Raw genomic sequence first — 57671 nt, 5'->3', positions numbered from 1 at the left:
ATACTATTTAGTAAGAAAAAAACGATTGATATTAAAGAAACTTTCATAGCAAAAATGTTTTTAATTGATTAGATGAAGGTGGTTAATATGAAAGATACATATATCATAATAAGCAGAATGGTTAAACTAGCAGTTTCACTAAATAAAAAACATTTATTTGCTCTTCTTGTTATCAATATATTAAAACTTTACTTTCCTATAGCAATAATGTTAAATACGCAATTTATTGTCAATAATATTCAAAAAGGCACTCCATTCTTTTCAAATGCTTTTATAGGGTCCATCATCCTATTTTCATTGTTAAATATTTTTCTAGAGCTATTCAATAATTTAAATGGATATATTTCATCCAGATACTCGGATATTTTAAATTTTAAATTTTCTAAATTACAATTGGAAAAAATAAATAGACAACCTTTAGAAAGTTTTGAAGATCCTAAATTTTATGATTTAATTCAAAGAGCTGAACAAGCAGCGGGTATCTATCCATTTCAAATAATAATGACCTTTGCGAATATTTTTTCAATGTTATTAGCATCAATAAGTTATATCTTAATACTAGCGGCTTGGAAGTGGTGGACGATAATTTTAATATTTGTTTTCCCTCTTATCAGTAGTATTAAGACAATTAGGTTAAGTAAAGATGAATATCAAACAATGTATAATCGAACAAATTATGAAAGAAAAAGTTGGTATTATGCTAATCTTTTGAACAAAGACGAATATGTAAAAGAAACTAGATTATTTGCTTTGGAATCAAAATTTTTGAATAAATTTATTAAACTTAGAGAGATCTTTATTGAAGAAAATAAGAAAATGTATAGAAGACGAAATATATTCACATTCTTGATTTCTTTTGTGTCAATTTTGACGACGACTATTATCCTCTGTAATTTATTCTATGAAGCCTCTATTGGGAAACTTTTAATAGGTTCACTAATGACATATATTAATTCAATTTCTTCTTTAAAGACGAATTTTTCAAATATTATTAATAGTATTTTTGCAATCCATCAGCAATCTTTGTATGCGAAAAACATTTTAGATTTATTTGACTATGATGATAACTTAGCGATGGAAATAGAAACAAATAAAGACAAAATAAAGGTTAATCAAGTGGAGAGTATACAGATAAAAAATTTGAGCTTTCAGTATAATCGAAATACTGTTTACGCTTTAAAAAATATATATATTGACTTTAGAAAAGGTGAGAAATATGTAATCGTAGGGAAAAATGGCTCTGGGAAAAGCACATTAGTAAAAATTATACTAGGTTTTTATCATAACTATGAAGGAGAAATACTAATAAATAGCATTCCTCTAACTAAAATAGATTTGACTAGCTACAGAAACTGTATATCAGCAGTTTTTCAAGATTATGCTAAATATCAATTTACTGTAGAAGATTCCATATCTATTTCAGATAAGAATGACAAAAATGATTTGAAAATTTTAGAAGTAGCTAAACATGCTGGAGCATATTCATTTATTACTAGATTACCCAAAGAATTTAAACAACAATTAGGTAGTTGGTTTCAAGATGGCGTTCAACTTTCGGGTGGAGAATGGCAAAAATTATGTATTGCAAGGGCTTTTTATAAAGAGGATAGTTCGATTGTTGCATTAGACGAGCCTAGCAGTGCGTTAGATCCCATCTCGGAAGAAAAAATTTTTGAAAGCTATAATTTATTATCCAAGGAAAAAATAGGTATTTTTGTGACACATAGACTTAAAAATATTGAATTTGATGGAACCATTATTGTTCTCGATAATGGTGAAATAATTGAAAAGGGAACTCAAAAAGAATTGTTAAATAGGAAAGGTTTATTTTATAGATTATCAAATGCTAAGAAAAAATTCTAAATTAGGAGTGAGATAAATGCATTATGAAGTTCAAGATATGTTTATATATCGCAAAGCAGTGTTACCATTTGGTACAATACAAATTTTGTATCAAAATTTATCAAGTACAGAGTTTATTAATTATGTTAAATCTAATTATTATGATATTTTATATTCATTATCACCTAAATTAGCAAAATTTTTAGATAATAAAGATATGGACAAAGAGAAAGTAGCTATGACACTATATAAATATATATCTAGATGTTTTTCTCGTACTACACCCTATGCTTTGGCAGCGTCCGTTGGTATTGGGGAATTTAGTGGAGAAAATAATTTTTATGTGGATGATAATTCAGATGAAGTACGGATAGATGTTGACGGAGAATGGATTTTTTTGTTCAGTAAAATACTGGAAAAAGATTTATTTTTTGATTTGTATGTTAAGAAAAATAATACATTAATAAGCTTAAAGAAAAATATAATTAATACATGGGTCACTATTGAAAATACAAAAAACTTAAATAAAAATAATTTAATCTTGGATAAGACAAAGGCCTTATCTATTGTATTAAGTATGACTAAAGAATGGGTGAATGTATCAGAATTAATAGAAAAATTAATTGTGGAATATCCAAATGTAGAAGAAGTAGTTTTTCAAAATTTCTTAATGGAGTTGATAGAATCTGAAATTATTATATCAGACATTAGATGTGAACTTTTGAAGCCATGTATTTTGAATAATATCACTAAAGTTATAGAAAAATATTCTGGCAATTTAAAATTAGAATTCATAGGAAAAATTGCTATCGAGATTAGAAATTTAGAAAAAAGTAAAGAAGTAAAATTTGTTGAAAAGATAGAAGAAATTACTAGCCAAATGTCAGCTATATGCAAAAGTGAAAAATATTTGAATATAATAAGTAAATCCAGTGCTTCAATTAATATTGACAAAAATGTGAAAAAGGATATTAAAGATTTTGCTAGATTATTAACGAAAGTCACTGAACAAATATCTAAGCCCTTGAGCAGCTATAAAAATATTTTTTTAGAAAAATATGGTTGTAACATTGGAGTACCCATATTTGAAGCTCTTTATGATGAGGAAAAGCTACGTGACAAAGATGAAATTATCATACGTGATAATGATGTTTACAGGAGATTGCTAAGGAAAATAGCTCGAACAAGCATTGAAGCAAGTATAGATATTGCATTCTTAGATAATAAGTATGACTATCAGCCTCATCGTATACACAAGGGATTTGAAATAAGTTTATACCCGATAAAAAAGGAAATGGAAATGGAATACATTATATCACCTTTAGTAGGGAGCGATGGGATCTCAAAAATTTTTGGAAGATTTGATTCATTATTTGAAGAGACAATAAGTAAGAATTCAAAAACAATAATTGATAATAATAATTTTGAGACAATTGATTTAAAGTTTTTTCCAAAGGAAAAAACTTTATTGAATGTTATGAATACCCCAAATTTATCAAAGAAAACACTTTACTATGGAGCTTCGGATTCAGAAAATACAGATAAAGTAGATTTAAATGATATATATATTTACTTAGATGAAAGTAGCATATTTCATTTTGTAAATTCGAAAACTTATAAAGAAGTAATATTTAATGTAAATAGTATGATAAACATGAATTTTGCTCCACAAATATTAAAAAATATCATGACAATTACTAGTAAAAATGAAGTACAAATATTTGATCTATTTCATATTTTGAATTGCATTTGTATGGATATAGGTTTTTTGCCAGAAATAAGGTATAAGCAATTTATTGTTTCGACTAGAAAATTATATATTCATAAGGATTTGGAAATGGAACACATTATAAACAATTATAGTGAATGTAAAAAATATTTGAAAGAAATCATTGATTCTAGCTTCAATAGTAGTAAATGTTTTCTTGAAAATGGAGATAATAGAATTATTATTGATACAACTAATGATTTGGGTATGAAAATTTTATATAAAGAATTCAAAAATAATAATTTTATTCTTATCTCTGAAGTTCCATTTGATGAAGGAGATTTGATGATAAATGATGGAACTAATAGATATGTTGGGGAGTTTGTATTTCAACTTATTGATTATAAATATTGGGAAAAAGGTTCAAATTTGAAAGATTATATTTTACAAGATAAATTTTGCATCGAATCTAATAAATTTGTTCCTTATAAGAAGTATGTTTACTATAAAATATATTGTAGAAGTAGCAATCATGAATTGATTTTGAAAAATAATATTACAAATTGGATGAATGAGTTAGAAAGAAATAATTTGATTACAGGATATTTTTTTATAAGGTATAAAGATGATCAGGATCATTTAAGAGTTAGATTGATTTTGCGTGAGGATAGGGATATTAATGATCTTGTGGATGTTAACAGTTCATATACAAATGATTTATTATGCGAAAATATTATTTCAGACATACAAATAAGTACTTATGAAAGAGAAATATATAGATATGGAAGTCCTCAAATTTTAGATAAACTAGAAAAATTATTTTGTTTTGAGTCTGAGACTTTATGTTCTTGCATATATTTTCTTTCTAAACATGAAAAGAATAGCTTGTATTACTATATTGTAAATTATTATTTATACCTTTCCGGTTTACATAATAGGAGGCAAGTACAAATTTTAGAAAATTATAAACTTAAGAAAGTTTTTAGAAAAGAGTTTAATGATTTTCAGAACGAACTTCTGGATTTTCCAAAAAAGGATAATTTGCTGTTAAATAAATTGATAAGTACTTTTGAGAAAAATGATAAGGAAATTTCTGCAATACTAAAATACATTGAAAATAGTGAAAGTAGTATTGATGAAAAAAATAGTATTTTTTTATCTATATTTCATATGTTGCATAACCGATTAATAGGTATTGATAGAGAAAACGAAGAAAAAATTATGTCATTTGTTTCTAGAGCTATAAGAATTAATTATGAAAAGACAAAATAATGGGGGGATATATGTGAAAAAAACAGCTTTATTTTTTGGAGGGTGTTTTCTTAGTCATATAATGCCTTTAAAAAGTATCATAAAAACTTTAAAGAGTGAAGGATATTCCGTAATAGTACTGAATAGTGCAAGCCAAAAAGATATAATAGAATCATTTGGAGCAAACTTTAAGGAATATCCTTGCGATATTGATCAAATTAAGTATCGCGAAATTGAAACTAAGTACTTAAACCAATTAAAAGAAGCTCAGCATGATGGAGACGTACATTTATATTATGAGTTAATAACAAAAATAGGAGCAATTAGAATAAATAATTTTGATAAGAATATATTAAACAAGCTATCTGAAATTGCAGAAGCAGTTCAACCATCTATAATATTTTCAGATTCAATAAATTTATACGGAAAATATATTTCTGAGAAATTGAATATTGAATGCATAGGTTATATTACTAACAATATGTATAATACAAAATTCTTAACAACAAGAAATGGTTTTTTATGGAAAGTTTTTTCTAGAAGCTGGGGGATATCACACTTGTATAGTGATAGTTTTTTTGCGAATTATTGGAGTTATTTAGTTAATACATATAAGAATGTTGCTAACGAAAATAATATACCTTATATTCGACCTATGAAACATTTTGAACCAACAGGCAAGAAAAAAATTGTTTTTTCTAGTAAATATATTCAACCCAAAAGAGCTCTTGAAGAAAAAAAGAATTATTTTTTTATCCCTAATATTCATCAAGAAAAAGAAGATAGTATTGATGTAATAAATGATGGGTTAGCAACATTTTTAAATACAAAAAGGAAGGTTGTTTACATTGCACATGGATCATACTTAGATATTAATTTAGATAATTATATTCCATTGATAAAGTTATTGATTAATAATGATATAAAAATAGTAGTATCGACTGGCAAGTATAATGAACACTTTTTAAATCAGATGTCAGCAATTTCTTCGTCAAATAAAATGGTTTTTTGTGATGATTTTATTGATCAGAATTTTGTTTTAGGAAAAGCCGATTTATTTATAACACATGGAGGGATGAATAGTATTATGGAAGCAATTGGTAAGGAGGTGCCGATGCTACTTAATCCAGTTACTCCAGAACAACGTATTAATTCTTTAATAATAAATAATAAAAAGATTGGAATAACAAATTATAAAAGAACCAAATTCAAAACTACGGGAGAAGCAATTTTTGAATTATTAAATAACTCCATTTATAAAGAAAATCTCCACAAATTGAATATAAAAATAAATGAAGAATCAAAGAGCAGCAATTCGAAAAAGTTAATGGAATTTATAGAGAGTGGTGATTAAAATGTTTAAGATCTTTTCCTATTGTGGAAGCGCTCAAAACGTATCAATAACAAATAATATAGCTAAAGAATTTTTATTTCGACTTACCAATGAAATGATTGTAGAATATTCAATAAGACATTATAAATGCAATGAAATTCATATAAGCTTAGTAGATAGTTTGAATCAGTTTTTAATACCTGAAAAAGCGATGGATACTGATGATGACATGTTCATGCTTGCTCAACATATGCTTGAATCAAAATTAGTACTCTTTTCAACGCCAGTATATTTTAAAAATGTGAGTGCAGGCATGAAAATATTATTGGACAGGATCATTGGGTGGACGCATTCTTTTGAGTTAGTTGGAAAATATGGAGTTTGCATAGTTTGTGGTAGTCAAAATGGTTCTGAAGAAACAATGAAATACATGGAGGATTTCATGCTTAGATTAGGGTTAGGTACTATTCAATTTATTGAATACAATGCTAATAAGGATACTGAAGAAACATTGAATCAAAAAATAAATATTTCTGTACAATCAATTATTAAACGTGTAAACAATCTCTTGCCTCCACAACCAACACTTAAGCAAATAGAAATTTATAAGGACTATCAAACTTTATTTCAAACTAAAGGTATTAATGAAGTAGAATATAAGATATGGCAAAAAAAGGCCAAAATCTATAAAAATCTTTCTCTGGAAGAAATAATGAACAAAGAGTTTTAATTAATATTGACAGCGCTTTCTTTTTGGTTTAATCTTAAAGAAAGAAGTAAACTGGAATATATTGCATGAATTAAAGGCTTGCTAATTATAATAGTGAAAGGATGATCAAATTGGAAGAATTAAAAGATTTTGATTTAAATATCACTCAAGAACAAAATGTCAGTGCAACAAATATAGAACCAAGATCAACAAGTGTAGTAAGTACAGTTATCTGGTCTATAATTGGAATAAGTAATGCTACTACTCAGTTTGGTGGAGATCCTACCTGGACAGAAAATAGTAAATGTCGATAAAACAATAAATAATAAATTATTCCAGTTACTTTTTAGGAACTTTAAAACCGTTTCAATTAACTTTTTTATAGTTAATTGAAACGGTTTTAAAGTGTAAAATACGATCATTCACTCTTATTGAAATGTTCGTATAATGATTTATCAGAAATTAATAATTCGACTATATTGTTATCATCGATTACATTAATGCCGTGTCTTTTTAAAAATGTTACAAACTGAGGCAAAAATTTTTTTACTGAAGAGTCAAAATTAAGATTATAAATTTTATCTTTGCTACAGATTTGTAAATAAAACATATCAAAACTAAAATCAAAAGGCGAGAACCTTTGCTTAGTTTTGTAAACAATTTTTGCTGAAATAATATCTGAATACTCAATTTTTATAGTAGTTCGATTGTTGCTTAATAATTGTATAAGTTTAGGGAAATCCTTTTTTGAAAAATTTTTGATACGTATACCATCATTTTCTATTATCCAGTAATCATTAAAAGTTGTTGGAAATACGACAAGTATTCCGATAATAAAAATAAGTAAAAACAACCAAAATGGTTGATAACCGAAGCCTGTGAATAGAAGGCTAATAAATAGCCACACAACTAAAAACAAAAATCCTTTTTTTAGATTGTATTTACTCCCAACGAGGTAAGGCTTTTTGAAAAAAGGGCTACCTTGTACTAGCTCGTCTAATGAAATTCCATATAAATCTGAAAGAGCTAACAAATTATCAATAGATGGAACAGATGATCCATTTTCCCATTTGGAAACAGCTTGTGTAGAAATAAATAGTTTCTGTGCAATCTTTTCTTGGGTAAAACCATTCCTATTTCTTAAAGTTTTTAAAATATCTTGTAGTAGCATTTTAGATCCCTTCCTTTCTTTTTTCACTATCAGAGTACTATTTCTATCTATTTTAATCAATCAACTACTGGTTGATAAAGCAAAAATAAGAATATTGGGATCTTTTTTAGTAAATATTTGAGTATTTAAGATGCTAAATATCACTTTAGAAACAATCAGCATAGAAATTATAAGAGAGATACATCCAATGCTAAATCACTCATAATGTTAGGTTTAGTCTATCCTTTCCCCTATGCCCCACAATTTTTTGACCCAGATTTATATTTGGCGATTTTCTAGATTGATCCAGAAAATGACCCAGATTGAATTGACATTTCTTCAATTTCGTTGATACAGAAGAAGCTGTTAATAGTGATAGTAAGCTCTAATCATAAATAATGAAACTTAAATATATCAACAATTCTGCTGACCAAACAAAAGACGCTTTGAACAAATAAGAATTTGTTATCCCGCTCAAATGAGTGGGATTTTTTTTATCCGTCAAATCTAAATTATTTAAAGTATTGTGAGCGTGAGACAAAAGTAAATGACACTTTTGCTTCACGCTCTAAGTACGAATAAACGGTAGTCCAAAGTCAGGTTCTTCGGCAATTTCATAAAATTAGATCAATATAAAAAGCATATCGCTCGTTTTTGCTCCAATTGCTCGAACCTAAACAACTTTTGGCTCAACCGCTTTTTTTATTTACATATTTTCTAAGCTAATTTGTTGCTAATTGTTAGTCTGCCCTTTACTCTGTAAATATATTATCTAAATGGGATAATTCTTATTAAAAAAACAGTTTAATTATAAAAAAAAAGTGTAAAATGATGAATTGTTGAAGATAATTTCTCTAAGGAGGCATATAATATGCGTAGAAAAAAGAAAGCAGCAATCTTAATAGTTTTTGCTTTACTGCTCAACATATTAACTTCTGGAAGCACGGCCATTGCTGAAGATTATGTACCTAAAGATCCTGGTAGTATATACAATGATCTAACAGGAAATTATGGTTTATTGGGGATTGCCGGTCAATTCCATGTTTTTGCCAAAAATAAAACAACGGTAAATGCTCATACAGATGGAAATATTGCCACGCACGAACTGGATGCCAATGATAATTTTGGAACCAATCTTCACGAAGGCTACTTAAATGAAGAAATTAATTATATTCAAGTGACAGATTCGTTTATTAACTCATCAGGAGTTCCTACTGGTGAAACGCGGATTAATAAATTTGTAGTCGGGGCTAATGTAGCTGTTTCTGAAGAAGACGGTCATCCGACCGTTAATGGTTCACGATTGGATCATTTAACCTTTGATGATTTTTACCAAGATAAGCCAGGAAACACCTATATTAATTTTGATGAAGAATTTGCTAAGCTGAATACTGCGGCGGATACATTAACGAATTTAACACCAGTTAAAACTTTCACTTCAGCAGATTTCCCGGATATGAATAATCGAACGATTGATCTGACTGGTGCTTCCGATACAGGTTTTGTTTTGGTAAATATTGATGCAGCTGTTTTATCTCTGAACACGCCATTAAATATTATTAATCCGAATGACCAAGTAGTGGTTTTTAATGTTGTAAACGGCGGTACGGATTTTACTGTTCAGTCACCGATTAAATATAATGATCGGACCAATCATGAAACAGAAGATTTTTCAGATGCCAATATATCTTGGAACTTTGGGAATGCCATGACCAATTTAACGATTAACGCTCCGTTTCAAGGAACTATTTTAGCACCGAATGCTACGATTGACGTAAGACAAAGTCAGGATGGTACGATTATCGGAACGAATGTGATTTTAGATGCAGCAACCAATCGCTGGGATCCAAATGAAATTTTCCCGACTCCTAATGTGGAAACTTTAACTATTTCAGGAGAAAAAATCTGGAAAGACGACAATAATCTTGCAGGAGAACGACCTGATTCAATCACAGTTGAGCTATTGCAGAATGGAACTATTTATCAAACTCAGGTCGTCACTCCAGATGAAAATAACAGCTGGTTATATACTTTTAATGATCTGCCTAAATACGATGCTACAGGTAGTGAATATAGCTATGCGATTGCTGAAGAAACCGTTCCAGCGGATTATACCGTAGAGGTGGACGGCTACAATTTGATAAATACGTATAACGGAAGTGATGAATCCTCCAGCTCGACGGATACGACAGACACAACCGATACGTCAAGTACAACGGACACAACAAGTACAACGGATTCTACAGATAGCACGGACACAACAAGTACAACGAATTCTACAGATACCACAGATACAACAAGTACGACGGATTCTACAGATACCACAGATACAACAAGTACAACGGATTCTACAGATACCACGGACACAACAAGTACGACGGACTCTACAGATAGCACGGATACAACAAGTACGACGGACTCTACGGATACCACAGGCTCATCAAGTACTACCAGAGCCACAGATACCACAGGGACAACAAGTACCACGGAAACTACAGATGCCTCTACATCAGATCCAACTGAACCCACAAGTTCAACCGGCGAAGCAGTAATTTCTGGTAAAGGAGATTCCTATGATTCAGGACAACAGAATCAGTCAACAAGCTCTGAAGCTGATCAAAAAGAAGGGGAAAGTACGTCTGAGCAATATTTACTTAATACCGGCAGTACCTCAAGTAAATGGTTAGTTGCCACAGGACTAGTCCTAATTGCAGGGGTTATCACTATCATTATCTGGAGACGTAAACAAGCCTAATCGCTTACGCTTTATGCAATAACAAACCAACAGCAGCCCTAGATGTCCAAATAAGGCTACTGTTGGTTTTTATTTAAATAACAGATAGTTCTTTTGTTTAACGGATAAAATGAAAACAAGAGAAATTTAAAGCTTATCTTGACAAACCAAATTTTGGATGATAGTCTAAGTGTGTCGAAAGAAAATTTAGTAGGGTTCGTGACAGGTAAAGCTGGCAATGCCTAAAGAAAGTGTATTTTTTAATACGCTCTCTTTAGGCATTTTTTATTTGGACTTTGCGAAGGAGGAGTAGGTGTACAATGAATAATCGCGAGTTAGCGAAAATGATCCTTAAAGAAGTGGGAGGAGAAAATAACATTTCTAGTTTCACAAATTGTGTAACTAGATTACGCTTTCAGTTGAAGGATGAAAAAAAAGTAAACCAAGCAGAATTAGATCAACTGGATGGAGTTTTAGGGACGCAGTTTCAAGGCGGACAATTTCAAGTTATTCTCGGCGGAAAAGTAGTTAACGTTGCCAACGAGTTAACCGAAATGACGAACGTGACAAGTGAAGGTGAGCAACCAGAAGAAAAATCGCACGGCTTCGTTACAAATCTTTTGAATACGCTGTCGTCTATTTTAACGCCGGCTTTGCCACCGGTAATTGCTGGCGGGATTCTTAAAGGCTTTATTTTTATGTTTACTAATTTTGGCTGGGCGAACGGCACAAGTGATACGATCATCTTTCTAAATGGTTTATCCGATGCGATGTTTTATTTCTTCCCATTTTTATTAGCGGTTAGTTCAGCGAAAAAATTTAAAACGAATGAATATTTAGCACTGACATTAGCGGGCTTAATGATGTATCCGTTTGCGATTAGCGAAGGACAGCAATTTATGAAATTGTTTGGTGTACTACCGGTTGCAGTGGTTGATTACAGTGCATCTGTTTTGCCAATTGTCTTTTCAGTTTGGCTTTTAAAATATGTCAAACGCTTTTTTGATCGCCGTATTCCAGAAATGGTCAACATGGTATTTTCACCATTATTAACGCTAGTCATTACCGCGCCGATTGCAATGATTATTTTAGCGCCGTTAGGATATTATATTGGTGAGTATATTGCACTTGGTATTAAGTGGTTGATTGATTTTTCTCCTTGGCTGGCGGGCTTTATCGTAGGAGCTTCACGTCCGATCTTGGTATTAGGCGGTATGCATCACGCGTTAAATCCAATTGTTCAACAGGAAATTTCAAGCTTTGGTTCTTCGCAAATGCTGGCGATGACCTTCATGAGTACTTTAGCACAAGCAACCGCGCCGTTAATTGTTTATTTCAAAGTTAAAAAAGTTAAAGAAAAACAGGTGGCCCTATCTGCTGTTATTCCGGGATATATTGGAATTACCGAACCAGCGATTTATGGTGTGTTGGTTAAATATAAAGGCGCAATGATCGCTGCGTGTCTTGGCGGCGGTTTAGGTGCAGCAGTCAGTACTATGCTTGGCGGACGTAGCTTTGGTTTTGTAATGCCTGGTATTTTGTCGCTGCCTGCTTTCATGGGAGAAGGCTTTACTGGTATTTTAGTGGGAATTGTGGTTTCCGTCGTTTCGACAGCATTGCTGACATTTATTTTGTTGGATCGTTTTACAGCTAAAACAGCAGAAGGTCAAAGTGAAGAGGCGAATAAAACTGCCATAACTGAAGTGCAATCTGAAGATGAGTTAATTCAATCTCCTGTAATCGGTAAAATGATTGCTTTGGACACCCTTGATGATGCGACCTTCTCACAGGAAATCTTAGGTAAAACAGTAGCAGTTGAATCTGCAGACGGCAAAATTTATGCACCGTTTGACGGTGAAGTAAAAGCGGTCTTTCCAACAAAGCACGCAATCGGACTGGAAGCAAGCGACGGCGGGGTAGAAATGTTGATTCATGTTGGTTTAGACACAGTTACACTAGAAGGAGAAGGCTTTGATTTAAAGGTGGAGCAAGGAGCAAAAATCCGTAAAGGGGATGAGCTTTTATCTTTTGACCGAGCGTTCATTCAATCAAAAGAGCTGAATGATGCTGTGATTGTTGTAGTCACAAATTCTGAAAAATACAAAGCAGTCGACAAAACTTTAGCAGAAAAAGTTGATTTAACAGATCAGCTATTTGCAATAATAAATTATTAACAAATAAGAAAGAAGGAATAAAAATGAAATTAATTATTACAGAAGATTACAAAGAAATGAGCACAGTAGCGGCACAGCAATTATTAGGAGCAATGCACAACGAATATCGTACAAATATTTCTATTACCGCTGGTTCTACGCCAAAAGGAGTATATGAACTCTTAGTGCCGCTGGTTAAGGATAAAAAATATTTTGAGCAAGTCCATTATTATAACTTTGATGAAATTCCATTCAAAGGTGAAGAAGAGAGCTATGGTGTAACCATGACTAATCTGCATAATATGTTTTTCGGACCTGCCAATATTAAACGTGAGCAGATTCATGTGTTGGACGGCACAAATTATGAAACACAGGATGAACGTATTAAAGCAGATGGCGGTCTGGATTTTGTTTTACTTGGTGTTGGCGCAGACGGTCATTTCTGTGGCAATTTACCAAATACAACGAAATTTGGTGATTTAACAAGTAAAGTTAATGAAGATGCAACACCGAACATGGTGGATATTTTATTAGCTGAAGTGGGCGGTGAGGAAGCGAAACGTCCGGATTATTATGTAACAATGGGACCAAAAAGCATCATGCAAATTAAAAAATTAGTGATGATTGCTAATGGAAAAGCTAAAGCTGGGATCGTTAAGCAGCTAGTTGATGGCATTGTCACAGAAGAAGTTCCGGCAACCTTATTAACGACACATCCGAATATAACATTAATAGTTGATAAAGAGGCTGCTTCATTGCTATAGTAGTACTAACAGGGGGAACATCCTAATGCGCATAAAACAAAGACTGAATAATAACGTGGTATTGGTTGAAGATGATGCCAATCAACCGCTAATTGTAATGGGAAAAGGGGTAGGCTACAAAGCCTATCCCGGAAATAGGTTAAATGAAGCACTGATTGATCGAACGTTTGTCTTGAAAAATGAACTAAAAAGTGAAATTGACAAGGTAGCTGCTTTAATTAAAGAGATACCGATTGACTATATTATGGTAAGTGATACCATTATCAAACAGGCAGAAAAGGAATTGAAAACAGAATTCGGGTTGAGTATGCTGGTTTCTTTAGCCGATCATATTTTTTCAGCAGTGGCCAGAAAAAAGAAAGGTATCGCGGTTGTTAGTCCGCTGCATTGGGACATCAAACAGTTGTTTCCCGCCGAAGTGAAGCTGGGTGAACAGGCAGTTGCAACTATTCATAATACCTTGAATGTTGAGCTGGATGATACAGAAGCTACAGCGATTGCTATGCATTTTTTAAGCAGCGGAAACAATTACGAATCGATTCAACAGGCCATGAATGTCACTAAAATTATTTCGGATATTATTTTGATTATTCAGTATCATTTTCAATTTGAAATTGATCAAAACTCCATTAGCTTTTCCCGACTCGTTTCACACCTTCAATATTTTCTGATTCGTCAGGTCAAGGAGATAAAAATGATGGATATGAGCGACGAGATGATTCGGGTAGTGATTCAGCAGTATCAGTCTTCGTTTCAATGTGCAGAAAAGGTTATTAATTATTTAGATAAAAGTCATCAGGTGAAGCCTTCTCTGGAAGAAGAGGTTTACTTGACGATGCATATAGAAAGAGTCCGTCAGCTTGAAACGAAATAAAGCTTTTCTAAAACTAGCGTGGTTGAGACAAAAGCCGCTATATTCATTGGATGTTTAACCGTTGCTTACAAAAAACAAAAGACTGAAGCAAAACTATTTTTAGTTTTGTTTCAGTCTTTTGTTTTGTAATAAATTTATTTATTTTTGCTTCGTTTGATGAAGAGTTAAAAATTCAGAAATAGCTGCTGTCGTCTGCTGTAAGCATTCCTGTGCTTCTTTTGTCTTATAGTTGAACTGGTATTCATGGGTCACTTCTTTAGCTGAATCCTTAAAGAATAGGGAGTCAACAGGAATATTCAAGGATTTCAGCCTTTCTACAAACGCAATTCCTTGATCCTGGAACGAATAGGCATTGCCGTCTGTAATATAGCTTGGTGGAAAGTCGCTGGTTAAGTGCTGAGCGATTGAGGCTTGTGTCAATTTAGGACTGTCCTTCCAATGTTTATCCCCAAGAAAGGACCAGGCCACCGTTTTAACAAAGAATTTCATAAAACGATCATCTGATTTTAATGAAGCAGCTTGCTGTAAATCAAGCGGCCCGCAGTACGAAATAAAGCCCGAGATCGTTTGCTTATTTACTGCCTGCTTTAGCTTCATATCTTTTGCATAAGCATCATTGGTTTGAATGGCTACATACTGTGCCGCAATTTGAGCGCCGGCAGAATCTCCGCCAAACAAGACATTATTGAAATTTAATTGAGGATATTTTTGCTTTTGAGTACTTAAAAAGGTATAGGCATCATTTAACTGTTCTACTTGTCCCGGATAATGTAAGCTTGGCGCCAGCTCATAATTTACTACGACAACGGCTACCTTATTTGTATGAGCGATATACGTCGCAAATTCTTTCATCCCTGCTTTGTCTCCGCCAATATAGCCACCGCCATGCACCCAAAATAAAACAGGTACGCTGTCATTGGCATCTTTAGGATAATAAATATCCAGCTGATTCCTTTCGAATGACGACTTGTAGGTGACATCTTTAATTGAAGCTACCGTTTGAGCTGCAGCGTTATATTTTTGTTTGTCTTGAATCTCTACTTTTCCACTATATAGTCGGTTGATAACCAGTGCTCCCGGCTTAGGAGATAATTGAAACGCTAAAAAGATAAGTAATAAAAGGAGTAAGATAATTGATAGAAACCAAGTGAAAATTTTAACTAGTTTTTTCAAGGAAGATAGCCTCATTTCTTTCATAATAATAAGCGGTTGAAATAAAAAATGCAGGAGCTTCAAGTTGTTTTCTGGAACTATTAAATCCTACTTTAGAGTCCCTTGAGAAGTCAAGCAGAATGTGATAGAAATGAATAGTTTGCTATTTTTGTTGGAAAATAAATGAAAAAAATCTCATTTTTAAAAGGAGGGTATTTTATGCTTAGTTAAACGCAAAAAAGGCATTTATTACGAAAAGTATCTGTTTTTATTACGTTATTTTTGATATCCTTAAAAAGAACACAATTTTATGGTAGAAAAAGGAGCAGGTAAAATGGGATATGTTAAGAATTTTTTTATTTTGGTGGGGTTGTTTTTATTAAGTCAGGTTAGTTCGTTAGCTTATGCAATTGCTAAAGGGGTTTCCCTTCAATTAGGAGCAGAAACCATGTCTTTCGTGAGTACGCTTATTTTGATATTGCTGACGATCGGCAATATTTGGATAATCATTTTTATAGGGAAAAAGCTAGGCTTTGTAGATTTTCGTGCTGATTTTATATCAATGAAAAATATTTTGATTATCATCGGCGGCGCTATTTTAACTCGTTTGATAGCGGTTGTAGGTACATCATTGTTAATGAAACAAGGAACAGATTCTACCGCGAATGATGCAATTTTACAGGAGTTGTACAAGGGTGAAAACCCGTTATTAATCTTTTTAGTAGTTGGAATTTCAGCGCCAATTGTGGAAGAAATTATCTTTCGCGGAGGGATTATCAGCTTTTGGTTGAAGAAATTTCCGCTTGTAGGAGTAGCCATCAGTACACTTGTTTTTGGCATGGCACACGGACCAACAGATATTATCAGTTTTTTAATTTATGGCTTAATGGGTCTTGTCCTGTCATTTGCGTATTATAAAACAGAGCGTTTAGAAGTCAGTATCGGGATTCACTTTTTGAATAATTTTTTGCCGGCACTCGTTCTGGCATTTGGTTTAGTATAGAAATAACGGAGCATATTACAGCTGAAATTGCTTTTCAGCTGTTTTTTTATTGATTATTTTCCATCATTGTGATAGCGTTTACAAATGAGCGGTTTTAGATTTTTACTTCGTGTAAAAAAAATGATATATTATTCTTATGTGGAACAAAATGGAAAACAAAGAGACAAATAAAAGGAGGAAACGAATGAAAGAAGATCAGAGATTTGGGATGTTGAAGAAATATGTTAATTGGGTTTTGGATGTTGTATTAGGATTGCTGGCACTTTTAATCTTAGTTTTTATGATTCGCCAATTAATTGATATCGGTACTTTTGTCAGTAAGCCGATGACACCAAAAAATCTGTCAGTTGTAATGCAGGAAGTTGTTGCTTTTTTTATGTTATTTGAATTTATTATGATGGTGATCCGCTACATTCAGGAAGGCCATCATATTCCGATCCGCTATTTAATCTTAATTTGCATTACAGCCATTTTAAGACAGTTGATGGTTATTCACGGTGAAGCCGTTCAAACCTTACTCTTAGCATTGTCCATTTTATTATTGGTGGTTGTGCTGTATATTCTTAATTTAACGGGAAATAAATCGTATGCTGGTTTTAAAACACATTCAGCAGAAGATCGGATAAAATGAAAAAGAACCTGAACGAAAGCAAATTCGGCTTTTGTTCAGGTTCTTTTTAAAAAGGAATGTCTCTAATTTTTTAATTGAAGTAAAGCGATAAACAAAATGGCTAACAGCAGCTGGATAAACCCAACAGACAGTCCGTAAAGCAAAAAGCGTTTCCCTTCTTTAAAGAATTTTTGGAAATCCAAGCGTAATCCAATCGCTGCTAATGCAGTGATTTCAAACCAGCCGCTGAAAAAGTGAGCCGTTTCGCTAAGAGGTTCCGGCAAATGAAGAACGCTGTTGCAGATACAAAAGAGGACAAAACCTACTACGTACCATGGCAGTGCCGCGTTTTTCTTAATAACCTCGGTTTCAGAAACGGTCGTGCCGTTTTTTTGCTTTTTAAATTTACTAAAGGCATAGACAACCACTACCAGCAGCATAATTCGCATAATTTTAAACAGCATAGAAAGCTCAACGGCCTCGGCATTGATCATGCTGGCACTGGCCACTACCTGCCCCACTGACTGTAAGGTGCCGCCAATCAAGGCGCTTTTAGCCAACAGATCGCTTCCGTAAAGTAAGGCGCCGATCAGGGGAAAAAGCAGCATTAAAATAGTACCTAAAAGATTTACTAATGTAATAATTTGTCCTTTTTCCTCCTCTTTTGCACCAATGGCCGGAGCGATGGAAGCAATGGCAGAAGAGCCACAAACAGCGTTGCCTCCCGCCATTAATAATGACATATTATCTGAAAACTGCATTCTTTTTCCTAGCCAATAAGTACCTAAAATGGTAATACTCATTTGCAGAATAATAAAGACAGCTCCTTTCACTCCAATTTGAGCAATGGTTTGGAAGGTAACGGTTGCTCCTAATAAGACAACTGAAAATTCCAGTAATTTACTTTCTGCTACCTTGGTACCTTTAGCTAGCACCGGCTGCTTTAAAAATGTGTTGCCTAAAAAGATCCCTAATAAAATGGCAATAGTAGCAGCGCCTAAAGTCGGCAGCCAAATTGCTACGACTTTACTAACAACTGCTACGATAAAAGCCGCAGTCAAGCCGGGCAAAATAGCTGTTAATTGTGTTAAATAGGATGATTCTATCTTATTATTTTCCACGAAAAGCTTCATCTTCTTTCTTGATCATTAATTATGTATTCAGTATAACGAAATATGTTGCATTTGAGAAATAAATAGTTAGAATGATATTTATAACGAAATCGAATGGAAGGGATTACGATGTTTAAATTATTAACAGCTTTCCGAGTCGTTTATGAAACAAAAAATTTTTCTCAGGCAGCAGAAAAGTTATTCATTTCACAGCCGGCTGTCTCCAATCATATTAAACAATTAGAATCAGAACTGGGGGTTGAATTATTTATTCGCAATGGCCGGAAAGAAATTGTGACTACCAAGCAGGCAGATATTTTGTACCAACATTTATTGAATTTAGCGGATGACTGGCAGGATTTACAAACGGCTTTGAAGATTCAAACCACCCCTAAAGAAACTTGTAAATTAGTTGCTTCCAATACATTTGCCGTCTATTATTTGCCGGAATTATTAGCAAAGCTGACGGATCGTTTTCCTGAGGTAACATTTGTGGTAGAGATGCATAATTCAGAACAGGTTTTACATGAAATTGAAAAGCATGAAGCGCATTTTGGCTTTATTGAAAAGCCTCTTGTAACGAATGAAATCATTCGTACTAACCTTTTAGCAGATGTGCTGGTTCGTGCCGGCGATTTTTCCAAAAATCTTTGGCTGGTTCGTGAATCGGATTCCGGCGTATATCATTATACAGAGCAATATTTTTTGGAACAAAACATTCATCCTGAAAAGATTACAATTAAAAATAATGAAATTATTTTAAAATGTTTAGAACTGGGAATTGGTCAATCCATTGTTTCAAAAAAAGCGTTGTCTGCAGCTATTCCTTGGGAAAAATTAAGTTCAAATTATCAAAGAAATTTTTACTTCGTTAAACGAGAACATATTAAGTCTTCCCAATTAAAGCAAATAGAAGCATTCATTAATCATTTTTACCAAACAGAACCGTTAGCTTAAGACAAAATGATTTTCTTAAAGCTTTAGTATAAGAATAGTTTAAAAAATTTGTTATTTATTTATTTTATCATAGGTACATGCTACAATTAAAAAGGTAATCTTCAGTTAGGTAAAAAGATAAAATCAGGCAAAAATATCTTAAGCGCAAAGAAAAACCCGAGACACAGCTGTCTCGGGATAATAGTCACCGATCAAAGCGCATTCGGCTTTAGATCAATACTTGGGAGTAGTAGATGACTATTACATAAAGGATGCTTACTCACTTATAAATTCATCCAGGAGAATGGGTAAAAGGCTGGTTGGGATCAGCTTTTTATTTAGTCAATGGTTGGTTGACAATTAGATTCATGATTTACAAGTGAGCAAGCTCTTTTTGAAGACAGAAACGAATAAATAAAAAATGGCATTGAACACTAGTCCAACGCCATTGAAAGTTCAACAAATAAGCACAAACATCTTCAAATCTGAAAAAACTAGAACAAACCTCTAGAAATTTCAGCCAAAATTGAGTAAAATGAAAGATGTCAATGTATAAGTATTGACTTTAGCAACTTGAAGGGTCAGGTGTTCACTGACGCTTCAGGGCTTCATGGTTTAGTTGGTAGCTAAATCGTGAAGTGCTTTTTTATTTTATTCGTTTCTATCTATTCTCCATTTTATAGGAAAACCTAATTGTGGTCAATAAAGGGTTTGAAAAAAATTACTTGAACGATCAGTTTTTTTTTAACTTGTTTTGTAAAATATATTAATCTATAAAATAAAAAAAAATTACTTATGGGCGTTTATTCCGAATGAAAGAAAAGTTTCTTCACTTTTACTAAAGGCTGCTTTTACGAAAATCAGGTTCTGTTAATAGTAAGATCTTTTTGTTTTTTATCTGTAAAATGTTAGTAGCATTTTAACATAGTTATTTAGTTCAAACAAGAATTCATCGTGAGTCTACTGTGCTTTTTCTGATTTAAATGACTACTCTATAAAAGTTTGGAAAGCTATTTAAAAGTGGGCGATAATGGCGTAAAATGTAAGTGGATACAAAATAACGCTGATTATTATAAGGAGAGAAGAGCATGTTGTGGGAATTAATAGTACTCTTAACTTTATTTACATACGGAAGTAATTTTGGCTTATATTTTATTCTTAGAAAAAAGAAAAAGATTCAAGGAATTGAAAAAATGTCGATTATTTTTGGTGTGAATATGACCGTTTTATTTTTAGATGGTATTTTTTTGATGATCGGCAAGATATTAATAGATAATACTACTGTTATTTTAGAATAAACTTCGGCTTACATAAGAGTATTTAGTTTAATGCAGAACAGACAGATTCCATAGGCTTCTAACAAAAGCTGGGAAGGCTGTCTTTTTTTGTGAGTTGCTTATTAAGAAAACGTCAAAAATGAGAAAAATTCTATTGGATTTTTTTCTGTCTTATAGTTGTTTAAGCATAGCTTTTATTGGTAGACTAAATGTAACTGTAAACAGTGTTTAGTAGAAAAGATTAATGAGAAATAGGATCGGTTATGTTAGGAAAATTGAGTGGGCGTAAATACCTGATTTACGCTTATTTTTATGAAAATTTAGGGATGTTAAATAAGAACCGTGCTGTTTAATTTACTTATTGGAGGAACTTAAATGTCAATATTTCGAAAAAAAGAGCTAGCGAGTCATTCGACGGAGCCAAGTTCGATGAAAAAAGATTTAAAAACGATGGATTTAATCATGCTGGGAATAGGAGCAATCGTTGGAACGGGAATTTTCGTTGTAACAGGTGTAGCTGCCAAAAGAGATGCCGGACCAGCCCTCTCGCTTTCCTTTTTAGTAGCGGCCGGAGCGATTATTCTGGCAGGACTTTGTTATGCTGAGTTTGCCTCAAGAATACCTACTATTGGCGGTCCGTATGCGTATATGTACGTGGTCTTTGGGGAGTTTGTAGCTTGGATGACCGGCTGGCTGGTGATTTGTGAGTTTTTTCTTGCAGTTTCCTCCGTGGCTTCAGGCTGGTCGGGCTATGTTCATGGTTTTTTAAATAGTTTGGGTATTGATTTGCCGCAGGCCTTAAGCGGCGCTTATAATCCGGCACAGGGCACCTACGTGGACATCATCGCAGTCGTCGTGTTGTTAGCAGTGATGTTTTGGGTTTCTTTAGAAGCGAAAACAGCGCTGCGGTTAAATAATGGCATGGTTTTTGTTAAATTTGGCATTATTGCTTTATTTTTAATCGTAGGAATTTTTTATGTAAAACCTGCGAACTGGCAGCCGTTTATGCCGTTTGGATTTTCAGGTGTAATTAGTGGCGCGGCAGTAGTGTTCTTTGCTTTTTTAGGCTTTGATGCAGTAAGTATGACTGCTGAAGAAGTGAAAAATCCGCAAAAAGATATTCCTAGAGGGATTATTGGTTCAATCGTGATAACGACGGTTCTATATGTTGTGGTGACGATGATTTTAACAGGAATTGTTCCTTTTGAAAAGCTGGGCGTAAAAGACCCAGTGGCTTTTGCCATGCGTTTTGTAGAACGGGATGGTATTGCCGGTATTATTTCAGTTGGTGCGATTTTAACGTTGTTGACTGTTTCAATTTCAATGATGTACAGCTTGGCGCGGATTATTTATGCAATTAGTAAAGATGGGTTATTGCCGAAATTTATGAGTAAAATCGATGAGAAAAATCGGACACCGAAAAATGCTACGTATGTAGCGGGCGTTTGCACTATGATTTTTGCAGGACTTGTGCCAATGGAGTTGCTAGCGGAGCTGACCAATATCGTAACGTTGATGTATTTAATTGTTATGGCTCTTGGTATTATTTGGCTAAGAAAAACAGCTGGTGCGCCAAAACCAGGTGAGTTTAAAATTCCTTTTGTACCTCTTGTGCCGATACTGCTGGTGATTGTTAGTATTGCTTTAATGCTGCAGCTAAGTGCAGCTACGTGGAAAGCTTTTGCCATCGCGTTGGTTTTAGGTGTGATTATTTACTTCGGTTATGGTTATAAGCATAGTAATGAAGGGAAAAAAGAAATACATTAAACAAAAGAAGCAGAAGTAAAGGCTAGGCTGACCTTCTGCTTTTTTTGTCTCTGCTGTTTTTTTGCGCCAAATTGGTAGATTTTGTTATATACTTATTTAAAAAGGAATGACAGATAATTATTGAAAAAATGTAGGTACATCATAGCTAAAAGTTGGAAAGGAGTTTAAAATGAACGATCGAATTGAGAAGGATTCTATGGGAGAAATTAATGTACCAAAAGAGGCATTATGGGGAGCGCAGACGCAAAGAAGCCTGCAGAATTTCACAATTGGTACGGAAACGATGCCGCCAGCATTAATTCACGCATTAGCGCTGATCAAAAAAAGTGCAGCACAGGCGAATGAAGCCGTTGGAAAATTAGAGCCGGCGATCAGTAAAGCCATTCAACAGGCGGCTGATGCGATTTTAGCAGGTGATGCGGCGAAGCATTTTCCACTATCAGTTTGGCAAACCGGCAGCGGCACGCAAACAAATATGAATGTGAATGAAGTGATTGCTCATTTGGCAGAACAACGAGGAGTAAAAGTTCATCCCAATGACCATGTCAATATGTCGCAAAGCTCAAATGACGTGTTTCCGAGTGCGATTCATATTGCCGCAGTGAATCAGATTGAACAGCGCCTTTTTCCAACGTTAAAACAAATAAGCCATACACTGAAACGGCTTGAACTAAAGAACGAAGCGATTATAAAAATTGGCAGAACGCATTTGCAGGATGCAACCCCAGTGACCTTTGGACAGGAAATCAGCGGCTGGCGAGCTGGCATAGAGCAGGCACATCAAATGATTCAATTAACATTAGTTCAGCTTAAGCAATTGGCAATTGGTGGAACTGCCGTTGGAACCGGGTTGAATGCTTCTCAGGAATATACGAAAGCCTTTATAAACTATTTAAATCAGGAAACCGGCAACCAATTTGTGGAAACGAACAATAAATTTCACGGCTTGGCCAGTAAGGATGCCTTAGTGTTTACGTCAGGGGCTCTTAAAGCGCTTGGCGCCAATGCCATGAAGATGGCCAACGATATTCGCTGGCTGGCGAGTGGACCACGCAGCGGGTTAGGTGAAATCACCATTCCTGCTAATGAACCAGGCAGCTCTATTATGCCGGGAAAAGTCAACCCAACCCAGTGTGAAGCATTGACGATGATCGCCATCCAAGTGATGGGCAATGATGCGACAATCGGGATCGGCGCTTCACAAGGAAATTTTGAGCTAAATGTTTACATGCCGGTAATGGCGTATAATTTAATACAGAGTATAGAACTGCTGGCGGACGGCTTGGCTTCATTTGATAAAAAGTGTTTAGCTGGCCTTCAAGCGAATCAAGAAAAAATGCGAGAATATGTAGAACGCTCGCTGATGCTGGTAACTGCATTAAATCCTCATATCGGTTATGATAATGGAGGAATGATTGCGAAAAAAGCATTTAACGAACAGCTGACATTGAAACAAGCGGCGCTTGCCAGCGGATTGGTAACAGAAGCGCAATATGATGAATGGGTAAGACCGGAGAAAATGCTGGGAGATGCTGGGAATCACAGTGATAAGAAATTGAGCTGATGATCAACGGCATAGGACTTCGCTGAGAAACAAAGTAAAAGAAATGAGTTGAAGATGAACGGTACAAGACTTGCTGAGAATCACAGTGAAAGAAATGAGCTGATGATGAACAGTACAAGACTTGCTGAGAATCACAGTGAAAAGAAATTGAGCTGATGATGAACAGTACAAGACTTGCTGAGAATCACAGTGAAAGAAATGAGTTGAAGATGAACGGTACAAGACTTGCTGAGAATCACAATGAAATGAAATTGAACTGATGATGAACAGTACAAGACTTTCGGAAGAAAGTGTTGAACCTTATCATTAGTTATCTAGCTGCACAAATCAATCCTTAGGAAAATAGATAAATTGCCAGTGAGACAAGAAGCGTCTCAATGTCAATTTCCTAATTTTCTACAGGATTAAGCGATTTGTTCCGCTTTTGCTGAGAATCACAGTGAAATGAAATTGAACTGATGATGAACAGTACAAGACTTTCGCAGAAAGTGTTGAACATTTTTCTACAAGGCTAAGCGGCTCATTCCGCTTTTAAATTATCCAGCTGCATGAGCTGACTCCTCGGGAAAAAGATAAAAGCTGTTTGTGACAGAAAGCGTCACAATCATCTTTTCCTATTTTCCAGTCGGAGTCGGGCAAGCTCATTCCGCTTTTAAATTAGGAGGGTTTTTATGAGTGATATTTATGAAAAGGCGTTAAAGGCGCATGCGCAATGGCGCGGGAAAATTGGTGTGCAGGCGAAGGCTCGGGTGGAGTCGAAGGAGGATCTTTCTTTGGCTTATACGCCGGGTGTGGCAGAGCCTTGTCGGAAAATCCATGAGGAGCCGCAAAAGGTTTATGACTATACTTGGAAGGGCAATACGGTCGCTGTGGTGACTGATGGAACGGCGGTACTTGGTTTAGGGGATATTGGTCCTGAGGCGGCGTTGCCGGTCATGGAAGGGAAGGCATTGTTGTTTAAAGAATTTGCCGATATTGATGCTGTTCCTATTTGTCTGAATACGAAGGATCCTCAAGAGATTATTCAGATTGTCAAAGCAATGGCGCCGACGTTTGGTGGTATTAATTTAGAAGACATTTCAGCGCCGCGTTGTGTAGAAATAGAACGCACCTTAATGGCAGAGCTTGATATTCCTGTGTTTCATGATGATCAGCACGGGACGGCTATTGTGACGATTGCTGCTTTAATTAATGCATTGAAAATTGTTAAAAAAGAAGCGGAACAGCTGAAAGTAGTTATTTCAGGAACTGGCGCGGCAGGCAGTGCGATTATTAAGATGTTGGCGCATTTCGGTGTAAAAAACATTATTGCGTATAATATTGACGGCGTTTTATCAAAAACGAGCGGTCGTTCATTAAGCTTTTTAGAAAAAGAAATCGTTGAAATTTCCAATCCGGAGAATTTTCAGGGAACCATGGCTGAGGCAATGAAAGGCGCAGATGTGTTTATCGGCGTTTCAGCACCTAGGCTAGTTACCAAAGAAATGGTTGCTTCTATGAATCAAGGTGCTATTGTTTTTCCAATGGCGAATCCCGAGTCGGAAATTGACTACGACGATGCAATTGCTGCTGGCGCGGCAGTAGTAGGAACTGGACGCTCGGATCATCCGAACCAGATTAATAATGTATTGGCATTTCCTGGCTTGTTTAAAGGCGCTTTTGTTGCTGGTGCGACGAAAATTACTGATAATATGAAACTGGCAGCGGCCAAAGCCATTGCCGAAATTATTCCCGAGTCTGATTTAACCAGCGAATATATTATTCCTTCGGCTTTCAATCGTGAGCTAGTGGATGTCATTATTGAAAAGGTAGCGGAAGCTGCGGTAGCAGATGGTGTCATTCGCTCGTAAAATGAAAAGAGTGCAAACGTTTTTTGTTTCCTGTTTAAAAACGTGAGAAACGGCGAAAGCAGAAGCGAATTCTCTGCTTTCGTCTCTTTTTTAGTAGATAAAACAGCTAGTTCAAATAAAGCGAAGTATGGTATACTGTTTAGGAGTAAATCCAGAGAAGGCTAAAGGAGGATTTTTCTGTATGTCAGAGAAAGAAACATTTTATATTACTACCCCGATCTATTATCCAAGCGGACAATTACATATCGGTAATTCTTATACAACAATTGCCTGTGACGCAATGGCTCGCTACAAGCGTTTGATGGGCTTTGACGTTTTTTATTTAACAGGTGTGGACGAACATGGTCAAAAAATTGAAAACAAAGCTGCCGAGCTTGGTGTGACGCCAAAAGAATATGTAGATAAAATGGCGGCCGATGTTCAAAAATTATGGAAAACTTTGGATATAAGTTACGATAAATTCATCCGTACGACCGATGATTACCATAAAAAAGCCGTTCAGCAAATTTTTGATCGTTTGCTTGAGCAGGGGGATATCTATCTTGGCGAATACGAGGGCTGGTATTCTGTTTCTGATGAAGAATACTTCACTGAAACACAGCTGGCAGAAGTGTATCGTGATGAAGAAGGAAACGTAATTGGCGGAAAAGCGCCAAGCGGACATGAGGTAGAATTAGTTAAAGAAGAATCTTACTTTTTCCGTATGAGTAAATATGCGGATCGTTTGGTTGAATATTATGATGAGCATCCTGAATTTATTCAGCCGGAATCCCGCAAAAATGAAATGATTAACAATTTCATCAAACCAGGCTTGGAGGATTTAGCTGTTTCAAGAACCACCTTCTCATGGGGGATTCCTTTAACGAAGGATCCGAAGCATGTGGTTTATGTGTGGATTGATGCGTTATCCAACTATATTACTGCTTTAGGCTATGGCTCAGAAGATGATAGCCTGTTCAAAAAATACTGGCCGGCAGATGTTCACATGGTTGGGAAAGAAATCGTACGTTTCCATACGATTTACTGGCCAATTATGCTGATGGCGTTGGATTTGCCATTGCCTAAGAAGATTTTCGGACATGGCTGGTTATTGATGAAAGACGGTAAAATGTCTAAATCCAAAGGCAATGTCGTTTACCCTGAAATGCTGGTAGAGCGTTACGGCTTGGATGCGCTACGTTATTATTTACTGCGCGCGATTCCATTTGGCAGCGATGGTGTCTTTACACCGGAGGATTTTGTTTCTCGCTTAAATTATGACTTGGCAAACGACTTAGGTAATTTATTAAATCGAACAATCGCTATGATTAATAAATATTGTGACGGTCAGGTACCTGCCTATGCTTCTAAGGTTACGCCATTCGATAGTGAATTATCCACCACCGCAGCGAATGTGATTGGTAAATACCATGCAGCAATGGAAAAAATGGAATTCAACACAGCAATTTCGGAAGTATGGACGTTGATTTCACGTGCAAATAAATATATCGATGAAACACAGCCTTGGATTTTAGCAAAGGATGAAGAAAAGAAAAACGAACTGGACAGTGTCATGGTGCATTTAGCAGAAAGCTTGCGTATTGTAGCTATTTTACTGCAGCCGGTTATGACAGAAACGCCAAGAAAAATCTTTGAACAGCTTGGCTTGGATGCAGATACCATGAATATGGAAAGTATTCACTTTGGCGAATTCCCGACGAACGTTAAGGTTGTAGCAAAGGGCACACCGATTTTCCCACGTTTGGAGCTGGACACAGAAGTCTTGTACATTCAAAAGAAAATGAGCCAAAATGCGCAAACAACGGCAGAAGAAATTAAATGGAATCCGGAAGAAACAGAGCTGGTTTCTACTAAAGACAAACAAATTAAATACGAAGATTTTGATAAAGTTGAATTAAAAGTAGCAGAAGTCATCGATTGTAAAAAAGTAAAGGGTGCCGATAAGCTGCTGCAGTTTCGTTTAGCTGCCGGCGATGAACAGGATCGTCAAATACTTTCGGGAATTGCCGAATTTTATCCTGATCCAAGTGCATTGATCGGTAAAAAAGTAGTCATCGTGGCCAACTTAAAACCAAGAAAAATGCGCGGCCAAATCAGTCAAGGAATGATTCTTTCAGCAGAAGCGCCAGACGGAAAGCTGCAAATTGTTGAAGCACCAAAAGAAATGCCGAATGGAGCAAGTATTGCTTAAAAAAAAATAAAAACTGCAAATTTTATGTGAGAATATCTAAAATTTGCAGTTTTTTTTCTTATTATTTTATTTAAAAAAGATTAGATTATGGTATGATTATAGATGAAACGAAAGAAATAATTGGGGAGAATGGTTAAATGAAAATGAAAAAGTACGTGTTAAGTGTGTTTGTTAGTGTTGCGGTCTTTTTATTGGCGGCATGCGGAGCGGATCCGCGGAAAGAATTTGTGAATGAGTTATTTGATAGTCAGGCAGAAGATGCTTCTGCAGGGACTTTCGACATGAAAATTAAGGAGTTAACTTATGAAGGTGATGAAGGCGGCGCATACGTCAACATGATTGCAAGCCAATTAAAGGATATGAGCATTAAAGGCAATTATGCGTATGATGAGAAAAAAGACGTGATGGAGCTGAATATTACAACGGAGCTTTTTGGTGAGAAGATTCCTTTGGAGTTTGTGAGTCAAAAAGACAAGTATTACCTGTCTACCAGCTTTGTCAACGGCGCTTTGAATCTAGCCAAATCATTCGATTACCCGCTTGATCTAAGCAAAGAAGATCTAGCTAAGTTAAAAGGTAAGTTTATTGATCTAGGTGAAGCAGAAGAAACAATTACTTCAGACAAATCAGCTGAAAAAGATAATCCATTGAAGGACAGCGGCATTAAGCTGACACAAACCTCTGAAATGGAAAAAGAAATCAAGAAAGTCATCTTAGGGTTTGATAAAAAATCCTTCAAAAAAGAAGACAATGTCGTTTCACATACTTTTACTAAAAAGGAACTAATCAAGATTCTTGAAAAGATGGATGAAGTGGCTAAAGCAGATAAAGACTACAAAAAAGAGTATGAAAAAGACGGACTTGATAAAGACGTCAAAGATATGATTAAGGGTCTGAAAAATGACATGGATAAAGCAGATGTCAAAGTAAACATCAACCAAAAGAGCAAAGCGCGCGACATGGAGCTGAATTTCTCAAACACCGATGAAAATGACAACAAATTCGGCATGGTTTTAGCTATGAACATGAAACCGGAAAAGAATGACAAAAAAATCAGCGTACCAAGCAAAAAAGATCTGATCAGTGAAAAAGAATTAAACGATATCTTTTCCAAAATCATGGGTTCTTATCTGAATAATTCCGGATTAGAAGATGATGCAGGCTTAGACGGAACCTTTGATTCTGATGATCCTGATACGCAAGCTGCTCTCGATGAGCAATTGGATGAAATCATTAAAGGAATCAATGAAAATCCGGAAATGGTTACAGCGGAAACAGCAGAAGAAATTCGTATAAGTATGAAAATTATTTTTAATGATGAACAAATGAAAAAACTAAATGAAGCTTTGGATAATGCATTACAAGGTAAAACAATCTAATAAAAAGCAAAGGGTGAACGGCAATCGCGTTCACCTTTTATTTTTTTTGTTGGCCTGTTCTTTATATTTTTTAGGAGAAAGACCAGTGTATTTTTTAAAAGATTTACTAAAATAGGCGGCGTCCCGATAACCAACCATGGCTGCTAATTCTTCGATGGCAATTTTATTTTCAGTTAAAATTGTTTTGGCTTGGTCCATACGATAGCCGATTAAATAGTCTGAAAAGGTAATACCGATTTTTTCTTTAAAAAGAGTGCTTAAATATTGCCGGCTGATATGCATAATGGCCGCTAGTTCTGCTAATTTAATTTCTTCCATATAGTGATCGGCAATATATTTTTGTGAAAAAGCCACATAATCTTCATACTGATTCAATTCATCTAATAACTGATGCAGCTTTTTATCCTTTTCTAAAATACCGGCTGTTTTAAATTCGGTAGTGATTTGTCCGATACGATCCTCAACCGGTGTACGTTCAAAGGAAGAGCCACCGATATAGCCTTGAGCGGAGGTGTGTTTAAACATATATTCCGCATCCAAAGGGCTGTCTACTGGTCCACCATAAATCATCCGAATGACGTCAGGCTTAAGGGTTTCACAAATATGAAATAATTCATTGGCCAATGTTTTGCCGGCATCTAAAGACAACAGCTTTTTAGCGCCTACCGTACCACCAGCAGTCAAACCTAAATGGACGCAAAGAATATCCGCACCGGCCGCTAGCATTTGTCGCGTCTGTTTTTCATTAAAAACAAACGCAATCGTCAGCAGCCCCAGCTCGTGTGCCTGTTGTATACACTGAACCTCCTGCTCATAGGTAATGCCGTGTTCTGTCAGTGCCTCTCGAAAGGTTCCGGTAAACATGCCAACTGTAGGGAAATTGTTAATACCGGCAAAACCAGCTGCCTTAATTTGCTGGAGGAATACCGCCTGATTTATTGTTGGATCGGTGCCGTTTAGCCCAAAAAAGACGGGCAGTTGTTTGACTCTCGGTAAAATTTCTTTGGTTCCATAATCCATCACCAGCTCATTTGCGTTAGAAAAAGGCAGCCAGCCGGCTAAGGAGCTGACACCCATTTGCCGAAATTTGGCTGAATTTAAAGCTAAAATAAAATCTGCACCGCCCAGCTCTGCAGCTTTTGCCGCTAATCCAGAACCAGCAGCAACACCAATTATTTTTTTCCCGGAGTGAACTTCTTGTTTAAGTCGTCTTTGCGTTTCCATAAGAAACTCCTTAGTTGTTATTTTAGTTCATTATAAAGGCAATGGTGGAAAAAATGGAAAGAGAAGTATTAGAAAGAAGAAAAAGCAATGATGAATTGAATTTTTTGAGATACAATTTATATAATTTTAAAGGGGTTGAGCCAAAAGTGTTATTTCTTTTAGCTCAACCTCTTACTTATACATAAAGTTTAGTGAATAGTTTTAAAAGCTTCTGTTTGTTCCTTGATGCCTTTTTCTGCTGCGAAACGTTCAATGCTGGATGCGCCGAAGAAGCCGTGAACGCCAGTCGTATGGTTGATAATATATTGAGCATCTTCCGGTTCAGCGATCGGTCCGCCGTGGCAGATAACGAGGATATCTGGATTGACTTCTTTTGCTGCGTCGGCAATTTCCTGTACTCGTTTTGCAGCATCTTCTAAGGTTAAGGCTGTTTGTGCACCAATGCTGCCTTTGGTTGTTAAGCCCATATGAGCAACGACCATGTCCGCACCGGCTTTTGCCATTTTTCTTGCTTGTTCTGCATCAAAAACATAAGGAGTTGTCAAAAGGTCCAGCTGATGGGCTTTTGCGATCATATCCACTTCCAAATCATAGCCCATACCAGTTTCTTCTAGATTTTGTCTAAAAACACCATCGATTAATCCTACAGTAGGAAAGTTTTGTACGCCGGCAAAGCCTTGTTCTTTTAATTGCTTCAAAAAGACATCCATGACGCGAAATGGATCTGTTCCGCAAACGCCGGCCAAAACAGGTGTATGTTTGACAACGGGCAGTACTTCGGAGCCCATTTCAACAACGATTTGGTTAGCATCGCCGTAAGATAATAACCCAGCTAATGACCCGCGTCCGGCCATCCGGTAACGACCGGAATTATAAATAATCAGCATATCTGTTCCGCCGGCTTCCGAGCTTTTGGCCGTAATCCCAGTACCTGCGCCTACACCAAGTAAAATGTTGCCTTTTTCGAGTTGATTACGAAAGTCCTTTAAAATTTCTGTTCTTGTTTTCATGAAAAATTCCTCCTAGTAATTTTTTTTGATGAGTTGATCTAATGAAGTTGCTGCAGCACTGGCAAATTCGGGTGCATTAATCGGATAATCAAGTTCTTGAATCTCAACCAGTGGATTAGTGATTGCCTGCTTCAAGGTATCAAAGAGCACTTGGTCAATTTCAGGTGCATAAAATTCGCTGCCTTTAGCATCTAAACCAGATACGCCTTGCAGAGGCAAAAGTAAAATGGTTTTTGCAACCGCCAGATTTAATTTTTCAGCAATTTTAAGACCCAATAGTTTATTTTCTTCGGCAGTTGTCCGCATCAAAGTGACCATTGGATTATGCTGGTAGAAGAGGCGATCATGGTATTTTTCAGGCACCGTTTCCATTGCGCCAAAATTAACCATATCAAGCGCACCGACAGAAACCACTTGGGCAATGCCGTTTTTTGCTGCTGCTTCCAAACGATGCGGCCCGCCAGGCATATTTCCGCCAAATAGCTCATCGCACCATTCAGTCGTCGTAATATCCAAAACGCCAGTAATCAAGCCGTCAGCAATCAGCTTCTCCATTGACTTGCCGCCAGCTCCAGTTGCGTGGAAAACCAATACCTCGTAGCCCTTTTCCTCCAAAAGCCTGCGGGCAACCTCCACACAAGGCGTTGTCACACCGAACATACTGGCTGCAATCACTTCTTTTTTCTCTTCGTTATCTTGAGTCAAATGCTGTACCATACCACTGATGGCATTCGCCGCATTTGTGAAAATTTGTTTGGAAATTGAATTAATTCCGGCAACATCAACAATTGACGGATACATGAAAATATCGCTTGAACCTACATAGCCACTAACATCACCAGCGGCTACAGTGGAGACCATAACTTTAGGAACGCCAATCGGCAAAGCTCTCATACCAGGCGTTACCATGGAAGTACCGCCGCTGCCGCCAGCTGAAATAATGCCGCCAAACTTACCTTCAGCATATAATTTCGGTAATAAAATTTCCAGTCCTTGTGCAATCATTTTTGTTCCATCCGCACGATTGCGTTGTGCCGCAATCTGTTCAATATCTGCGCCAACTGCTTGAGCAATTTCCTGATTCGTTACATCAGGAGTAAAAGCAGGAGCAAAGATACCGGTATGAATCAAAAAGGTATTTAAGCCATTTTTTTCAATTTGCTCTTTGAGAAAGAGGAACTCCTCTGATTTTGAATCAAACGTTCCTGCAATAGCAATAGTCGTGTTATTCATATTAACCCTCCATTTCCTTTTTTTGTGTACGCTTTCATTATACGGCTGAAATCAAAGAAAAGAAATGTATTTTTGTCATATGAAACTAGAAAATTGTCATGTGAGAATCTTTTGCTTAAAAAATTAAGCTTATTGAATGGACTAGTCTAGCTAAATAATGAATTGATTCGTTATGAAACACTTTATCTTTTTAAAGAAGGACAAAAAATTTTTCATTTTTAAATAAAATAAGAGTGTGAGACAAAAGTAAAGAACACTTTTACCGCACACTCAAAACACGAATAAACGGCGGGAACAGAAGCAGCCCCTTCGGAAATAAGCCGAAATTCACAAAAATTTGAAAAACAATTTTCGTGAATTCCTTCTTATTTCTCAGGGCTTATCACTTCTGTCCCGACCTCGGCTTTCATCTAAAATTTTAAATGCTTGTTTGTTTTAAATTTGCGAAAGCGTGCGGGCAGGAACATTACTAGCACAGCATAAGGAACACAAATAATGGACCAAGTCAGCGTGCGGCTTAAGCTATTGTTTTTGTACAGCCAGTTAAGCAGAAAATGCAGACCCAGTATACTCACTGCAACGAAGGCTGCCAATAGATAGTGTGACTCGTTTTTACTAATCAAGCGGAAGAGACTTCCTGCAAAAGGAACCAGATAAAAATATGCACTGGTTAAAGTAATGCGCCAGCTCTTCGCGACTGTTCCCAGATTAATCAGGAAAAATAGCAGCGATAAAACAATACCCAGCGGCGGGAAAAAAGCGACTATAGCTGAATAAACAATGCCCCATAAAAGCATTACGGGTCCTTTGACTAAAGCAGCAATCGCCAGAAAGACGGCAAGCAAGATAAATTGCTGCGTCATTGTACCATAGGCTAATAATCCGAAAAGAATCAGTAACGTCCAATGCCCGACTGTATTAACTTGAGGCTTTCTTTGGATCGTAACATTTTTTTGAATCGTTGCTTTTAAAAAGTCAGATTCTTCAAAGTAATTTTTCAAAAACGACGCCTCCTTTTTAACGTTCACTAGTCTCTAGTTTACGCGCAATCCAAAAAAAGTACATCGGTCTAAGGTCGGTTATTTTGCTTGGCGCAACAGCTTGGTCAACTCGCCAGTGTAAGGGAGATAGACTTGCTTCATGCCGCGGGAAATAGCTGTGTAGAGAATTCTGCGGTCACGCTCTGTCTGAAACCGTTCAGCTGTTGGATTGTGAATAATCACGTGATCGAATTCCAGTCCTTTGGCCATATCAATGGCAAGAATTCGGCGTTTTTTCAGATCAAACAAGGTAGGATCCAATGGAAGCTGCTGTTTGAGCGCTACGACCTCTTGGACGGTTTTGGTAATAATCACTGCCGTTTCCTCTGCTGGAATTGCTTCTAAGAAAGAAGCTATAGCTTGCAAATACGTTGCTTGATCCTTACAGGCAGTAAAAACAGGTGTTTGACCATCATTTCTAATCGGTACAATGGTCATGGCTTCTTGGGTAACCAGCTGCTGAAACAGCTTAGTAATTTCTTTACTGGAGCGATAACTATTCAACAGTTGATAAAAAGCCACAGGCTGATGTGTACCTGAAAGCAAATGCTGTAATTGCGAGAATGCCACAGAAGTATTAAAGATTGCCTGATTTTCATCGCCTGCCAAGGTGAAATTTGCTTTAGGGAATAAAGTAAGCAGCAGCAATACCTGGGCTTCTGTGTAATCCTGCACCTCATCGACTAAAACGAAGGCCATCTGTTGATTGGCAAGATCTTCAATAAAGATCTGCTTCAGTAAGAGTAAAATAACAACCTCGTCAGCTGTTAAAGCTTCAGTTTCTTTGCTATAGTCCGTTTGTTGATAACGCCGATAAAGCTCAGTGAACAGCACCCATTGATCAAACCAGTCAAAGTTGTTGATTGCATTAATGACGCGGCGATATTTTTTACGCAAGCGTTTTAAAGCAAACTCAGCTAGGGTTTCCTCATCTTCATCCGTTAGCAAGGTATTAAAATAACGCAACTGTTCTTCTTCCGTTAAATCCAACAGCTGATCCAGCATTTTTTTCGATCTGGCTTGCTTGATTAAATAGCGATGCCACAGGCTCAACAGTTTTTCTTTAGTGGCAGAAAGACGGTCGCGAATCGAGGCGTTTTCCGGTGTCGCCTGATACAGCTCGAAAATAGCTTGTGCAGAAAAAAGCACCTTTTGTTTAAAACGCAGCGGCTGAAACAAGGAGCCTTGAATCAGACTGGTATCTGTAAATGCTTGGAGATAAGCAACAAAATCCTGCGATTGGATGACCTTTTGCTGGTCAGAAACCTCTGTTTGGGTAATCCGTTCAAAATACTCCGTTTCACTTTCCACAGCTGTCTGTTCTTGAAAAGTCAGTCCCAGAAATTGTAGCAAGGTTAAATTCAGCGGATTTCGTTCCCCTAAATTAGGCAATACTTGAGAGATATAATCAATGAATGTTGAGTTAGGTGATAGCAATAAAATATCGTCAGCCGTAATTTCAGTTCGATGGTTGTACAATAAATAAGCGATCCGCTGCATAATGGCGGAGGTTTTACCACTACCGGCAATGCCGTTAACTAAAAGACGTGGATGCTGTTCATCCCGAATAATTTCATTTTGTTCCTGTTGAATGGTTGTCGTAATATCCTTCATGTATTGAGAGGAATCGGCTTCTAACGAGTGAAGCAGCACATCATCCTGAATAGCTAAAGCTGTGTCAAAGAAGGTGATCAGCTGGTCTTTTTCAATAATTAACTGACGTTTTAAATTCAAGCTGACAGGGATCGTACGACCATTTGCCGAGTAGCTGCTGTCACCTAGAACATTATTGTAAAATAAAGAAGCAATCGGCGAACGCCAATCATAAATTCTTGAATCGCCTTCTAAGTTGGTAAAATCATTCATGCCAATATAAAAGACCTCGCGATCAGAAGCTGTATCTAAAAAGGTCACATCGATTTTGCCGAAGTAAGGTGCTTTTAGCAACCGTTTTACCTTTTCCAATTGCTTCGCAGTGGTTTCATTTTTGAGATTAAGCTGATCGATTTCGCGGTTTTTCATTTCCAGCATCGCAAAAGTATCTAGATTATCCAAGTAATTATCAAAATTAAGCTTGGTATCACCACCAAATTGTTCTAAAACGGTTTTACCGTCTGCATTGACTGTTTGAATCGCTTTCTGGTAAACCTTTTGCGCCTCTAATAATTCTTCGTAAATCAGTTGAAGCTGCTGCTGCTCTTGTGTGTATTCATTGACCATCGTGGTTCCCCCTGACATTAATGGTGTAACCGAGTAGTATAAACTATTTTTAAAAGGAAAGCAACGATAAAAAATAGCCTTTTATCGAGTCTGTCCATTCAGCTTTTGCACAAAGTGTGATAAAGTATAGAAAGTAAAAGTAGACCGTATTCCTGATAGCAATAAAGGAACGTTTACTGAGAAAGAAAACAGGAGGTAAGAGTCATGATTTTTGATTCACATACCCATTTAAATGCAGAACAATTTAATGAAGATATCCCGGAAACGATTCAGCGCGCCGCAGAATTAGGTGTAACAGAGATGGCCGTTGTAGGTTTTGATACACCAACTATTGAAAAATCCTTGGCGTTAAGTCAACAATACCAACAAATTCAAAGCATCATCGGTTGGCATCCGACCGAAGCCGGCAGCTATACAAACGCTGTTGAAGCGAAGTTGCAGGAGTTGCTGACGCGTCCAAAAGTCGTTGCGTTAGGTGAAATCGGTTTGGATTATTATTGGATGGAGGATCCTAAAGAGGTGCAGGCACGCGTTTTCAGGCGCCAGATTGCTATTGCCAAGGAAATGAACCTACCGATTAGTATTCATACCAGAGATGCAATAGAAGATACGTACCAGATTTTAAAAGAAGAGGATATTCGCGATATCGGTGGAATTATGCACAGCTTTAGCGGTGATCCAGAGTGGATGAAGCGTTTTTTAGATTTAGGCATGCATATTTCTTTAAGCGGGGTTGTTACGTTTAAAAAAGCGCTGGAGGTACAGGAAGTAGCGAAAGAGGTTCCTTTAGAGCGGCTACTGGTTGAAACGGATGCCCCTTATTTGGCGCCGGTTCCTTATCGTGGCAAGCGCAATGAACCGGGATATACCCGTTATGTCGTCGAAAAAATCGCAGAGCTGCGCGGCGCATCTGTGACAGAGATTGCTGCACAAACAACAGACAACGCTCATCGTTTATTTAGGCTGGCACAATGAAGAAGCGTTTAACCATCGAAGAAATCATTGTCGTTGAAGGAAAAGACGACACACGCCGCCTTCAGGAAGTGGTCGACGCAGATACCATCGAAACAATTGGCTCGGCGATTAATGAAGAAATCCTAGCTCAAATCGAACATGCACAAGAAACACGCGGCGTCATTATATTTACCGATCCGGACTATTCCGGCGAAAAAATTCGGAAAACCATTATGGAAGTGGTGCCGGATGCCAAGCATGCCTTTTTGTCTCGTCGTTTAGCGGCGCCTAAAAAACGCGGCTCCAGTTTAGGCGTTGAGCATGCCAGTGATGAAGCGATTTTAGAAGCGTTGGAAAAAGTAGTTACGCCGGTCAATGAAGCCGACGACTATCAGGAAATTCCACGCCAGCTATTGTTGGAGCTGGGCTTAATTGCTGGAGCAGGCGCCAAGCAAAGAAGAGAATTGCTGGGGGATGAGCTGCGGATTGGCTATACCAACAGCAAGCAGTTAGCAAAACGTTTAAAAATGTTTCGAATTACCGAACAAGAGCTGATGGCAGCTATGAATACTGTAAATGACTAACCTAACGGAGGAAGCAAGTTGACAGAATATAAAGAAATCGCTACACCCTCAAGAACGAGAGAAATCCTAAAAAAACATGGCTTTTCCTTTAAAAAAAGCTTGGGCCAAAACTTCTTAACAGAACCGAATATCCTCCGCAAAATTGTGGAAACGGCTGCTGTAGATAAACAAACGAATGTGATCGAAGTAGGACCAGGAATCGGCGCACTGACCGAACAGCTAGCAATGAACGCGGCTCAAGTATTGGCTTTTGAAATTGATGATCGCTTAATTCCGGTTTTAGCAGATACCTTGACACCTTATGACAATATAACCGTTGTCCATCAGGATGTACTCAAAGCAGATTTGATCGGAACGAGTCAGTCCGTGTTTAAACAGGAGCTGCCGCTGAAGGTAGTGGCGAATTTGCCTTATTACATCACTACGCCGATTATGATGCATTTTTTAGAGTCGGATTTGGACGTCAGCGAAATGGTTGTGATGATGCAAAAAGAAGTAGCGGATCGCATTTCAGCTAAACCAGGAACAAAAGCATACGGGTCGTTATCCATTGCTGTGCAGTATTTTATGGAAGCCAGCATTGCTTTTATTGTCCCGAAAACGGTTTTTATTCCGCAGCCTAATGTTGATTCAGCGATTATTAAGCTGACCAAACGGGCACGTCCGGCAGTAGAAGTAACGAATGAGCAGGCATTTTTTAAATTAACAAAAGCATCCTTCCAGCTGCGCCGTAAAACCCTATGGAACAACTTAATACATTACTACGGCAAGGATGAAGCAACCAAAGCTTGGCTGACAGCCAGCCTGACAGAAGCGGAAATAGAGCCGTCACGGCGCGGAGAAACCTTATCTTTGGAAGAATTTGCCAGATTAAGTAATACCTTAGAAAAAAATGTAAAGAGCTAACTACCTAAAAAAATTTCCAGCCTTTTAGCCTGTGCAAAGAGTCATTCTTTGTGCGGGCTTTTTTTGTACGTAGCTTTAAATATTCCGACTTTATGTAAATTATTCTCAATGAGTTATTGACATTTCACCAAAAACAAGGATAATTAATTTTAGTAAGCGCTTTCTTTTGTTGAGGAGTGATAGTGTGGAAAAAAAGGAAACGAGAAATATGTTTTGGATGTTGGCGGCAATTTTTTTAGGCTATACCTGTATTTATGTAGACAAGACGACGATCGGCATGTCACTGGTGACTATTGCAGAGAACTTAGGGTTTGAACCGCAGCAAAAAGGGTTGATTTTAAGTGCCTTTTTCCTAGGGTACACGATTTTTCAAATCCCTTTTGGGTATTTATCGAATAAAATTGGCACGAGAAAATTATTGATTACATCGGTCTTATTGGTAGGTATTTTTCTATTTTTATTTGGGTTTGGCTTTTCATTTTTATACTTAGTATTTATTCGGCTGATGACAGGCGCGGTGGCACATGCGGGGTATCCGTCGTCGGTGAGCACTTTTATCTCACAGGAACTGCCGTTAGAAAAACGGGGTCCGGCACAATCAACTATGATTGCTTCATCCGGCTTTGCATCAATTGTAGGTCCATTATTGATTGCGCCGCTGTTATTGATGATCGGCTGGCATAAGACGTATTATTTTCTAGGAGTTGCGGTTATACTGGTGGCAGTATTAATGTGGGTAGTTATTCCTAAATCTTATGGCGGTGTAAAGGAACATTTGAAAAAGAAGAACGGGATTTCGTTTCGGGAAGTATTGAAAGATCGCAATGTGTGGGTCATGATTTTTGCAGCGTTTTTTATTAATGCGGCAATTTATGGTTTAAACGGCTGGATGGCGACCTATCTTGTGGAAGCACACGGCTTGGCTTTGTCGCAAACAGCCTATATGTCTGCGATTATCGGCTTTTTCACAATGGCGGCGGCCATGCTGGGCGGCATAGCTGTGAATAAGTTCTTCCTTGGGAAAGAGCGCTGGGTCGTATTTGCCGCAACGATTGGCGGCGGTTTTTTTGCGATTTTAATTGCAGTGATCGGATCTTTTCTATTGAGTATGATCTGTCTGACGCTGGCTGTAGCCTGTGCCAGTCTGGCTTTTGCCACGTTAATGAGTATTCCGGTAAAGCTGTTTCCGTCCGATGAGGTTTCGGCTAAATATGCCACGATTAATGCAATTGGCGTTTCCGGCGGCTTCGTTGCACCAACCATTATTGGCTTTTTAATTCAGGTATCAAACGGTACTTTCTTTAGTTCATTTTTGTTTATCGCAGTAGCTTTTATTGTATCGGGTGCCATCACTTTGATGATTCGAAAAAAAGACTAGTTCAGACTTTTGATAAAAATAAAAGGATGTGGGAAAATGTGTACAGGCATTATGCTTAAATCCAAAAGCGGCAATAGCTATTGGGGCAGAACACAGGAATTTAATTTAACATTGGATTATGACGGCGGTATTATTCCCAGAAACTATAAGCTAAAAACAGCTGCTGCTTACTTTGTAACGAATTATGCTGCAATGGGTGTTGTTTTAGCAGAGCATCCTTTACTGGTTGATGGTGTGAATGAACGAGGATTGATGGGCGGTTCATTTTATTTTGGTCATTATAATCGTTACACGGAGCTAGAGAAAATACAGGCGGCAGATAAAATTCCTTTAGGCGGAGCGGAATTTGTCACGTATGCGTTAACCAATTACGGTTCGGTGCAGGAGTTGAAAGAACGAGTGAATCAGGATACGGCGATTGCTATCATGGATGACTTAGTAGGGATTCCTCAACACTATGTTTTTCAGGATACGACAGGAGCAAGTATCGTTGTAGAGCCATCGATTGAAGGCGGTTACGAAATCTATGATAATCCGGTGGGCGTGTTTACCAATAGTCCTAAGTTTGATTGGCATTTAATCAATTTGCAAAATTATGTTGGTCTGAGTGATTATATGGCACAGGATATTCAAATGGGCGATCTGCATGTTATTTCAAATGGAAAAGGCTCTGGCTTAAGAGGGATTCCCGGTGATTTTACACCGCAGTCGCGTTTTGTACGTGCGGCTTACTTGAAACATTTTTCTGATCCCGTAGAGGATGAGCAAGCGATCGATCAGATATTTCATCTATTGAACAGCTTCGATATTCCTAAGGGAGTTGTGAAAGTAACTAGTGACACCGATGTTCAATATACCCAGTATACAAGTGCCTATGATGCGCAGAAGAAAAAAATGTACATTCACCTTTATGATAATCGGAGCATTCAAACCTTATCTCTCAATGAAGGTGATTTAACAGGGAATATTCCACAATATTTTGCATTAAACCATCACCAGCAATATTGTGCTATGCCTAAAAAATAAATGAAAATAATGGATGGAAGAGAATTACGGGAGAGTCTAATCATTAGCACCGAAGGAATAAATAATAAATGAAGCTATGCATTTATTATGAAGATCTCAGGTAAAAAGGACCGTAATTTGACATCACTCTGGAAAGCGAACGCACCGAAGGAGCAACTCTTCGATTAAGAAGACGAATCTCTCAGGTTTTTTACAGAGGAACAAGCCCTTCTTTTAGGTGCCTGTTCCTCTGTTTTTTAGATAGTTTGAGTTGGGAGGTGTAGTTAGAATCATTTGAAATAAAAATGGATGAGGAGTATGAAAATGGACGAAAAAACCCCTTTATTTGAAGCCCACCAAACACTTGGCGGGAAAATGGTTTCCTTTGCAGGCTATACATTACCAGTGCAGTATAAGGAAACAAGTGTGATAAAAGAGCATTTAGCGGTACGAAATCAGGCAGGTTTATTTGATGTCTCTCACATGGGTGAGGTCGTTTATGAAGGAGCCGATGCGTTGGCAAATTTGCAGTACCTGCTGACGAATGACTTCACCAATCTGGAAACTGGTCGTGTCAGATACACTTTAATGTGTAATGAGGCGGGCGGTGTACTTGACGATTTATTAGTATACAAGCTAAACGATCAAAAATATCTGCTAGTGGTCAATGCGGCGAATCGGGCAAAGGATGTTGCCTGGATGAAGCAGCACTTGTTTGGCGAAGTCGTCTTCAGCGATCAATCAGATCAGTGGGCGCAATTAGCTTTACAAGGACCTAAGTCCAAAGAGATTATTGCCAAACTAACAGCAGAGGCGGACATTCCTAAAAAATATTACAGCTTTGTGGAACAGGCATCAGTTGGCGGTATTACTTGTTTACTATCAAGAACCGGATATACAGGCGAGTTCGGCTATGAGCTTTATTGTCGCAATGAAGATGGGCCAAAATTATGGTCAATTTTATTGGAAGCAGGACAGGAATACGGCTTGATTCCTTGCGGCTTGGGAGCGCGCGATACGCTACGCCTAGAAGCGGGGATGCCTTTGTATGGGCATGAAATGGATGAAACGGTGACACCTTTAGAAACGGATTTGGCTTTTGCCGTCAAAATGAACAAAACGGATTTTATCGGCAAGCAAGCATTAGTGGAAAAGGGAACGCCAACAATTACACGCATTGGGCTGCAGCTGACAGAACGAGGAATCGCCCGGGAAGGCGCCGCCGTTTACTTTAATGGTGAAAAAATCGGTCAAACTACCTCAGGCACCATGTGTCCTTCACTTAACAAGGCCTGTGCCATGGCTTTGGTGAAAACAGATCGAGTGACGATTGGTTCACCTGTTGAAGTAGAGGTACGAGGAAAAAAAATTACCGCAGCGGTTACAGAGCTACCATTTATCAAAAAATAGTCGGAAAAAGGAGCGGATTATAATGGCAAAAGAAGAGTTGAACTATTCAAAATCACATGAGTGGGTACGTTTTGAGGGAGAAAAAGCAAAAATTGGACTTTCCGATCATGCGCAGGAGCAGTTGGGAGATATTGTCTTCATTGATTTGCCGGAAGTTGGCGATGAAGTGACGCTTGGCGACAGCTTTGCCGATGTGGAATCAGTAAAGGCCGTTTCAGAGGTTTATTCGCCGGTAACAGCTACAATTAGTGCAGTTAATGAAGAATTACTGGACAGTCCGGAACTGATTAATTCAGCAGCATTGGATACTTGGATTATTGAAGTAGAAGGTATTGAAAAAACGGAGGATTTGCTGAATGCGGCTGATTATCAAGCATTCTGCGAAGAAGCTGAGGAGGAGTAAGCGATGGGCAATTATCTTGGTTCAACCGATAAGCAGCAGCAGGAAATGCTGGCAACAATCGGCTTAAAAAACATGGATGAGCTGTATCGAAGCTTACCGAAGGAAATGCTGATTGAAACACTTGATATTCCTGCGGGAAAATCAGAGGCAGACGTGCGCCGAATTTTAGAAGGAATGGGACAAAAAAACAAAGTTTTCAGCAGTATTTTTCGCGGGGCCGGCTCCTACAATCATTATATTCCGGCGCTGGTAAAGCAAGTTGCTGCGAAGGAGGAGTTTGTTACTTCTTATACGCCTTATCAGCCTGAGATTAGTCAAGGCTTGCTGCAGTCGATTTTTGAATATCAAACAATGATTTGTGAAATCACAGGGATGGATGCGACCAATGCTTCCGTCTATGATGGCGCGACGGCGGCAGCTGAAGCTATTAATATGTGTCTTGATAAAAAAAGAGCTAAGGTGCTGATTTCGGCAACGACGAATCCGATGACGATTCGGACGGCGCAAACCTACTTTGGTTCGCGAGAGATTGAATTTGTGCTGATTCCGGAAAAAAACGGTAGCACTGACTTAACCGCTTTGCAAGAACAGCTGGATGAAACGACGGCTTGTTTAGTTGTTCAGCAGCCGAATTTTTATGGCGGTATTGAAGAGGTGGAAGCCATAGCTGAGCTGGTGCATGGAGTGAAGGCGAAATTTATTATGAGCGTCAATCCAGTAGCCGCAACGATCTTAAAAAGTGCTGGCGAGGTGAATGCAGACATTGCGGTAGGTGATTCTCAGCCCTTTGGTTTGCCGATGGCGTTTGGTGGTCCATATATCGGCTTTATTGCTACTAAAGAAAAAATGATGCGCAAGCTGCCGGGAAGAATTGCCGGTGAAACAGTGGATGAAGCCGGGAAGCGAGCGTTTGTTTTGACCTTGCAGGCTAGAGAACAGCATATCCGTCGTGAAAAAGCAGCTTCGAATATTTGCTCGAATCAGGCCCTATGTGCGTTAACAAATGCTGTTTATATGAGTACGATGGGTACCAAGGGAATTCAAAATGTTGCTGAGCATTGCTATAGTAAAGCACATTATTTAGCGGATGGTTTTCGGCAAATTCAAGGTGTAACAGTCTATGATGAAGCGCCTTTCTTTCATGAATTCGTCGCTACTTTTCCAGTCGAGCATGAGCTGCTTTTAGCCGAGTTGGAAGCGCAGGATATTTTAGGCGGTTATCCTACTGAAAAAGGATTATTGTGGTGTACAACTGAAATGAATACAAAGGAACAGCTGGATGAAGTCATTGCGTTGGTGAAGGAGGTTTGCGCAAAATGAAATTAATTTTTGAACGAAGTGTCGAAGGCTATTACAACGAAATGGTTGCGCCATGCGAAGTACCGGTAGTTGAGCTTCCGGAAACAATGAAACGCCAAAAAGCGCTGCATTTGCCTTCCGTACCGCAGCCTGAAATTAGTCGCCATTATACCGAGCTGGCGAATGCGACCTTTGGGATTAACAACGGCTTTTATCCTTTAGGCTCTTGTACGATGAAATACAACCCCAAAATTAACGACGAAATGGCAGCGTATCCAGCCTTTGCCAATATTCATCCACTACAGCCTGAGCATACGGTTCAAGGCTCGCTACAGGTTTTTACTAGGACCGAACGTTTGTTAAATGAAATTACTGGGATGTCGGCCTTTACGTTTCAACCAGCTGCCGGAGCGCATGGCGAATTTACCAGCTTGTTGATGATTAAAGCATATCACGAAAAGAACGGTCAGCCGCAACGAAATAAAATTATCGTGCCGGATTCCGCTCATGGCACCAATCCTGCCAGCGTAGCAATGGCCGGTATGATTACAGTGAACATTCCTTCTGACGAATACGGTTGTGTAGACATTGAAGCCTTAAAAGCGGCGGTGGGCGCGGACACGGCGGGTTTGATGCTGACTAATCCCAATACTGCCGGTATTTTTGACAAAAATATTTTAGAAATCACCAAAATTGTCCATGAAGCCGGTGGATTAAATTATTACGATGGCGCCAATTTAAATGCCATTATGGGTGTGGCACGTCCGGGCGATATGGGCTTTGACATTATTCATTTAAATCTGCACAAAACCTTTTCAACACCTCATGGCGGCGGTGGCCCTGGCTCTGGTGCTGTCGGCTGTAAAGAAGTGCTGAAGGATTTTTTACCCGATTATTATCCAGTGGTGACAGATACAGGAATTACTTTTACCACACCAAAATACTCAATAGGAACAGTTAAAGGCTTTTATGGTCAATTTTCAGTGTTCTTACGCGCCTTGACTTATGTGCTGTTTTTAGGGAGTGAAGGGATTTCCTCCGCTTCGAAAAGTGCAGTGCTTAATGCCAATTACATGCTGCATGAGCTAAAGGATATTTTTGATGTGCCTTATGGTGATTCCTGCATGCATGAATTCGTTATCAGCTTAGAAAAACTAAAAAAAGAAACCGGCGTTAGTGCGTTGGATATAGCCAAAGGGATTTTGGATCACCAAATGTATCCGCCCACGATGTATTTCCCGCTGACCGTGCCAGAAGCTTTAATGGTTGAACCGCCGGAAACAGAATCAAAGGCTCGCATTGATGAAGCGGTAGCAGTCTATCGTCAGCTCAATGATGCGGCACATGCACAGCCGGAAGCGTTCCATGACTATCCGCTGCATGCCAAAATTCATCGAGTAGATGAAGTAAGAGCAGCCAGACAGCCGATTGTTCGTTATAAATTTGACAGGGAATAGGAGAGGAGGAAGGAGATTGCGTTATGATTTAATGGTAGTTGGTGCAGGTCCTGGCGGCTATGTGGCAGCAGTTAAAGCAGCACAACTGGGAATGAAGGTTGCAGTGGTTGAACGTCAATGGCTAGGCGGTACGTGTTTAAATTGCGGCTGTATTCCTACCAAAACACTTCTGCATGCGGCTGAAACACTGCGGGAAATCAAAGAAGCAGGCGAAAACGGCATTCAAGTTAGTGATGTTCACATTGACTTGAATGCAATTTACGCAAAGAAAGACAACGTTGTGGCTCAACTAACCCAAGGAATTGAGCGCTTATTTAAGGCCAATAAAATAGAGCTTATTCAAGGAGCAGCCAAGATTACCGCTGCTGATACAGTCGCGGTAGGAGATATGACCTATCAGACTGATAAAATACTCATAGCGACTGGCTCAAAACCAGCGCTTCCACCGATTCCGGGAAGTGATTTAGCCGGAGTTGTGACAAGTGATGAGCTGTTGGCTGAAGCCCAATCATTTGAAAAGCTAGTAATCATTGGCGGCGGCGTGATTGGCGTAGAGCTTGCCAGTATTTTCAATGAATATGGCTGCGAAGTAACCATTATTGAGGCTGCTTCTAGTCTATTGCCAAATTTTGATGGCGAGATTTCTAAAAAATTGGCGGTCATTTTGAAAAAACGTGGCATTGTCCTTCAAACGAAAGCACAAGTAACGGAAATAATCAAAGAAGATAAGCTAATTTGTAAATACTCTGCCAAAGGAAAAGAGCAGGAAGTAGCTGCTGACAAAATTCTGATTGCCACTGGCCGAACGGCAATGTTCGATAATTTGTTTGCACCGGAGTTAGCGGTTAAAACGGAAAAACAGGGTATTTGGGTAGACGACTCCTTTGAAACTTCTGTGAAAGGCATTTACGCGATTGGTGATGTAGCAAGTCGCGGTGCACAGTTGGCACATTTAGCCTCCGCGCAGGGCGTAAATGCAGTCGTGGCTATGCAGCAGCAAAAGCCTGTTTATCGTTTGGATGTAGTTCCAGCGTGTGTTTATACTACACCTGAAATTGCTGCAGTTGGCTTGTCGGAAGCAACAGCTCAAGAAAAAGGAATAGCAATTATAGTGGGAAAATATACTATGGCCGCTAACGGTAAAACAGTCATTGCCGGCAATACGCTTGGTTTTATCAAGGTGCTTGCAGATGCTGAAAGTAAAAAAATTCTGGGCGCGCATTTAATGTGTGAACGGGCAACGGATCTGGTGAGTGAATTTGCTACAGCGATTGTCAATGAGCTGACGCTTGATCAAGTAACCTCCATTATTCATCCACATCCAACCTATAATGAAGGAATCGGTGCAGCCTATGAAAATTTGGCGCTGCTGGCTGAAAAGAGCGCTAAAGACGAATAATCTTTGAAAATTAAGGACGGAACTGCTTTCTGCTCTTTACGCGGTACCGTTGTTTCTGCTACTATAGTTCTTAATTAAGACGTTTTTTGGCTGTTTCATTTGTAAAATGTTGGTTTTAATAGACAAGTGGTTGTATGGTAGAGCTTTATCGAACGTTGAAGGACTGAAAGAAAAGGAGAAAAAAATGCTAACAGAAAAACAAAAGAACTTTGCCGCAAGTTTAGAAGAAGAACTGATTCAGATTAGAAGACATCTACATCAAAATCCGGAAATTGGCTTGGATTTGCCGAATACTGTCGCTTTCGTTAAGGAAAAACTGATTTCCTATGGTTATGAACCTCAAGCCTGCGGTGAATCCGGATTGACTGTTGTCGCTGGTAAAAAGCCGGGTAAAACCTTTTTATTGCGTGGCGATATGGATGCATTGCCGATTCGGGAATTAACGGACTTACCTTTTAAATCTGAAAATGGCTACATGCACGCCTGCGGTCATGATATACACACAACAATGCTTTTGGGCGCTGCTAAAATTCTTAAGGAATTTGAAGATGAATTGGCAGGTCAAGTGAAATTATTGTTCCAGCCAGGAGAAGAAATCCTGTCGGGGTCTAAGGTTTGCATTGAAAATCACGTGTTGGAAAATCCCAAAGTGGATGCGGGCATGATGATTCATGTCTTTCCATTTAAAGGATTGAAAGTAGGCCAAATTATGCCGACACCGGGCGGCACTTTTATGGCTAGTGCCGACTGGTTTGAAATTAAAGTCAAAGGGCGTGGCGGTCATGGCTCACAGCCGGAAACTTCTATTGATCCAATCAATGTGGCTGTTCATATTTATACGGCCTTACAGGAGCTTTCGGCCAGAGAAATAGGGTCAGAAGAGCGTTTTGTTTTGACGATCGGCGAATTTATGGGCGGCACTGCGGGAGCGTCCAATATTATACCGGAAACAGCGGTAATGAAGGGCACTCTGCGTACCTTAAAAGAGGATGTCCGCAGTCAGCTGAAAGAACGTATGGTGGCAATGGCTGAAAATATTGCTAAGGCCTTTCGGGCAGAAGCTGAGGTTGTTTTCACCAATGGCTGTACGACGAATGACAATGATCCAGAACTGTCTGCTTTCGTCAAAGCATCCTTAACAGAAACCTTTGGTGCAGAACAAATAGCAGAAATGCCTTTACCTACACCTTTAATGGGCAGCGAGGACTTTGGGGAAATTAGTCATTTGATTCCAACGGCGACCGTATTAGTTGTGGCATCTGAGGAAAACATCAATCTCCATAATCCAACTATCGTATTTGACGAAGCTGTTCTAGTTGAAGGAGCCAAGGTTTATTCAGATACAGCCATGAGCTGGCTGAAAAAATAGCACCGCAAAAATTGTTTATTGGAGGAGAAGTATGGTCAAAACAGATATTGAAATCGCTCAAGAAGCAACGATGCTACCTATCTCAAAGGTAGCTGAAAAAATCGGGTTAACGACTGACCAAATAGAACCTTATGGCACGTACAAAGCGAAAATCGATGTAGGCAAAATTCCTGACCAAAAAGAAGGCAAGGTTATTTTAGTTACAGCGATTACGCCCACTCCGGCTGGCGAAGGAAAAACGACAACAGTTGTAGGATTGGGTGATGCACTAAATCGAATTGGAAAAAAAGCAATTATTGCGCTAAGAGAGCCTTCTTTAGGACCGGTTTTTGGAATTAAAGGCGGTGCGGCAGGCGGCGGTTATGCTCAAGTAGTACCGATGGAAGATATTAATCTGCATTTTACCGGCGATTTTCACGCAATTGGCGCAGCAAATAATTTATTAGCTGCAATTATTGATAATCATATTTTCCAAGGCAATCAGCTAGGCATTGATAATCGCCGCATTACCTGGAAACGTGCAGTGGACATGAATGATCGCCAGCTGCGGCATATTGTAGACGGGTTGGGGGCGCGCGTAAATGGCGTGCCGCGTGAGGACGGCTTTGAAATTACGGTTGCCTCAGAAATCATGGCTGTTTTATGCTTGTCCAACGATATCGAAGATTTAAAAAAGAATCTTTCAAATATTATTATCGGCTATACTTTTGATAATTTACCAGTTACAGTGAAAGAATTGAATGCACAAGGAGCGATGACGGCTTTACTTAAGGATGCCATTAAACCTAATTTGGTTCAAACACTGGAAAATAATCCGGCACTGATCCACGGTGGCCCATTTGCCAATATCGCTCACGGCTGTAATAGTGTGATTGCCACTAATACTGCCAGAAAGCTGGCGGATTATGTGGTTACAGAAGGCGGCTTTGGTGCTGACTTAGGCGCAGAAAAATTCATCGACATTAAATGCCGTAAATCCGGTATTCGTCCTTCAGCGGTTGTTGTTGTGGCTACTGTACGGGCACTAAAAATGCATGGCGGAGTGCCTAAAGATCAGCTTTCCGAAGAAAATGTTGCCGCTTTAACGAAAGGTTTACCCAATCTGTTGAAGCATATCGAAAATACGACAACAGTCTTTGGCTTGCCAACAGTCGTTGCGATTAACAAGTTTCCAACTGATACTGAAGCTGAGTTGGAGCTAGTCAAAGAAGAATGTCAAAAACGTCAGGTAAATGTGGTGCTATCTGATGTTTGGGCGCAAGGCGGCGCCGGTGGCGAAGCTTTGGCAGAAGAAGTGGTTCGTTTAGCTGAACAGGAAAATCATTTTTCTTTTGCTTATCCGGATGAGGCATCCATTAAGGAAAAAATCAGTGCGATTGTGGAAAAGGTATACGGCGGCTCTGCGGTTCGCTATGAAACCGCCGCTGAAAGAGAAATTGCTAAGCTGGAAAAATTAGGCCTTGATCAGCTGCCGATTTGTATGGCTAAAACCCAGTACTCCCTGTCAGACGATCAAACGAAGCTGGGTCGACCCACAGATTTTACAATAACGATTAGCAATATTAAAATTTCTGCGGGTGCCGGTTTTATTGTCGCTTATACAGGTGCTATTATGACGATGCCGGGCTTACCGAAAAAAGCAGCCTATGAAAATATTGATGTAGATGCATCCGGTAAGATTCAAGGATTGTTTTAACCGACAGACGTGTTTTATTTTAAAAATAACGAATAAAAGGAGCGTGGTGTCTTGACACCCTGCTCCTTTTTGCGTAAAATAAGACCATCAAACATGTCAAGACACCTTGGAGGGTTTTTATGAAAAAGCATTCAGTTAGACATTTAACAATCGCCGCACTTTTAGTAGCAATGGGTATTATTATTCCAATGGTTATGCCGAGAATCACGGTGGGACCAGCATCCTTTACTTTGGCCAGTCATGTACCGCTTTTTTTAGCTATGTTCTTTTCACCGGCAGTAGCAATTGCTGTGGCGTTGGGAACAGGCTTCGGCTTTTTCCTGTCTGCCACACCGATCATTGCGCTGCGGGCGATGTCGCATCTTTTATTTGCGGCAGTAGGGGCTCTTTATTTACAAAAGCATCCGACTCTTGTTTTAAGCAAAAATAAATTTGTGTTGTTTAATGGAAAATTTCAATTATTTAATCTAGGAATTGGTCTTATTCATTCGGCAGCAGAATTAGCTGTTGTGAGTGTTTTTTATACAATGGGAAATTTGCCTGAAACCTACTATTCTCAAGGCTATATGTATTCCATCTTTTTATTAATGGGCTTTGGCGGATTGATTCACAGCTTGGTGGATTATAATATTGCCTACTTTGTAGCAAATGCCTTAAGTAAACAATTTGATCTGCCTGTTTTCACGCAAGCCAGAAAAATGGAGCAACAAACAACTCCTGTTTTTGCAGCAAAGAAAGAAAAGCTCATTTAAAAAAAGCGCTAAAAGCTGGAAACTATCACCGGCTTTTGGCGCTAATTATTTATTTTTAGGGTAACGTGATCACTTGCTCTGTTTCTGCATCAAAGAAATGTGCCTTGTTAATATCAAAAGCCAACTCAACAACTTCTCCCGGGCGATGGAAATCACGCGCATCAACTTTTGAAATAAATTCTGTGTCACCTAGCTTAGTATAAAGCATTGTTTCTGCTCCCAACAGCTCGGAAACCACGATTTCTGAACGAACGACCGCCTCGCTCATAGCATCCAGAACTACCTGTTCACTATGTATATCCTCCGGACGAATCCCAAAAATAACGGTTTTTCCTTCATAACCCTTTTCCACCAGAACTTTATTCTTGCCTTCAGGAATAGCAAGCTCCAATCCATGCCCATCACGAATGACGCCGTTATTCAACGTAACCGTAAAGAAGTTCATCGCAGGTGAGCCGATAAAGCCGGCCACAAAAACATTATTTGGTGTATTATAGACTTCTTTAGGTGAACCAATTTGCTGAATAAAGCCATCTCTCATGATGACAATTCGATCGGCCATGGTCATTGCTTCCGTTTGGTCATGAGTAACATAAATAGTAGTCGTTTCTAAACGCTGATGCAGCTTGGCAATTTCAGCGCGCATCGCAACCCGCAGTTTGGCATCCAGATTGGACAGAGGCTCATCCATTAAAAAGACTTTAGCATCGCGGACAATCGCCCGACCCAGTGCCACACGCTGACGCTGGCCGCCGGAAAGAGCTGCCGGTTTGCGTTTAAGAAAATCTGTAAGTCCTAGAATTTCAGCCGCATTTTCAACCCGCTGTTTAATTTCTTTTTTATCATATTTACGCAACTTTAAGCCAAACGCCATATTGTCGTAAACGGTCATATGAGGATAAAGCGCATAGTTTTGGAAAACCATCGCGATGTCGCGGTCTTTAGGAGCGACATCATTCATTACTTTACCGTCAATCGTCAGCTCACCCTCGGTAATATCTTCCAAGCCAGCAATCATTCGCAAGGTCGTCGATTTGCCACAGCCGGAAGGTCCAACAAAGACGATGAATTCACGATCGGCAATCTCTAAATTGAAGTCAGTAACAGAATAGCTTTTTGCATTATCATATTGTTTATAAACATTTTTTAACGCCATTTCTACCATATAAGTCACTCTTTTCTGTTTTTAATATAATCACAGTATACGTGAAAGCGTTCTATATTCTCAATGGAAGGTTGCACAAGAAAAGAGTCATTCTTTCGGCAATATGACAAAGGAACGCATGGTTAGCTGATCTAAGCAGATTTTTAATTGTTTAAATTAGAAATAGAGTGGATTTTTCCACTCTATAATCATTTAATATTTTAATAGAACATAGTTATTCTTTAAAATAAATTTGGGCCAATCATTATTTCATTAATTTATTTTATGACTTTCTTTTTTGTTATATAAATAAATTCCTATACACAGAATTGTGACAATCATTGTGATTACAAATTTTTGCAGCATTGACTCAAAGAAAAATGAAGCAATAATGCCTAATCCTAAAACGACAGAATATAATAAGTTTTTGATTTTCGCATCCATTTCAATCACTCCTTTATCAATTTATTACTGCCATTGGAAATTATGGTAATAAGGTGGACAACCATGGTGATCTTTTTGGATATCTACACGAAATCCTCCAGACGCGGACTGCACATCACTTTTCACTATTTAATTATAACATTAGGTTAATAAAAGAAGAAGGGATAAAACGAGTTACTATTTTTAAAATTCGATAGCCAAAACAACCAAAGACGAAAGAGAAGCAATTGAATAAAATAATGAGTAGAAAAATTGAAACTCGTACAATAGTTTTTGGTATAATCAAAGAAAACCAGAAAATCGAGGGATCACAAATGAAAATTGCTTTAATTGCACATGACCGTAAAAAAGAGTTAATGGTTAAATTGGCTTTAGCGTACCAACCGATTTTGGCGAAGCACGAATTATTCGCTACTGGAACAACAGGATTGAAAGTCGCAGAAGCAACCGGTCTGGCTGTTCATCGTTTTAAATCTGGTCCACTTGGGGGAGATCAGCAGATTGGTGCGATGATTTCCGAAGATCAGCTTGATTTAGTGATATTTTTACGGGACCCGCTGGCTGCCCAGCCGCATGAACCGGATGTGACGGCCTTAATTCGTTTGAGTGATGTATATGAGATTCCTTTAGCTACCAATATCGGTACAGCCGAAATTTTATTACGCGGCTTAGCAGCAGGCTTTGCGGATTTTAGAGAAATCGTTCATGAAACAGACCAACGGCCGCTTTCATTTTAACAGCTACTGGTACAGGTTGCAGCAGCTTTAGAGTTATGCTATATTGCTGATGGACATTGTCCAAAAAATACAGAGTAGAAAATAAAGCGTTAAGTGCTAAAAGGATGGGATGTTGCCTTTTAGACGAAGTATGATTGAGAGAATTTTTTGAGGAAATGTTGGGACTTGCTGTGAAACACAGTGAAAGAAATTGAGCTGAGGATGAACGGTATAAGACTTGCTGAGAATCACAGTGAAAGAAATTGAGCTGATGATGAACGGTACAAGACTTGCTGAGAATCACAGTGAAATGAAATTGAGCTGATGATGAACAGTACAAGACTTGCTGAGAATCACAGTGAAATGAAATTGAGCTGATGATGAACAGTACAAGACTTTCGTAAGAAAGTGTTGAACCTTTCCAAAGGGCTTGGCAAGCCTGTTCTGCTTTTCCGTGATCCAGCTACACAGGCTAGCTCTTCGGAAAAAAGATAAATTGCGAATAAGGCAAAAAGCGCCTTAGTCTCAATTTCCTATTTTTCTGTCAGAGCTGGGCAAGCCTGTTCCGCTTTTCCAATCATACGCGGTTTTATTTTCGCATTCGCTGCATATTTTGTGTAGCGCTTCTCAGAGGAGCTGCTAATATTGAAGAACAAGAAAATGAATGCTCATGCCATAACGCTATTGAGTTTATTGATTGCGTTAATGGTGATTTTTACCCGTTTTATTTCGTTTGAAACACAATTTTTGCGGGTAAGTTTGACTTTTGTACCGGAATCGTTGATGGGGCTTTTATTTGGGCCTTTTTGGACGGGGATCGGGAGTGCGGTGGCTGATGTTATCGGCATGTTACTTTTTGGGAAAGGGCCGTATTTTCCGGGATTCACGTTTAATGCGTTTTTGTCTGGAATGATTTATGGGTATTTCTATTACCGAAAAACATTGACCTGGAAAAGAATCATTACGGCGACTTTTTTAGTAACCGTATTGGTTCAGCTGTTTTTAACACCGTTGTGGCTGGGTTTGATGTATGGTGTGGATTTAATGCAGCCACTTTGGTGGCTGCCTCGAATTGTGAAAAATCTTGTGTTTTTCCCTATTCAAGTCATAACCACGTATTATTTGAATCAAAAACTACCTTATAAACAATTTATTCCTAAATAAAAAAATCCTCAAAGGTTCCCACATCCCAGGAACCTTCGAGGATTTTTGTTTAAACTGTTTGGTTTTTAAATTGTGCCTCATACAATGCGTGATAATAGCCATCTTTTTTATTAATCAATTCTTTATGGCTGCCGATTTCAACGACAGCGCCTTGATCCATTACCAAGATTTTATCCGCACTTTTAATGGTTGAAAGACGATGGGCGATAACGAAGCTTGTTCGACCTTCCATCATTTGTAAAAAGGCATCCTGAATTTTTTTCTCTGTCAATGTATCCACTGAACTTGTCGCTTCATCCAAAATCAGCATCGGCGGATTACTAATCATGGTGCGGGCAATCGTCATTAATTGCCGCTGACCTTCAGAAATTTTAATTCCGCTGGCGCCGATCAGCGTATCTAAGCCTTGCGGCAAACGTGTGACAAAATCATAAATATAAGCTTTTTTCATCGCAGCTTCGATTTCAGCATCGGTGGCTTGCGGATTGCCATAAGTTAAATTATCCCGAATGGTGCTGTCAAACAACCAAGTATCCTGTAAAACCATCCCGAAGCTTTTCCGCAAGCTATCTCTAGCAATTTGGGTAATGCGATGATCGTCAATTGTAATGTAGCCCTTATCAACTTCATAAAAGCGCATCAGCAAGTTCACCAAGGTAGATTTACCGGCACCGGTTTTCCCAACAATCGCAATCGTTTCACCGGGAAAGGCAGTCAAATTAAAATCAGTAATCAAGGGCTTAGAAGGCACATAAGCAAAATCGACATGATTGAATTCAACTTTTCCTTTCGCATTTTCTAAAACTAGTGCATGAACGCCATCCGGTTGTTCTTCCGTTTGACTAATGATTTCAAAGGTTCGATCCAAACCAACTAAGGCTGTTTGAATTTGAGTTGTAATTCCCGAAATTTCAATGAATGGTTTTGAAAATTGGCTTGAGTAAATCGTAAAGCTAGAAATAATCCCAATAGTAATCGCCTGATTACCGCTTAATAGCAATAATCCCCCTACTAGACCAATCGATAAGTAAGACAAATGGTCAATAAAACGGGATAGCGGATTAGTCAAGGAAGAAGAGAACTGGGCTTTCTGACCTTGAACGTATAACTGTTGATTAAATGCTTCGAACCGCTCCTGCGATACCTGTTCCTGTTGAAAAGCCTTCACGATTTTTTGATTACCGACCATCTCTGAAATAAAACCGGAAATCTCACCAACAATTTTTTGCTGTGCAGTGAAATTTTTCTGTGACGATTTAGCTACGAGCCAATTCGCTAGAAAAATGATAGGAGTGGCAACTAGTACAACCGCAGTAAGCAGCGGACTTAGTTTTAACATGAAGAAAAAGGCAATAACTACAACCGCAGCTCCAGAGAACAGCTGATTAAAAACTGCTGAGCAGGCAACTGAAATGTTGTCCATATCATTGGTAAAGCGGCTGACAATGTCGCCGTGAGCCGTTTGGTCGTAATAATTTAAAGGCAGTCGGTTCAAATGAGCAAAGGCATCTTTACGCAGCTCGGCTACACTAAGATAAGAAACGCGATTACCAAGCCGCTGAATCAACCACTGACTGACGACAGTAATCACTAAAATGCCAGCCAGTAAACCCAAAAGCTGCATTAAAATCGTAAAGTCCACTGCACCATCGTCAATCATAGTATCAACGGATTTCCCAATATAATAAGTCATTAAAACAGTCGTCAACCCGCTAAAAATCCCAAGAATCACTGAAGCAATCATTTCTTTTTTATACCGAAGCAGATAAGGCATGAAGCGTCGCAAGGATACGCCAGCTTTCTTTTTAGTCTTCATCATCCGTTACCTCCTCTTGTGATGCAACAATTTCTTGATAAGCAGCAGAATTTTGCAGCAGTTCCTCATGGGTACCCAAGCCGACCTGTTTGCCGCTATCGAGAACTAGAATTTGATCTGCTTCTTGAATCGAGCTGATCCGCTGCGAAATTAAGATCAAGGTGGTATGTTTTAAATCTCGTTGTAAAGCAGTTCGTAAATTCAAATCCGTTTGATAATCCAACGCACTCAGTGAATCATCTAAAATTAAAATTTCTGGTTTATGAATCAAGGCTCTGGCAATAGTCAAACGTTGCTTTTGACCGCCGGAGAAGTTTTTCCCGCCTTCATAAACTGGAGTATCCAGACCTTCGCTTAAGTTTTCTACGAAGTCTCGACATTGTGCTGTTTCCAGGGCCTGCCAGCATTCTTCATCTGTTGCATCGCTTTTGCCCCACTGTAGATTTTCACGAATAGTCCCAGTAAAGAGGACGGCTGTTTGAGGGGCCATTGCAATTTTTGCACGTAATTGCTCCAAAGAATAATCACGTACGTTGCGCCCGCCAACAAAAACATTTCCTTCACTTACATCGTAAAAACGGGGAATCAATTGCGTTAATGTACTTTTACCGCTGCCGGTAGGTCCTGTGATTCCTAAAACAGTATGCTCCGGAATCGTTAATGAAATAGCTGAAAGAGCTAGACCCGCTGTTGGTTGGTAACGAAAAGAAACATTATCGAAAACAATGCCAGTTGCTTGAATTTTTGCAGCGTCAGGATTTTCTGCTCCCGTTTGAATAGAAGGGGAAACGGATAAGACTTCATTGACACGCGTTGCAGAAGCAGAGGCGCGTGTAAAAATAACGACTAAGTTTGATACAACAATTAAGGCCAAAAGCATTTGGTTCATATAATTGATTAGTGCCAGCACCTGACCTTGCTCTAAGTTACCTATAGATACTTTAATTCCGCCAAAATAAAGCAGTGCCAAAATCCCTAAATTCATAATTAAAGTTGTGGCAGGTGTCAACAAAGCGGAAATATTGGACACTCTAATATAGATAGCAGAAAGATCATCCGTTACTTTATTGACATGCTGTTCTTCCGTTTTTTTTCTGGCGAACGCTCGAATGACACGTACGCCGCTAAGATTTTGTGTGATTTGACGATTTAAAAGGTCTAATTTTTCCTGAACTTTTTTATATAAGGGCACGGTGGTTTTGATAATGATATAAAGAACCAGACAGAATACAGGAAGCATCAAGAGGAAAATCAAGCCCATTTGAAAATCAATATAAAAGGCCATAATAACTGAACCAATACTTAGAAATGGCGCGCGGATTACTAAGCGAATCATCATCGCCAAGGCAACTTGCAGTTGATTGATGTCATTGGTCGTTCTGGTAATCAGCGTATCAGTGCCAAAGCTATTTAGCTCTGCGTGAGAAAGCTGATTGATCTTGCGCATCAGCTGATTGCGCAATTCTGTTCCGAAACCTTGAGAAGCTACTGACGCATAATACTGACAAATCAGCACACAAACCAAACCGATAACTGACATCAAGAGCATCCAACCAGCCATTTCCAAAACATACGCTCGATCGTTCTGACGAATCCCCTGATCGACCAAACTAGCCATAAATAATGGTAGTACTAATTCAAAACAAGCCTCTAAAAATTTGAAAAATGGACCAAGAATAATCTGTCTCC

The 57671-nt window shown here is 38.2% G+C and carries 47 protein-coding genes and 2 riboswitches (2 of these 49 cut by a window edge); of the genes, 35 read left to right on the top strand and 12 right to left on the bottom strand.

Annotated elements, in window-relative coordinates:
* The 6 genes from ABH902_RS05400 to ABH902_RS05375 form a co-directional block, all read left to right on the top strand.
* Nucleotides 1-72, top strand: partial view of a lanthionine synthetase LanC family protein gene (locus tag ABH902_RS05400; protein ID WP_404589529.1) — the final stretch only. 1143 nt of this gene lie to the left of the window's left edge; only the last 72 of its 1215 coding nucleotides appear in the window; the start codon falls outside the window, past its left edge; the stop codon is at nucleotides 70-72.
* 15 nt (nucleotides 73-87) lie between these two features.
* Entirely contained in the window at nucleotides 88-1863 is a 1776-nt protein-coding gene (locus tag ABH902_RS05395; RefSeq protein ID WP_404589528.1) for an ABC transporter ATP-binding protein, read from the top strand.
* Nucleotides 1864-1879: 16 nt separating this feature from the next.
* Entirely contained in the window at nucleotides 1880-4822 is a 2943-nt protein-coding gene (locus ABH902_RS05390; protein ID WP_404589527.1) for a thiopeptide-type bacteriocin biosynthesis protein, read from the top strand.
* A 13-nt stretch (nucleotides 4823-4835) separates the two neighbouring features.
* Nucleotides 4836-6155 carry a glycosyltransferase gene (locus ABH902_RS05385; protein ID WP_404589526.1) on the top strand — a complete coding sequence of 440 codons (1320 nt, stop codon included), beginning with the start codon at nucleotides 4836-4838 and terminating at the stop codon, nucleotides 6153-6155.
* A 1-nt stretch (nucleotide 6156) separates the two neighbouring features.
* The gene (locus ABH902_RS05380; RefSeq protein WP_404589525.1) at nucleotides 6157-6864 is read left to right on the top strand and encodes a flavodoxin family protein; all 708 of its coding nucleotides are present in this window, start codon (nucleotides 6157-6159) and stop codon (nucleotides 6862-6864) included.
* Between the two features lie 110 nt (nucleotides 6865-6974).
* Complete coding sequence (locus ABH902_RS05375; protein ID WP_404589524.1) at nucleotides 6975-7157, top strand: hypothetical protein; 183 nt, start codon at nucleotides 6975-6977, stop codon at nucleotides 7155-7157.
* A 104-nt stretch (nucleotides 7158-7261) separates the two neighbouring features.
* Here the strand turns inward: ABH902_RS05375 and ABH902_RS05370 are convergent, their stop codons facing one another.
* Entirely contained in the window at nucleotides 7262-8014 is a 753-nt protein-coding gene (locus ABH902_RS05370; protein WP_404589523.1) for a helix-turn-helix domain-containing protein, read from the bottom strand.
* Nucleotides 8015-8864: 850 nt separating this feature from the next.
* Between ABH902_RS05370 and ABH902_RS05365 the strand changes: the two genes are divergently transcribed.
* From ABH902_RS05365 to ABH902_RS05350, 4 genes are all read left to right on the top strand, one after another.
* On the top strand, nucleotides 8865-10748 hold the full coding sequence (locus ABH902_RS05365; RefSeq protein ID WP_404589522.1) for a collagen-binding domain-containing protein: 1884 nt from the start codon (nucleotides 8865-8867) through the stop codon (nucleotides 10746-10748).
* A 299-nt stretch (nucleotides 10749-11047) separates the two neighbouring features.
* A complete protein-coding gene (locus ABH902_RS05360) occupies nucleotides 11048-12901 on the top strand; it encodes a glucose PTS transporter subunit IIA (protein WP_404589521.1) in 1854 nt (617 codons plus the stop codon).
* Nucleotides 12902-12924: 23 nt separating this feature from the next.
* The gene (locus ABH902_RS05355) at nucleotides 12925-13644 is read left to right on the top strand and encodes a glucosamine-6-phosphate deaminase (protein ID WP_404589520.1); all 720 of its coding nucleotides are present in this window, start codon (nucleotides 12925-12927) and stop codon (nucleotides 13642-13644) included.
* Nucleotides 13645-13669: 25 nt separating this feature from the next.
* The gene (locus ABH902_RS05350) at nucleotides 13670-14518 is read left to right on the top strand and encodes a PRD domain-containing protein (RefSeq protein ID WP_404589519.1); all 849 of its coding nucleotides are present in this window, start codon (nucleotides 13670-13672) and stop codon (nucleotides 14516-14518) included.
* A 138-nt stretch (nucleotides 14519-14656) separates the two neighbouring features.
* On the opposite strand, the gene ABH902_RS05345 is transcribed toward ABH902_RS05350, so the two are convergent.
* On the bottom strand, nucleotides 14657-15706 hold the full coding sequence (locus ABH902_RS05345; RefSeq protein ID WP_404589620.1) for an alpha/beta hydrolase: 1050 nt from the start codon (nucleotides 15704-15706) through the stop codon (nucleotides 14657-14659).
* Between the two features lie 298 nt (nucleotides 15707-16004).
* Between ABH902_RS05345 and ABH902_RS05340 the strand changes: the two genes are divergently transcribed.
* On the top strand, nucleotides 16005-16673 hold the full coding sequence (locus ABH902_RS05340; RefSeq protein WP_404589518.1) for a lysostaphin resistance A-like protein: 669 nt from the start codon (nucleotides 16005-16007) through the stop codon (nucleotides 16671-16673).
* A gap of 184 nt (nucleotides 16674-16857) precedes the next feature.
* Nucleotides 16858-17304, top strand: a complete 447-nt coding sequence (gene psiE / locus ABH902_RS05335) for a phosphate-starvation-inducible protein PsiE (RefSeq protein ID WP_404589517.1) — start codon at nucleotides 16858-16860, stop codon at nucleotides 17302-17304.
* 62 nt (nucleotides 17305-17366) lie between these two features.
* Here the strand turns inward: psiE and ABH902_RS05330 are convergent, their stop codons facing one another.
* Nucleotides 17367-18416, bottom strand: a complete 1050-nt coding sequence (locus ABH902_RS05330; protein WP_404589516.1) for a YeiH family protein — start codon at nucleotides 18414-18416, stop codon at nucleotides 17367-17369.
* 108 nt (nucleotides 18417-18524) lie between these two features.
* Here ABH902_RS05330 and ABH902_RS05325 point away from each other — a divergent pair, with 108 nt between their 5' ends.
* The 7 genes from ABH902_RS05325 to ABH902_RS05295 all read left to right on the top strand — a co-directional run bounded on the left by ABH902_RS05325 (nucleotide 18525) and on the right by ABH902_RS05295 (nucleotide 29359).
* On the top strand, nucleotides 18525-19352 hold the full coding sequence (locus ABH902_RS05325; protein WP_404589515.1) for a LysR family transcriptional regulator: 828 nt from the start codon (nucleotides 18525-18527) through the stop codon (nucleotides 19350-19352).
* Nucleotides 19353-20419: 1067 nt separating this feature from the next.
* Nucleotides 20420-20629: a hypothetical protein gene (locus tag ABH902_RS05320; protein ID WP_404589514.1), complete on the top strand. Its 210-nt coding sequence runs from the start codon at nucleotides 20420-20422 to the stop codon at nucleotides 20627-20629.
* A gap of 354 nt (nucleotides 20630-20983) precedes the next feature.
* Complete coding sequence (locus tag ABH902_RS05315) at nucleotides 20984-22375, top strand: amino acid permease (protein ID WP_404589513.1); 1392 nt, start codon at nucleotides 20984-20986, stop codon at nucleotides 22373-22375.
* A gap of 169 nt (nucleotides 22376-22544) precedes the next feature.
* Nucleotides 22545-23939 carry a class II fumarate hydratase gene (fumC, locus tag ABH902_RS05310; RefSeq protein WP_404589512.1) on the top strand — a complete coding sequence of 465 codons (1395 nt, stop codon included), beginning with the start codon at nucleotides 22545-22547 and terminating at the stop codon, nucleotides 23937-23939.
* Between the two features lie 671 nt (nucleotides 23940-24610).
* On the top strand, nucleotides 24611-25789 hold the full coding sequence (locus ABH902_RS05305; RefSeq protein WP_404589511.1) for an NADP-dependent malic enzyme: 1179 nt from the start codon (nucleotides 24611-24613) through the stop codon (nucleotides 25787-25789).
* A gap of 181 nt (nucleotides 25790-25970) precedes the next feature.
* Nucleotides 25971-27980 (top strand): methionine--tRNA ligase, encoded by a 2010-nt coding sequence (gene metG, locus ABH902_RS05300; RefSeq protein ID WP_404589510.1) that lies wholly within the window; start codon nucleotides 25971-25973, stop codon nucleotides 27978-27980.
* Nucleotides 27981-28117: 137 nt separating this feature from the next.
* A complete protein-coding gene (locus tag ABH902_RS05295) occupies nucleotides 28118-29359 on the top strand; it encodes a hypothetical protein (protein ID WP_404589509.1) in 1242 nt (413 codons plus the stop codon).
* A gap of 30 nt (nucleotides 29360-29389) precedes the next feature.
* Here the strand turns inward: ABH902_RS05295 and ABH902_RS05290 are convergent, their stop codons facing one another.
* Nucleotides 29390-30583, bottom strand: a complete 1194-nt coding sequence (locus ABH902_RS05290) for a phosphoenolpyruvate hydrolase family protein (RefSeq protein WP_404589508.1) — start codon at nucleotides 30581-30583, stop codon at nucleotides 29390-29392.
* A gap of 53 nt (nucleotides 30584-30636) precedes the next feature.
* Here ABH902_RS05290 and ABH902_RS05285 point away from each other — a divergent pair, with 53 nt between their 5' ends.
* The gene (locus ABH902_RS05285; protein WP_404589507.1) at nucleotides 30637-30768 is read left to right on the top strand and encodes a hypothetical protein; all 132 of its coding nucleotides are present in this window, start codon (nucleotides 30637-30639) and stop codon (nucleotides 30766-30768) included.
* A gap of 3 nt (nucleotides 30769-30771) precedes the next feature.
* Here ABH902_RS05285 and ABH902_RS05280 read toward each other — a convergent pair whose 3' ends face one another.
* The 4 genes from ABH902_RS05280 to ABH902_RS05265 all read right to left on the bottom strand — a co-directional run bounded on the left by ABH902_RS05280 (nucleotide 30772) and on the right by ABH902_RS05265 (nucleotide 36086).
* Nucleotides 30772-31593, bottom strand: a complete 822-nt coding sequence (locus ABH902_RS05280; RefSeq protein WP_404589506.1) for a phosphoenolpyruvate hydrolase family protein — start codon at nucleotides 31591-31593, stop codon at nucleotides 30772-30774.
* A gap of 12 nt (nucleotides 31594-31605) precedes the next feature.
* Nucleotides 31606-32826, bottom strand: coding sequence for a Tm-1-like ATP-binding domain-containing protein (locus ABH902_RS05275; protein WP_404589505.1), 1221 nt, complete (start codon nucleotides 32824-32826; stop codon nucleotides 31606-31608).
* A 410-nt stretch (nucleotides 32827-33236) separates the two neighbouring features.
* The gene (locus ABH902_RS05270; protein ID WP_404589504.1) at nucleotides 33237-33827 is read right to left on the bottom strand and encodes a hypothetical protein; all 591 of its coding nucleotides are present in this window, start codon (nucleotides 33825-33827) and stop codon (nucleotides 33237-33239) included.
* A 78-nt stretch (nucleotides 33828-33905) separates the two neighbouring features.
* Nucleotides 33906-36086: a HelD family protein gene (locus ABH902_RS05265; protein ID WP_404589503.1), complete on the bottom strand. Its 2181-nt coding sequence runs from the start codon at nucleotides 36084-36086 to the stop codon at nucleotides 33906-33908.
* A 204-nt stretch (nucleotides 36087-36290) separates the two neighbouring features.
* Here ABH902_RS05265 and ABH902_RS05260 point away from each other — a divergent pair, with 204 nt between their 5' ends.
* From ABH902_RS05260 to ABH902_RS05200, 13 genes are all read left to right on the top strand, one after another.
* On the top strand, nucleotides 36291-37061 hold the full coding sequence (locus ABH902_RS05260) for a TatD family hydrolase (RefSeq protein WP_404589502.1): 771 nt from the start codon (nucleotides 36291-36293) through the stop codon (nucleotides 37059-37061).
* A complete protein-coding gene (gene rnmV, locus ABH902_RS05255; RefSeq protein ID WP_404589501.1) occupies nucleotides 37058-37624 on the top strand; it encodes a ribonuclease M5 in 567 nt (188 codons plus the stop codon). Before ABH902_RS05260 ends, rnmV begins: the two co-directional genes overlap by 4 nt.
* Before the next feature lie 18 nt (nucleotides 37625-37642).
* Nucleotides 37643-38530 (top strand): 16S rRNA (adenine(1518)-N(6)/adenine(1519)-N(6))-dimethyltransferase RsmA, encoded by an 888-nt coding sequence (rsmA, locus tag ABH902_RS05250; RefSeq protein ID WP_404589500.1) that lies wholly within the window; start codon nucleotides 37643-37645, stop codon nucleotides 38528-38530.
* Between the two features lie 184 nt (nucleotides 38531-38714).
* The gene (locus ABH902_RS05245; protein WP_404589499.1) at nucleotides 38715-39908 is read left to right on the top strand and encodes an MFS transporter; all 1194 of its coding nucleotides are present in this window, start codon (nucleotides 38715-38717) and stop codon (nucleotides 39906-39908) included.
* 36 nt (nucleotides 39909-39944) lie between these two features.
* Complete coding sequence (locus ABH902_RS05240; protein ID WP_404589498.1) at nucleotides 39945-40934, top strand: linear amide C-N hydrolase; 990 nt, start codon at nucleotides 39945-39947, stop codon at nucleotides 40932-40934.
* A 17-nt stretch (nucleotides 40935-40951) separates the two neighbouring features.
* A riboswitch (glycine riboswitch) is annotated at nucleotides 40952-41057 on the top strand.
* Between the two features lie 180 nt (nucleotides 41058-41237).
* A complete protein-coding gene (gene gcvT, locus ABH902_RS05235) occupies nucleotides 41238-42323 on the top strand; it encodes a glycine cleavage system aminomethyltransferase GcvT (protein ID WP_404589497.1) in 1086 nt (361 codons plus the stop codon).
* 22 nt (nucleotides 42324-42345) lie between these two features.
* Nucleotides 42346-42726 carry a glycine cleavage system protein GcvH gene (gene gcvH, locus ABH902_RS05230; RefSeq protein WP_404589496.1) on the top strand — a complete coding sequence of 127 codons (381 nt, stop codon included), beginning with the start codon at nucleotides 42346-42348 and terminating at the stop codon, nucleotides 42724-42726.
* A gap of 3 nt (nucleotides 42727-42729) precedes the next feature.
* A complete protein-coding gene (gene gcvPA, locus ABH902_RS05225) occupies nucleotides 42730-44046 on the top strand; it encodes an aminomethyl-transferring glycine dehydrogenase subunit GcvPA (protein WP_404589495.1) in 1317 nt (438 codons plus the stop codon).
* Nucleotides 44043-45482, top strand: coding sequence for an aminomethyl-transferring glycine dehydrogenase subunit GcvPB (gene gcvPB / locus ABH902_RS05220; RefSeq protein ID WP_404589494.1), 1440 nt, complete (start codon nucleotides 44043-44045; stop codon nucleotides 45480-45482). The genes gcvPA and gcvPB overlap by 4 nt, the downstream gene beginning before the upstream one ends.
* Nucleotides 45483-45498: 16 nt before the next feature.
* Complete coding sequence (gene lpdA / locus ABH902_RS05215; protein WP_404589493.1) at nucleotides 45499-46881, top strand: dihydrolipoyl dehydrogenase; 1383 nt, start codon at nucleotides 45499-45501, stop codon at nucleotides 46879-46881.
* A 184-nt stretch (nucleotides 46882-47065) separates the two neighbouring features.
* Nucleotides 47066-48250 carry a M20 family metallopeptidase gene (locus tag ABH902_RS05210; protein WP_404589492.1) on the top strand — a complete coding sequence of 395 codons (1185 nt, stop codon included), beginning with the start codon at nucleotides 47066-47068 and terminating at the stop codon, nucleotides 48248-48250.
* 31 nt (nucleotides 48251-48281) lie between these two features.
* Complete coding sequence (locus ABH902_RS05205; RefSeq protein ID WP_404589491.1) at nucleotides 48282-49946, top strand: formate--tetrahydrofolate ligase; 1665 nt, start codon at nucleotides 48282-48284, stop codon at nucleotides 49944-49946.
* 119 nt (nucleotides 49947-50065) lie between these two features.
* Nucleotides 50066-50698: a hypothetical protein gene (locus tag ABH902_RS05200; RefSeq protein WP_404589490.1), complete on the top strand. Its 633-nt coding sequence runs from the start codon at nucleotides 50066-50068 to the stop codon at nucleotides 50696-50698.
* Between the two features lie 55 nt (nucleotides 50699-50753).
* Here the strand turns inward: ABH902_RS05200 and ABH902_RS05195 are convergent, their stop codons facing one another.
* Together ABH902_RS05195 and ABH902_RS05190 are read right to left on the bottom strand one after the other, a co-directional pair.
* Entirely contained in the window at nucleotides 50754-51863 is a 1110-nt protein-coding gene (locus tag ABH902_RS05195) for an ABC transporter ATP-binding protein (protein WP_404589489.1), read from the bottom strand.
* Between the two features lie 252 nt (nucleotides 51864-52115).
* Nucleotides 52116-52286 carry a hypothetical protein gene (locus ABH902_RS05190; RefSeq protein ID WP_404589488.1) on the bottom strand — a complete coding sequence of 57 codons (171 nt, stop codon included), beginning with the start codon at nucleotides 52284-52286 and terminating at the stop codon, nucleotides 52116-52118.
* Between the two features lie 314 nt (nucleotides 52287-52600).
* Between ABH902_RS05190 and mgsA the strand changes: the two genes are divergently transcribed.
* On the top strand, nucleotides 52601-53023 hold the full coding sequence (mgsA, locus tag ABH902_RS05185; RefSeq protein WP_404589487.1) for a methylglyoxal synthase: 423 nt from the start codon (nucleotides 52601-52603) through the stop codon (nucleotides 53021-53023).
* Nucleotides 53024-53091: 68 nt separating this feature from the next.
* A riboswitch (THF riboswitch) is annotated at nucleotides 53092-53196 on the top strand.
* 442 nt (nucleotides 53197-53638) lie between these two features.
* The gene (locus ABH902_RS05180) at nucleotides 53639-54166 is read left to right on the top strand and encodes a folate family ECF transporter S component (protein ID WP_404589619.1); all 528 of its coding nucleotides are present in this window, start codon (nucleotides 53639-53641) and stop codon (nucleotides 54164-54166) included.
* A gap of 49 nt (nucleotides 54167-54215) precedes the next feature.
* Here the strand turns inward: ABH902_RS05180 and ABH902_RS05175 are convergent, their stop codons facing one another.
* Nucleotides 54216-55982: an ABC transporter ATP-binding protein gene (locus tag ABH902_RS05175; RefSeq protein WP_404589618.1), complete on the bottom strand. Its 1767-nt coding sequence runs from the start codon at nucleotides 55980-55982 to the stop codon at nucleotides 54216-54218.
* Nucleotides 55972-57671 carry the 3' portion of an ABC transporter ATP-binding protein gene (locus ABH902_RS05170; RefSeq protein WP_404589486.1) on the bottom strand. 34 nt of this gene lie beyond the right edge of the window, so only the last 1700 of its 1734 coding nucleotides appear in the window; the start codon falls outside the window, past its right edge; its stop codon occupies nucleotides 55972-55974. Before ABH902_RS05170 ends, ABH902_RS05175 begins: the two co-directional genes overlap by 11 nt.

It is taken from the genome of Enterococcus sp. UD-01, assembly GCF_044909655.1.
Lineage (GTDB): Bacteria > Bacillota > Bacilli > Lactobacillales > Enterococcaceae > Enterococcus_L.
Note: the sequence above shows the minus strand (reverse complement) of the source record. Positions and strands in the feature narration are given on the sequence as shown.

What these genes read in the sequence shown, in the direction of transcription:
- ABH902_RS05395 (WP_404589528.1), top strand. Translation starts at nt 88, where the DNA reads ATGAAAGATACATATATCATAATAAGCAGAATGGTTAAACTAGCAGTT.
- ABH902_RS05390 (WP_404589527.1), top strand. Translation starts at nt 1,880, where the DNA reads ATGCATTATGAAGTTCAAGATATGTTTATATATCGCAAAGCAGTGTTA.
- ABH902_RS05380 (WP_404589525.1), top strand. Translation starts at nt 6,157, where the DNA reads ATGTTTAAGATCTTTTCCTATTGTGGAAGCGCTCAAAACGTATCAATA.
- ABH902_RS05370 (WP_404589523.1), bottom strand. Translation starts at nt 8,014, where the DNA reads ATGCTACTACAAGATATTTTAAAAACTTTAAGAAATAGGAATGGTTTT.
- ABH902_RS05365 (WP_404589522.1), top strand. Translation starts at nt 8,865, where the DNA reads ATGCGTAGAAAAAAGAAAGCAGCAATCTTAATAGTTTTTGCTTTACTG.
- ABH902_RS05360 (WP_404589521.1), top strand. Translation starts at nt 11,048, where the DNA reads ATGAATAATCGCGAGTTAGCGAAAATGATCCTTAAAGAAGTGGGAGGA.
- ABH902_RS05355 (WP_404589520.1), top strand. Translation starts at nt 12,925, where the DNA reads ATGAAATTAATTATTACAGAAGATTACAAAGAAATGAGCACAGTAGCG.
- ABH902_RS05350 (WP_404589519.1), top strand. Translation starts at nt 13,670, where the DNA reads ATGCGCATAAAACAAAGACTGAATAATAACGTGGTATTGGTTGAAGAT.
- ABH902_RS05345 (WP_404589620.1), bottom strand. Translation starts at nt 15,706, where the DNA reads ATGAGGCTATCTTCCTTGAAAAAACTAGTTAAAATTTTCACTTGGTTT.
- ABH902_RS05340 (WP_404589518.1), top strand. Translation starts at nt 16,005, where the DNA reads ATGGGATATGTTAAGAATTTTTTTATTTTGGTGGGGTTGTTTTTATTA.
- psiE (WP_404589517.1), top strand. Translation starts at nt 16,858, where the DNA reads ATGAAAGAAGATCAGAGATTTGGGATGTTGAAGAAATATGTTAATTGG.
- ABH902_RS05330 (WP_404589516.1), bottom strand. Translation starts at nt 18,416, where the DNA reads ATGAAGCTTTTCGTGGAAAATAATAAGATAGAATCATCCTATTTAACA.
- ABH902_RS05325 (WP_404589515.1), top strand. Translation starts at nt 18,525, where the DNA reads ATGTTTAAATTATTAACAGCTTTCCGAGTCGTTTATGAAACAAAAAAT.
- ABH902_RS05320 (WP_404589514.1), top strand. Translation starts at nt 20,420, where the DNA reads ATGTTGTGGGAATTAATAGTACTCTTAACTTTATTTACATACGGAAGT.
- ABH902_RS05315 (WP_404589513.1), top strand. Translation starts at nt 20,984, where the DNA reads ATGTCAATATTTCGAAAAAAAGAGCTAGCGAGTCATTCGACGGAGCCA.
- fumC (WP_404589512.1), top strand. Translation starts at nt 22,545, where the DNA reads ATGAACGATCGAATTGAGAAGGATTCTATGGGAGAAATTAATGTACCA.
- ABH902_RS05305 (WP_404589511.1), top strand. Translation starts at nt 24,611, where the DNA reads ATGAGTGATATTTATGAAAAGGCGTTAAAGGCGCATGCGCAATGGCGC.
- metG (WP_404589510.1), top strand. Translation starts at nt 25,971, where the DNA reads ATGTCAGAGAAAGAAACATTTTATATTACTACCCCGATCTATTATCCA.
- ABH902_RS05295 (WP_404589509.1), top strand. Translation starts at nt 28,118, where the DNA reads ATGAAAATGAAAAAGTACGTGTTAAGTGTGTTTGTTAGTGTTGCGGTC.
- ABH902_RS05290 (WP_404589508.1), bottom strand. Translation starts at nt 30,583, where the DNA reads ATGGAAACGCAAAGACGACTTAAACAAGAAGTTCACTCCGGGAAAAAA.
- ABH902_RS05285 (WP_404589507.1), top strand. Translation starts at nt 30,637, where the DNA reads ATGGAAAGAGAAGTATTAGAAAGAAGAAAAAGCAATGATGAATTGAAT.
- ABH902_RS05280 (WP_404589506.1), bottom strand. Translation starts at nt 31,593, where the DNA reads ATGAAAACAAGAACAGAAATTTTAAAGGACTTTCGTAATCAACTCGAA.
- ABH902_RS05275 (WP_404589505.1), bottom strand. Translation starts at nt 32,826, where the DNA reads ATGAATAACACGACTATTGCTATTGCAGGAACGTTTGATTCAAAATCA.
- ABH902_RS05265 (WP_404589503.1), bottom strand. Translation starts at nt 36,086, where the DNA reads ATGGTCAATGAATACACACAAGAGCAGCAGCAGCTTCAACTGATTTAC.
- ABH902_RS05260 (WP_404589502.1), top strand. Translation starts at nt 36,291, where the DNA reads ATGATTTTTGATTCACATACCCATTTAAATGCAGAACAATTTAATGAA.
- rnmV (WP_404589501.1), top strand. Translation starts at nt 37,058, where the DNA reads ATGAAGAAGCGTTTAACCATCGAAGAAATCATTGTCGTTGAAGGAAAA.
- ABH902_RS05240 (WP_404589498.1), top strand. Translation starts at nt 39,945, where the DNA reads ATGTGTACAGGCATTATGCTTAAATCCAAAAGCGGCAATAGCTATTGG.
- gcvT (WP_404589497.1), top strand. Translation starts at nt 41,238, where the DNA reads ATGGACGAAAAAACCCCTTTATTTGAAGCCCACCAAACACTTGGCGGG.
- gcvH (WP_404589496.1), top strand. Translation starts at nt 42,346, where the DNA reads ATGGCAAAAGAAGAGTTGAACTATTCAAAATCACATGAGTGGGTACGT.
- gcvPA (WP_404589495.1), top strand. Translation starts at nt 42,730, where the DNA reads ATGGGCAATTATCTTGGTTCAACCGATAAGCAGCAGCAGGAAATGCTG.
- gcvPB (WP_404589494.1), top strand. Translation starts at nt 44,043, where the DNA reads ATGAAATTAATTTTTGAACGAAGTGTCGAAGGCTATTACAACGAAATG.
- ABH902_RS05210 (WP_404589492.1), top strand. Translation starts at nt 47,066, where the DNA reads ATGCTAACAGAAAAACAAAAGAACTTTGCCGCAAGTTTAGAAGAAGAA.
- ABH902_RS05205 (WP_404589491.1), top strand. Translation starts at nt 48,282, where the DNA reads ATGGTCAAAACAGATATTGAAATCGCTCAAGAAGCAACGATGCTACCT.
- ABH902_RS05200 (WP_404589490.1), top strand. Translation starts at nt 50,066, where the DNA reads ATGAAAAAGCATTCAGTTAGACATTTAACAATCGCCGCACTTTTAGTA.
- ABH902_RS05195 (WP_404589489.1), bottom strand. Translation starts at nt 51,863, where the DNA reads ATGGTAGAAATGGCGTTAAAAAATGTTTATAAACAATATGATAATGCA.
- ABH902_RS05190 (WP_404589488.1), bottom strand. Translation starts at nt 52,286, where the DNA reads ATGGATGCGAAAATCAAAAACTTATTATATTCTGTCGTTTTAGGATTA.
- mgsA (WP_404589487.1), top strand. Translation starts at nt 52,601, where the DNA reads ATGAAAATTGCTTTAATTGCACATGACCGTAAAAAAGAGTTAATGGTT.
- ABH902_RS05175 (WP_404589618.1), bottom strand. Translation starts at nt 55,982, where the DNA reads ATGAAGACTAAAAAGAAAGCTGGCGTATCCTTGCGACGCTTCATGCCT.